The 55,566-nt window shown below is 64.4% G+C and carries 49 protein-coding genes, 3 tRNA genes and 5 pseudogenes; 17 read left to right on the forward strand and 40 right to left on the reverse strand.

What is annotated here, in order from left to right; genetic code table 11:
• From M3461_12565 to M3461_12585, 5 genes and pseudogenes are all read right to left on the reverse strand, one after another.
• On the reverse strand, window positions 1-151 hold a 151-nt coding region (locus tag M3461_12565), incomplete at its 3' end, for a DUF4372 domain-containing protein (GenBank protein ID MDQ3775120.1).
• Between the two features lie 431 nt (window positions 152-582).
• A pseudogene (locus tag M3461_12570) lies at window positions 583-848 on the reverse strand (LacI family transcriptional regulator).
• Between the two features lie 178 nt (window positions 849-1,026).
• Entirely contained in the window at window positions 1,027-2,328 is a 1,302-nt protein-coding gene (locus M3461_12575) for a hypothetical protein (GenBank protein MDQ3775121.1), read from the reverse strand.
• Between the two features lie 214 nt (window positions 2,329-2,542).
• Window positions 2,543-2,979 (reverse strand): annotated as a pseudogene (locus M3461_12580) (LacI family transcriptional regulator).
• A 1,225-nt stretch (window positions 2,980-4,204) separates the two neighbouring features.
• Window positions 4,205-5,152, reverse strand: a complete 948-nt coding sequence (locus tag M3461_12585) for a sigma 54-interacting transcriptional regulator (GenBank protein ID MDQ3775122.1) — start codon at window positions 5,150-5,152, stop codon at window positions 4,205-4,207.
• Between the two features lie 230 nt (window positions 5,153-5,382).
• On the opposite strand from M3461_12585, the gene M3461_12590 reads away from it, so the two are divergent.
• Together M3461_12590 and mdoH are read left to right on the forward strand one after the other, a co-directional pair.
• Window positions 5,383-6,897, forward strand: a complete 1,515-nt coding sequence (locus tag M3461_12590) for a glucan biosynthesis protein (protein ID MDQ3775123.1) — start codon at window positions 5,383-5,385, stop codon at window positions 6,895-6,897.
• The gene (gene mdoH, locus M3461_12595; protein MDQ3775124.1) at window positions 6,897-9,464 is read left to right on the forward strand and encodes a glucans biosynthesis glucosyltransferase MdoH; all 2,568 of its coding nucleotides are present in this window, start codon (window positions 6,897-6,899) and stop codon (window positions 9,462-9,464) included. The genes M3461_12590 and mdoH overlap by 1 nt, the downstream gene beginning before the upstream one ends.
• Window positions 9,465-9,618: 154 nt before the next feature.
• Here the strand turns inward: mdoH and M3461_12600 are convergent, their stop codons facing one another.
• From M3461_12600 to M3461_12700, 21 genes and pseudogenes are all read right to left on the reverse strand, one after another.
• Window positions 9,619-10,140, reverse strand: coding sequence for a hypothetical protein (locus M3461_12600; GenBank protein ID MDQ3775125.1), 522 nt, complete (start codon window positions 10,138-10,140; stop codon window positions 9,619-9,621).
• A gap of 202 nt (window positions 10,141-10,342) precedes the next feature.
• Window positions 10,343-12,250, reverse strand: coding sequence for a SurA N-terminal domain-containing protein (locus M3461_12605; protein MDQ3775126.1), 1,908 nt, complete (start codon window positions 12,248-12,250; stop codon window positions 10,343-10,345).
• 115 nt (window positions 12,251-12,365) lie between these two features.
• Window positions 12,366-12,442 (reverse strand) — tRNA-Asp (locus tag M3461_12610).
• A gap of 60 nt (window positions 12,443-12,502) precedes the next feature.
• Window positions 12,503-12,578, reverse strand: a tRNA-Val gene (locus M3461_12615).
• A gap of 38 nt (window positions 12,579-12,616) precedes the next feature.
• Window positions 12,617-12,889 (reverse strand): HU family DNA-binding protein, encoded by a 273-nt coding sequence (locus M3461_12620; protein MDQ3775127.1) that lies wholly within the window; start codon window positions 12,887-12,889, stop codon window positions 12,617-12,619.
• Window positions 12,890-13,142: 253 nt separating this feature from the next.
• Window positions 13,143-15,554 (reverse strand): endopeptidase La, encoded by a 2,412-nt coding sequence (gene lon / locus M3461_12625; GenBank protein MDQ3775128.1) that lies wholly within the window; start codon window positions 15,552-15,554, stop codon window positions 13,143-13,145.
• Between the two features lie 154 nt (window positions 15,555-15,708).
• Complete coding sequence (gene clpX / locus M3461_12630; GenBank protein ID MDQ3775129.1) at window positions 15,709-16,989, reverse strand: ATP-dependent Clp protease ATP-binding subunit ClpX; 1,281 nt, start codon at window positions 16,987-16,989, stop codon at window positions 15,709-15,711.
• Between the two features lie 71 nt (window positions 16,990-17,060).
• Window positions 17,061-17,681: an ATP-dependent Clp endopeptidase proteolytic subunit ClpP gene (gene clpP, locus M3461_12635; protein ID MDQ3775130.1), complete on the reverse strand. Its 621-nt coding sequence runs from the start codon at window positions 17,679-17,681 to the stop codon at window positions 17,061-17,063.
• An 83-nt stretch (window positions 17,682-17,764) separates the two neighbouring features.
• Window positions 17,765-19,099 (reverse strand): trigger factor, encoded by a 1,335-nt coding sequence (gene tig, locus M3461_12640; protein ID MDQ3775131.1) that lies wholly within the window; start codon window positions 19,097-19,099, stop codon window positions 17,765-17,767.
• A gap of 141 nt (window positions 19,100-19,240) precedes the next feature.
• Window positions 19,241-19,325 (reverse strand) — tRNA-Leu (locus M3461_12645).
• Between the two features lie 190 nt (window positions 19,326-19,515).
• Window positions 19,516-20,532 carry a hypothetical protein gene (locus M3461_12650; GenBank protein ID MDQ3775132.1) on the reverse strand — a complete coding sequence of 339 codons (1,017 nt, stop codon included), beginning with the start codon at window positions 20,530-20,532 and terminating at the stop codon, window positions 19,516-19,518.
• A gap of 73 nt (window positions 20,533-20,605) precedes the next feature.
• Complete coding sequence (locus tag M3461_12655) at window positions 20,606-20,992, reverse strand: hypothetical protein (GenBank protein MDQ3775133.1); 387 nt, start codon at window positions 20,990-20,992, stop codon at window positions 20,606-20,608.
• A gap of 214 nt (window positions 20,993-21,206) precedes the next feature.
• Complete coding sequence (gene tatC / locus M3461_12660) at window positions 21,207-22,004, reverse strand: twin-arginine translocase subunit TatC (protein ID MDQ3775134.1); 798 nt, start codon at window positions 22,002-22,004, stop codon at window positions 21,207-21,209.
• On the reverse strand, window positions 21,970-22,368 hold the full coding sequence (tatB, locus tag M3461_12665; GenBank protein ID MDQ3775135.1) for a Sec-independent protein translocase protein TatB: 399 nt from the start codon (window positions 22,366-22,368) through the stop codon (window positions 21,970-21,972). The genes tatC and tatB overlap by 35 nt, the downstream gene beginning before the upstream one ends.
• Window positions 22,369-22,377: 9 nt before the next feature.
• Complete coding sequence (gene tatA, locus M3461_12670) at window positions 22,378-22,590, reverse strand: twin-arginine translocase TatA/TatE family subunit (GenBank protein ID MDQ3775136.1); 213 nt, start codon at window positions 22,588-22,590, stop codon at window positions 22,378-22,380.
• 87 nt (window positions 22,591-22,677) lie between these two features.
• Window positions 22,678-22,965 carry a phosphoribosyl-ATP diphosphatase gene (locus M3461_12675; protein MDQ3775137.1) on the reverse strand — a complete coding sequence of 96 codons (288 nt, stop codon included), beginning with the start codon at window positions 22,963-22,965 and terminating at the stop codon, window positions 22,678-22,680.
• 291 nt (window positions 22,966-23,256) lie between these two features.
• Window positions 23,257-23,682 (reverse strand): annotated as a pseudogene (gene hisI / locus M3461_12680) (phosphoribosyl-AMP cyclohydrolase).
• 17 nt (window positions 23,683-23,699) lie between these two features.
• On the reverse strand, window positions 23,700-24,467 hold the full coding sequence (gene hisF, locus M3461_12685; GenBank protein ID MDQ3775138.1) for an imidazole glycerol phosphate synthase subunit HisF: 768 nt from the start codon (window positions 24,465-24,467) through the stop codon (window positions 23,700-23,702).
• Window positions 24,467-25,216 (reverse strand): 1-(5-phosphoribosyl)-5-[(5-phosphoribosylamino)methylideneamino]imidazole-4-carboxamide isomerase, encoded by a 750-nt coding sequence (gene hisA, locus M3461_12690; GenBank protein ID MDQ3775139.1) that lies wholly within the window; start codon window positions 25,214-25,216, stop codon window positions 24,467-24,469. Before hisA ends, hisF begins: the two co-directional genes overlap by 1 nt.
• A gap of 151 nt (window positions 25,217-25,367) precedes the next feature.
• Complete coding sequence (gene corA / locus M3461_12695) at window positions 25,368-26,432, reverse strand: magnesium/cobalt transporter CorA (GenBank protein ID MDQ3775140.1); 1,065 nt, start codon at window positions 26,430-26,432, stop codon at window positions 25,368-25,370.
• Window positions 26,433-26,817: 385 nt separating this feature from the next.
• Complete coding sequence (locus M3461_12700) at window positions 26,818-27,495, reverse strand: hypothetical protein (GenBank protein MDQ3775141.1); 678 nt, start codon at window positions 27,493-27,495, stop codon at window positions 26,818-26,820.
• A 198-nt stretch (window positions 27,496-27,693) separates the two neighbouring features.
• On the opposite strand from M3461_12700, the gene M3461_12705 reads away from it, so the two are divergent.
• On the forward strand, window positions 27,694-28,503 hold the full coding sequence (locus tag M3461_12705; protein MDQ3775142.1) for an undecaprenyl-diphosphate phosphatase: 810 nt from the start codon (window positions 27,694-27,696) through the stop codon (window positions 28,501-28,503).
• 137 nt (window positions 28,504-28,640) lie between these two features.
• On the opposite strand, the gene M3461_12710 is transcribed toward M3461_12705, so the two are convergent.
• Window positions 28,641-29,000: a hypothetical protein gene (locus M3461_12710; GenBank protein ID MDQ3775143.1), complete on the reverse strand. Its 360-nt coding sequence runs from the start codon at window positions 28,998-29,000 to the stop codon at window positions 28,641-28,643.
• Window positions 29,001-29,240: 240 nt separating this feature from the next.
• Here M3461_12710 and M3461_12715 point away from each other — a divergent pair.
• The 4 genes and pseudogenes from M3461_12715 to M3461_12730 all read left to right on the forward strand — a co-directional run bounded on the left by M3461_12715 (window position 29,241) and on the right by M3461_12730 (window position 31,467).
• Window positions 29,241-29,674 (forward strand): annotated as a pseudogene (locus M3461_12715) (heme-binding protein).
• Window positions 29,675-29,723: 49 nt separating this feature from the next.
• The gene (locus tag M3461_12720) at window positions 29,724-29,957 is read left to right on the forward strand and encodes a hypothetical protein (GenBank protein ID MDQ3775144.1); all 234 of its coding nucleotides are present in this window, start codon (window positions 29,724-29,726) and stop codon (window positions 29,955-29,957) included.
• Window positions 29,958-30,173: 216 nt separating this feature from the next.
• Complete coding sequence (locus tag M3461_12725; GenBank protein MDQ3775145.1) at window positions 30,174-30,899, forward strand: glutathione S-transferase; 726 nt, start codon at window positions 30,174-30,176, stop codon at window positions 30,897-30,899.
• Between the two features lie 142 nt (window positions 30,900-31,041).
• On the forward strand, window positions 31,042-31,467 hold the full coding sequence (locus M3461_12730; protein MDQ3775146.1) for a hypothetical protein: 426 nt from the start codon (window positions 31,042-31,044) through the stop codon (window positions 31,465-31,467).
• 324 nt (window positions 31,468-31,791) lie between these two features.
• On the opposite strand, the gene M3461_12735 is transcribed toward M3461_12730, so the two are convergent.
• From M3461_12735 to M3461_12760, 6 genes are all read right to left on the reverse strand, one after another.
• The gene (locus M3461_12735) at window positions 31,792-32,145 is read right to left on the reverse strand and encodes a hypothetical protein (GenBank protein ID MDQ3775147.1); all 354 of its coding nucleotides are present in this window, start codon (window positions 32,143-32,145) and stop codon (window positions 31,792-31,794) included.
• A 191-nt stretch (window positions 32,146-32,336) separates the two neighbouring features.
• The gene (locus tag M3461_12740) at window positions 32,337-34,148 is read right to left on the reverse strand and encodes an alpha/beta fold hydrolase (GenBank protein MDQ3775148.1); all 1,812 of its coding nucleotides are present in this window, start codon (window positions 34,146-34,148) and stop codon (window positions 32,337-32,339) included.
• Window positions 34,149-34,397: 249 nt separating this feature from the next.
• On the reverse strand, window positions 34,398-34,829 hold the full coding sequence (locus M3461_12745; GenBank protein ID MDQ3775149.1) for a DUF488 family protein: 432 nt from the start codon (window positions 34,827-34,829) through the stop codon (window positions 34,398-34,400).
• Between the two features lie 30 nt (window positions 34,830-34,859).
• Complete coding sequence (locus M3461_12750; GenBank protein ID MDQ3775150.1) at window positions 34,860-35,618, reverse strand: general secretion pathway protein GspB; 759 nt, start codon at window positions 35,616-35,618, stop codon at window positions 34,860-34,862.
• A 7-nt stretch (window positions 35,619-35,625) separates the two neighbouring features.
• Window positions 35,626-37,341 carry an AAA family ATPase gene (locus tag M3461_12755; GenBank protein MDQ3775151.1) on the reverse strand — a complete coding sequence of 572 codons (1,716 nt, stop codon included), beginning with the start codon at window positions 37,339-37,341 and terminating at the stop codon, window positions 35,626-35,628.
• A gap of 147 nt (window positions 37,342-37,488) precedes the next feature.
• A complete protein-coding gene (locus M3461_12760) occupies window positions 37,489-38,166 on the reverse strand; it encodes a tetratricopeptide repeat protein (GenBank protein ID MDQ3775152.1) in 678 nt (225 codons plus the stop codon).
• 117 nt (window positions 38,167-38,283) lie between these two features.
• Between M3461_12760 and M3461_12765 the strand changes: the two genes are divergently transcribed.
• The 3 genes from M3461_12765 (at window position 38,284) to hflD (ending at window position 41,344) form a co-directional block, all read left to right on the forward strand.
• A complete protein-coding gene (locus tag M3461_12765) occupies window positions 38,284-39,654 on the forward strand; it encodes an MATE family efflux transporter (protein ID MDQ3775153.1) in 1,371 nt (456 codons plus the stop codon).
• 83 nt (window positions 39,655-39,737) lie between these two features.
• On the forward strand, window positions 39,738-40,592 hold the full coding sequence (locus tag M3461_12770) for an acyl-CoA desaturase (GenBank protein MDQ3775154.1): 855 nt from the start codon (window positions 39,738-39,740) through the stop codon (window positions 40,590-40,592).
• 110 nt (window positions 40,593-40,702) lie between these two features.
• On the forward strand, window positions 40,703-41,344 hold the full coding sequence (gene hflD, locus M3461_12775; protein ID MDQ3775155.1) for a high frequency lysogenization protein HflD: 642 nt from the start codon (window positions 40,703-40,705) through the stop codon (window positions 41,342-41,344).
• Window positions 41,345-41,409: 65 nt separating this feature from the next.
• On the opposite strand, the gene M3461_12780 is transcribed toward hflD, so the two are convergent.
• Window positions 41,410-42,408 (reverse strand): serine/threonine protein kinase, encoded by a 999-nt coding sequence (locus tag M3461_12780; protein ID MDQ3775156.1) that lies wholly within the window; start codon window positions 42,406-42,408, stop codon window positions 41,410-41,412.
• A gap of 264 nt (window positions 42,409-42,672) precedes the next feature.
• Here M3461_12780 and M3461_12785 point away from each other — a divergent pair, with 264 nt between their 5' ends.
• The 7 genes and pseudogenes from M3461_12785 (at window position 42,673) to M3461_12815 (ending at window position 49,754) form a co-directional block, all read left to right on the forward strand.
• Window positions 42,673-43,680, forward strand: a complete 1,008-nt coding sequence (locus M3461_12785; GenBank protein MDQ3775157.1) for a WYL domain-containing protein — start codon at window positions 42,673-42,675, stop codon at window positions 43,678-43,680.
• A gap of 297 nt (window positions 43,681-43,977) precedes the next feature.
• Complete coding sequence (locus M3461_12790) at window positions 43,978-44,172, forward strand: hypothetical protein (GenBank protein MDQ3775158.1); 195 nt, start codon at window positions 43,978-43,980, stop codon at window positions 44,170-44,172.
• A complete protein-coding gene (locus tag M3461_12795; GenBank protein ID MDQ3775159.1) occupies window positions 44,169-45,425 on the forward strand; it encodes a DNA repair exonuclease in 1,257 nt (418 codons plus the stop codon). The genes M3461_12790 and M3461_12795 overlap by 4 nt, the downstream gene beginning before the upstream one ends.
• A gap of 36 nt (window positions 45,426-45,461) precedes the next feature.
• The gene (locus tag M3461_12800) at window positions 45,462-46,049 is read left to right on the forward strand and encodes an AAA family ATPase (protein ID MDQ3775160.1); all 588 of its coding nucleotides are present in this window, start codon (window positions 45,462-45,464) and stop codon (window positions 46,047-46,049) included.
• A gap of 11 nt (window positions 46,050-46,060) precedes the next feature.
• A complete protein-coding gene (locus M3461_12805; GenBank protein MDQ3775161.1) occupies window positions 46,061-48,919 on the forward strand; it encodes a hypothetical protein in 2,859 nt (952 codons plus the stop codon).
• A gap of 460 nt (window positions 48,920-49,379) precedes the next feature.
• A complete protein-coding gene (locus M3461_12810) occupies window positions 49,380-49,658 on the forward strand; it encodes a formylglycine-generating enzyme family protein (GenBank protein MDQ3775162.1) in 279 nt (92 codons plus the stop codon).
• A 6-nt stretch (window positions 49,659-49,664) separates the two neighbouring features.
• Window positions 49,665-49,754, forward strand: a pseudogene (locus tag M3461_12815) (RNA-directed DNA polymerase).
• A gap of 146 nt (window positions 49,755-49,900) precedes the next feature.
• Here the strand turns inward: M3461_12815 and M3461_12820 are convergent.
• From M3461_12820 to M3461_12845, 6 genes are all read right to left on the reverse strand, one after another.
• Window positions 49,901-51,031, reverse strand: a complete 1,131-nt coding sequence (locus M3461_12820) for a chemotaxis response regulator protein-glutamate methylesterase (protein MDQ3775163.1) — start codon at window positions 51,029-51,031, stop codon at window positions 49,901-49,903.
• Between the two features lie 26 nt (window positions 51,032-51,057).
• Window positions 51,058-51,729, reverse strand: coding sequence for a chemoreceptor glutamine deamidase CheD (cheD, locus tag M3461_12825; protein MDQ3775164.1), 672 nt, complete (start codon window positions 51,727-51,729; stop codon window positions 51,058-51,060).
• A 20-nt stretch (window positions 51,730-51,749) separates the two neighbouring features.
• The gene (locus M3461_12830) at window positions 51,750-52,604 is read right to left on the reverse strand and encodes a protein-glutamate O-methyltransferase (protein MDQ3775165.1); all 855 of its coding nucleotides are present in this window, start codon (window positions 52,602-52,604) and stop codon (window positions 51,750-51,752) included.
• Between the two features lie 3 nt (window positions 52,605-52,607).
• Entirely contained in the window at window positions 52,608-53,171 is a 564-nt protein-coding gene (locus M3461_12835) for a hypothetical protein (protein ID MDQ3775166.1), read from the reverse strand.
• Between the two features lie 368 nt (window positions 53,172-53,539).
• Window positions 53,540-54,913, reverse strand: coding sequence for a methyl-accepting chemotaxis protein (locus M3461_12840; GenBank protein MDQ3775167.1), 1,374 nt, complete (start codon window positions 54,911-54,913; stop codon window positions 53,540-53,542).
• Window positions 54,870-55,478: a hypothetical protein gene (locus M3461_12845; protein ID MDQ3775168.1), complete on the reverse strand. Its 609-nt coding sequence runs from the start codon at window positions 55,476-55,478 to the stop codon at window positions 54,870-54,872. The genes M3461_12840 and M3461_12845 overlap by 44 nt, the downstream gene beginning before the upstream one ends.
• Window positions 55,479-55,566 lie beyond the last annotated feature (88 nt).

Consider the following 55,566-nt stretch of genomic DNA (forward strand, 5'->3'; position numbering starts at 1 on the left):
TCAGTTGTGCGAAGGCCATGCACAGGAACTGGTCGAGACAACTGAAGGTGCGCACGTTGAAATCGCCTCGGTACTTCGCTACCAACCGGCGAAAGGTATGCCACGGTGCGAACTCCATCACCTGGGCGAACACGAGCTTGCCGATATGCATCACCGCCTCCCGGATAAATCCGGGTAGCTTGCCCGAATCGGCGCTCCACGTTCAAATCGTTTACACCCCCAAAGTAATGAAAGGCCTTGTCAATACAAGCTTTCCGATCGTTACCTATCAAATCTGTCGGACACTACTGGTGCGCCATAATAGCTTGCGCATCGGCGCTCGTGGCCTTCCGAATCGCTACTTGTGTCATTGGTGTTTGCAGGTTTGCAACTATAGCGTCGGTGTTTGCGATAATAATTGCATATTTACACCTTCAACCGAACGGCCGTGAATGGGGAACAGCTCCTGGACTGCTACAAGCCGAAGCAACTATCGGTAATGACTCATCTATTGAGCATTATCACGCTGTAACAGCCTCTTCACTGACCTCATTTACCACCAAATGTGCATAGCTCTCTGCCGTTGTTACCGAACTGTTTTCGTCACACGCTAACGAGACCGCTGATCCGCCGCCGCTGTTCCTTCCACAGCGCCGGCGGATCAACCGCCATCTCGAACAACGTCACCTGGCGGTAGGGTCTCGTGGAGGATAGCCGGCACGATGTCCGGCGCCAGCGCGGGTCAGATTGACCAGCCGGCTCACGTAGCTGCTGTCCACTCGCGCCTTGCGGGCTATCTCCCGCAGCGACTTCGCCTCACCCGACTCCAGCATGGCCAGCCACCGATGCCCGCGCGTAAGCGCACCCCTCGATTAGGAGGCGCACGATGCTCCGTTGCTTGGCTGGCGAGAGCTGATCCCAAATCCGGTCGAACCGAGTCGAGAATGTCACCCGTAACCGAACACGCAGGCGCATGCGGGCCTGTCCGACCGGATGCGCCGCCACGCTAATCTAATAAGATGCTGTCTTTGGCAACTCGATCAATGGCTATCTAAGCGAACCGGGAACAAAGTTTCCGTGGGGCATGTGCCAGCCCGCCTCTTGTTTCGAGACCGCCTTGACGACCTCGTCCGTGGACGCGTCGATCTTGACGAGATGGCCCGAGCCCCAGCTCTGCGCGTACACATATTTCCCGTCCATCGTGGAATAGAGCTCGTGGGTCATCTTGTAATCCTCGGGCAGCTCTTTGCCCGGTTTGAGCCGCTTGAGGAACTTAGGTGATGTGCGATCGCTGATATCCCAAATGGAGACGTAGCCATCGTTGTCGAGCCTGTCGTCCATGCTGTCCTCCTCCCCCACGTACAGCTTGTTGCCAACCACGATGACGTCCGAGGCCGGTTTATAGATGCCGGACGCGTTGGCATTCTCGGCCGGGCCGATGATCATGGTGGCTTTGCCATCATGCGCATCGATCAGCCAGACGCTTGGGCCGATGACCTTAAACCCGGCGGGGGTCAAGGAGGTGTTCCCAATCTGCTGCGTGGAGGTGATGGCATAGCGATTGTCAAGCCAATAGACGAAGTGGCTGAAGGCCGCGTACTCCTTGTTCTTCTCGCTCACGGTCAAGGGGATGGCCTTCTCGGGCTTGAGAAAGCCCGACTGCTTGTCCACCGCGTAGAGGGTCACGTCATTGAGGTCGAAGTAGAAGCCCGTGGAGATCGCCAGGTCTCCGGCCTGATTGAAAAAGACCCCATGCAATTGCCGGGTGCGGGTGCCGTGCTGGATCGGATCGACCGCAGCGAGCTTATCTTTCGCCACGTCGATGACGCGGATCTTGTTATCGGTCCACTGGGTGAAGTAGGCGAACTTGCCGTTCGGATGGAGCGTGGGTCCATGGAGCTGATGGTTGCTGGGCTTCCACAGTGCGGTGACCGGCTGACTCGGGTCGATCTGCGTCGGCACCAGCATGGAGGGCTTGGACCCCGGCTCTTCCAGGCGCATGACGTTCGTGATCTTCACGTCCGCAGTGTTGGCATCCCAGTCGACCTTGTGGATACGCAGGGCCAAGATCGTCAGCGGGTCCTTATCGGAGCTCATCACGCTCAGGTACCCTTTGCCACCGTCCGCGGTGATGATGGTATGCAGCGGCATCCCCCCAGGCCACTTCGGGTCCTTGGTCAGATCGAGCCGGATGCGCTGATCGCTCCCTAGGTTGATGAGGTAGAGGTCTGGCTTCATCATATCAGTGCCGATCATGAAATTCGGGTCATCTTGCGGCGCGGCCGTCGCGCTGACGAGCACCGTAAGCGACAGAATTGAGGTTAGTACGATCTTGAGTAGGTATCGCATAGGGAACTCCTTCTTGTTCGAGCTTTTGTCAAAGGGACAGCGCCTTCTTTTTGCACGCCGTTTAATGCGTCTCCCCGCGGGGACATTAGCCTGCTCGCCGGATCAAGCTACAACAAACCACGGTAACGCTACGACCTCGTCATAGCGCATCCCAGTACATACACGATAGGCCATCACGATGGCAGGCTTATGCTAAGAGATATGTAGCCAATGGCTAGAGTAGCATCGCTCTCCGCCGCGGCTGCTCCTCCCACAGCGCCGGCGGGTCTACCGCCAGGTCGAACAGCGTCACGTCCGCCGGCAGTGTCTCGTCGAGTATCGCCGCCACGATCTCCGGGGCGAGCGCAGTCAGGTTGACCATACGGCTCACGTAGCTGGTGTCTACGGACTCCCGTTTCGCTATCTCCTTCAGCGCCTTGACGTTACCAGATTCTAGCATCGCAAGCCAGCGATGCCCACGGGCCAGCGCTAGCTGGAGCGGGGTTGGCTCGCCATCCCACGGCCGGGGCGTCGCGGTCCCGTCGCCCGGGAGGTCAGGAGTTTCCGCCCGCTGCGCCGTTTGATCTCGATGGGAACCGAGATGGGCAGGCGTCCGTCGCTCGCGAGGATCACTTGGGGCTCGCCGGTCTTATTGATGCGGGTCATACTCATGCCGCCACCTCCTCCGGCATGGCCGGGATGCTGGAGACGATGGGCTGGGTCTTGTTCGACCGCACCACCGCCACGTGGCTACGGTTGGGGAGCGTAAGGATCGCAAATGTGAAATGGTTCTTTGCTCAGCGAACGAGGTTCGTCCAGGCACACAGAAGCCTCCTCCACGGGGAGCGATACACGGTCGCGATTGCTTTCGCGATATTCTCACCAAATTTTCTGGCTTCGGAGGATTGCTCGATATGAATGCCCTGTGCCGCAAGCCGGTTAATAAGGTTTTCCGGACTTGCCCCCTGGAATTTCGGATTGTCGTCTTTCGTGGCAATCCTAATTTGCATAGGAAATTTGCGGCTTCGAGGGCGTCCCTGATTGCCCTCTTGAGGTTTTCCGATGCTCCTCCGCCGATGTAAAGATCGGCGTCACCGGGCCGTTTTGAAAAGCCGTGGCAAGCGACACCATAGCAGAACGTCCGAATGGCAATGGTTTGTAACAGTGGGAAGCTCGCTGGATGTAAATCGGTGGATGTGATGTGCCAGCGGTCAAACGCTCCCTTGAGTTTGTCACCGTATCCTTTGCACGTCCACATGGTTGCAGGATAGGCGTTTGAGACCAGCTTTAGTCTGAGGCGCTTCGCCTCGTCATCCGTGTGTGGTTCAATTGCACCGCCATGCGGTGCGATGGCGATGAAGTAAGCTTGCGTTCGGACGTCTATTGCGACCTCAAAGAATCTGACTCCGTCAGGCGGTGGCGCGGTATCGACCACCGTGGCCTGGACCACGGCTTTCATCTCATCAGGCGTGCCCAATCGCTCCCGGCCCGCTTGGCCGGTGCGAACGACGTTGGCCCGACTGGGATTGCTCAAGTCTCTCTGTGGATTGGCCACGCTGACGGTGTAGAGTGCAACGAAACGAGGATTGTCGTCTCGTTTGATTCTAACCTGGTGACCTACAGCGCGGCCGATCGACTCTAGCATCGCGGGGTCAGCCGAGCACCGTTCCGGGTCGTTCTTCAGCGCGTCTTGCTCGGGCAGGTCAAGTTTCAAGATTTGTGCTTCGTATTCGGTCGGCATGGTGGAAATTAGCCCTGTGTTTGCGGTTGCCATGCTTGGCGCGGGTTAGAGGGGTTGTAGCGATTGTCCAGCGCATCCTCTATAATTCGCACGCTGTAGTGCTCTTCCATCCAAAGATGTTTGCGGTGTAGCTCACGATCTTCATGGCCGTGCTCTTTACCAGCCCGCGGTACCCGGTGTTGAGGTGCGGGCGCGGGGCGGTGTCAGTTGCCGGGGCCGACACCCGTACCGAGGGTGGCATAGGCGCCAGCGCCGCAGGGCCGCGGTCGGCGCAATGGGACCACCGCCCCGGGGGGCCGGAGCCGTGGTTCCGGTCGGCGGGAAGGGACTTCCGACGCGCGCCGCGATGGCCTCGCGAGTATGGTGTGCCATGACGCGTGGCTCCATGCCCAAGGCCATCCCGATCTCGAGCGCCGGTCCCGGGCTCATGACCAGAGACCGCTCGATCAGGTTCTCGAGCTCCCGCACGTTTCCCGGATAGTCGTACGCACGCAGGGCCCGCATCGCCTCCGGCGCGATGCCGTCGATCAGCGGATTGAGCCGCTCGCGATGCTTTTCGAGGAAGTGCCGGGCGAGGGCGGGGATATCCTCGCGCCGGGCGCGCAAGGGCGGGATCAGGATCGGGACGACATTCAACCGGTAGTAGAGGTCCGCCCGGAAGCGACCCGCTTCGACCTCCGCCGCCAGGTTCTTGTTGGTGGCCGAGATGACCCGCACGTCCACGCGGCCCCCATCGACGGCCTCGAAAAGCCCCTGGCGGTCCTGAACGGCCCCCGAGAAGGCCCCGCGACGGTAGCCGAACAGCTCGCTCTCGCACAGGGCCTCGGGCAGAGCTCCGCAGTTCTGCGCGAGGAAGGGCCGCGCGCGTCGCGGGCTGTCCCTATGGAGGACGTGCGCCAGCATCGACTTGCCCGTCCCGGTCTCGCCCATGAGCAGTACGGTGGCCGGGCGGCACGCGACCTTTCCGACGAGATCCAGGACGGCACCCATCTCGGGGCTGCCCCAGATCATCTCGGGGGCGCCGTCGGCCCCACCCGCCACGGTGGCATGACGGCAGGCGATCTCTTCGTTAACGCTCAGGATGTCTCTGGCAAGGTTGTCCATCGTTCCTCCATCGCCGCCCGCACTCGCTATGAGCCGGGGTCCGATGCTTGGTGGATAGCCTAACGACGCACGGCCGGCGCGACTGTGAACGAATTCACAGAACGGCTGTGAACTGTGCCCCTCGCCGCCGGGAAAGCGCGCATATAGGTTGCGGTGCGCGTTTCGTATATCCTTCCAAGGCCATCCTCGCCACCAAAACCCCGAGCTCCACATTGATTCCACGAGCCTCCTTGCGTTGTCTGTGCTCCCTGGCCCCGGGCCTCGTCTGGGCCACGGCCTTCGGTCAAGAAACCCCAGCGGGCGCGTTCGATTTCGCTATGATCGAGCGCATCGCGCAAGGGCTTGCCACACAGCCCCACGTCCCGGACCCGGGTGGGCTGCCGGACCATCTCGCGGGGCTCAGCTCCGAACAGTACCATGACATCCGTTACCGGCCCGAGCACGGCCTGTGGGATGTCGAGGGGCTCCCGTTCCGCGTTCAGTTCTTCCATCGCGGATTCGCGTACAGGGACCGCGTGCAGGTCCACATCGTCGATGCGGGCAAGGCAGAGACTGTCCCGTTCTCGGCCGAGCACTTCGACTACGGCGGCATGGTCTTCCCCGACCCGCCGGCCGATCTGGGATTCGCCGGCATACGGCTCTTCTATCCCCTTCACAGAGACGGGCATTACGACGAGATCGCCGCGTTCCGCTGGGCCAGTTACTTCCGCGGCATCGGGACGGGACAGAGCTTTGGGCTCTCGGCCCGTGGGCTGGCCATCGACACCGGCTTGCCGAAGGCCGAGGAGTTCCCCGTATTCAAGGCGTTCTGGATCGAGAAACCGGTGGCGGGCGCTACGGCCTTGACGGCCTACGGGCTCATGGACGGCCCGAGCGTCGCGGGTGCCTATCGCTTCGTCCTGCGCCCTGGACGCGACCTGGTGGTGGAGGTCAAGTGCCACCTGTACTTGCGTCAGGCGGTCGAGCGCCTGGGTGTCGCCCCCCTCACCAGCATGTTCTTCCACGGCGAGAACACCGATCGCTTCGTCGATGACTACCGCCCCGAGGTCCATGATTCCGATGGGCTCTTGCTCTCGACCGATCAGGGGGAGCGCGTGTGGCGGCCCCTGCAGAACCCGTTGCGACTGGCCGTGAGCGTCTTCGACGGCCGGGACATCCGCGGTTACGGTCTCCTACAGCGCGACCGGGAATACGATCACTACCAGGACCTCGAGAACGTCTACCACCTGCGTCCTAGCGCCTGGGTCGAGCCCATGGGTGTCTGGGGTCCGGGATCGGTGTATCTCATCGAGATCCCGAGCGATGCGGATAAGTACGACAACATCGTGGCCTTCTGGGTCCCGGAGCGCGCCGCCGCCGCGGGCCAGGACTGGACCTTCGAGTACCGGCTCCATTTCACGCTCGACGACCCGGGCCAGGGCCAATCGGGAAGCACGATGGCGACTCGTGTCGGGGCCGGCGGCCCCGATGCGAAGGTGAGCGCGCAACGAAGGTTCGTGGTGGATTTCGCGAGCGACACCCTGTCCGCGATCGGTTCGGAGGCGCCGGTGGAGGCGCTGGTCACCGCCTCCGCCGGGGAGCCCGGACGAGTCGCCGTCCAGAAGAACCCCTTGACCGCGGAATGGCGGCTGGTCTTCGACTTTGCGCCGGCAGCTACCCCCGATCCGGTGAACCTGCGGGCAGTCTTGCGGCTCGGGGCCGAGGTCTTGACCGAGACCTGGACCTATCAGTTGCCCACACCGTGATGAGCGATCCGATGGCCCTGGACGTCAGGGAGACCGGGGAGCCGGCGGCGCGCCCCCATAATCAGCCGGATCCTGCGGCAAACGCGCACAGACGCGTCGTGGCCTATCTTCGACAGCTCGGTCACGGAGACGCCGCGGAGCGTGAGGTGCTCGCCGCAGAGAGCGTGGAACGCGCGCGCCTACGGGCGCGCCGGCCCGATGAGCTCGGTCGCCGTGCCATCGAGGAGGCGCGCCGGCGCCACGACGGCTGGCTCACGCGCGTTTTCGGCTTGCCGAAAAACCCGAGCCCCCAAGAGCTCGGTCGGGCGCGTGCGGCGCTTCTGGCCGAGGCCGGCGAAGGGTGCGGTCCGACGGGCGCGAGCGAGGCCCTGTGGAGCGCCCGCGAGCGATCCTACGCGCAGGCGACGCCGCAGGAGGCGCCCATGGAGGTGCCGGAGCAGGACCTCGGTATCGGGTCGGGATCGGGGCGCGGGGGCGGCCCGGCGATGGGGCCCGGCGCCGCCAGCGCGACCCGGCCGGCGCTGCGGCGGGCGCTGTACTTCATGCTGGTGGGGATGACCACCCTGGTGGCGGTGGGCCTGCTCACGAGCGTGTTTCAGAAGCATGGGATAACGCCGCTCGAGCTGTTCCTGCTGATCCTCTACACGCTCTTGATCGTGTGGATCAGCGCCGCGTTCTGGACCGCAGGCATCGGTTTCGCGGTGTTGCTTCGTGGAGGCGACCCCAAGTCCATCGATTCGGCCGAGCGAAAGGCAACAAAGCCCTCCGAGTGGGACCCGGGGCTGCGAACGGCGCTCGTCATGCCCGTCTACAACGAGGACCCGATGCGCGTCTTTGCCGGGATCCAGGCCATGTACGAAGGCCTGCGCGAGACCGGGCTGTTGCAGAATTTCGAGTTCTTCGTGTTGAGCGACACGCGCGACCCCGATACCTGGGTCGAAGAGGAGGTCCTGTGGTACCAGACGACCCGCGACCTGAATGCCCACGGGCGGATCTTCTACCGCAATCGCGAGGACAACACCGCCAAGAAGGCCGGCAATATCGCGGAATTCGTCCGCCGTTGGGGCGGGCGTTATCGCTATATGGTGGTCCTGGACGCCGACAGCCTCATGGAGGCAGAGACCGTGATCAGGATGGTGGGTCTCATGGAGGCCAACGAGCGCGTGGCCCTGGTGCAGTCGCCGCCGCTCCCCATCCACCGCGAATCGCTGTTCGCCCGCATTCTCCAGTTCGCGGCCAGCCTGTACGGCTCGATGTTCAGCCACGGTCTGGCCTTTTGGCAGATGGCCGACGGTAACTCCTGGGGCCACAACGCCATCATCCGCGTTTCGGCCTTTGCCCGGCATTGCGGTCTGCCACGCCTGCCGGGGCACGAGCCGCTCGGCGGCGAGGTCATGAGCCACGACTTCATTGAGGCCGCGCTCCTCCGTCGCGCCGGCTACGAGCTGTGGCTCGCCCCGGATCTCTCTGGGAGCTTCGAGGAACTGCCTCCGACCTTCATCGACTACGCCAAGCGCGACCGGCGCTGGTGCCAGGGCAACCTCCAGCACCTGCGGCTCTTGTTCGCGCGCGGCTTCAAGGCCATGAGCCGCTTGCACCTCGTGATGGGCTTGATGTCCTACCTGTCCTCGCCCCTCTGGTGCCTGTTTCTCTTGATCACCGGGGTCGAGGCCTATGTGCAGGCGCAGACCGAGCCGGTCTATTTCTTCGCCGACAATCTGTTCCCGGTGTGGCCGGAGTCCTATGCCGTCGAGATGACCACGGTCATGGTTGTCACCCTGACGATGCTGTTTCTCCCCAAGCTGTTCGGGCTCCTGCTCGCGTGGGAGCGCCCGGCGCTGACGCGCGCCTATGGGGGCTACACCAGGCTCGGCATCGGGGTGCTGCTGGAGACGCTGTTCTCGTCCCTGACCGCCCCCATCCTCATGCTTTATCAGAGCAAGTTCGTGCTCGCGATCCTGCTGAGACGCAGCATCGGCTGGCCGGCCCAGCAACGCGGGGACCACGCACTGGGCCTTCGGGATGCGGCCCGCGCCCATGGTGGCCAGACGTGCCTCGGGATCGTGGCTGGTATCGTGTCTTTCCTATGGATCCCGGAGCTCTTCTGGTGGTTGACCCCGGTCCTGGCCGGTCTTTGGCTCTCGATACCCTTGTCGATGTATTCGAGCCGCGTGGCGGTGGGCCGCTGGGCCTTGGAGCGTGGGTTGTTCCTGACGCCGGTCGAGAACCACCCGCCGGCGGTATCGGCGCGTGTACTCCGACACATCGGCGCCCTGGCCCCCGCCACCGGGATGGGTCGTCCGGGGACCAAACGCGTGCTCATCGAGCCCGCGGTCAATGCCTTGCACATGGCGTTGCTGCCCGAGCGGCGGCTCGGCAAGCGCCAGCGCTATCACCTGCGCATGCTGATCTACCAGCTCTTGGAAGAAGGTCCCGAGAGCCTCACACAAGGTGAGAAACGCTGGCTCATCTCCGACCCCGAGACGCTGTGCCTGCTCCATACCCTGACCTGGAGCGAGGAACCGATGGATGCGGAGACGGAGACACCGGTGTTCGCCACGGCCTGAACGCGCCCGATGTCCTTGCGCCGGGGGGACGATGATGTAGGGGCAGGCCTTGTGCCTGCCGCCCCAAAGGGCGACCACGAGGGTCGCCCCTACGAAGACATTACAGGTTTTTCACAAGGGGTCTGCAAAAAGGAGGAATTATGCGCCGGGCCCGTTAGTTGACCCTGGTGTAGGTCATGGTCTCGGCGGACTCGAAGACATCGTCGAAGTCGCCATCCAGGTTGATGTCCTCCTTGAGGGTCAACTTGTTGCCGTCCACCGTGTACTGGATCGCATACTCGTTCTTCGAAGACTTCATCGCGACATTGCCCCAGGTCTTGGTGCCGTCGTTGTACTCGGCCTCGCCGAAGGAATCGGCGGTCCACTCCATATAGTCCGGCGCGAAGGAGGCACTGCCGGTCTCTCGCGCGGTCTCGGTCCAATCATAGACGGTGGCATTGTCCGGGCCGACGAGGTTCTTGTACCACGAATAGGTGTAGCTATTGTCCGAGAAAGTCACCTTGCCCTTGGACTTCAATGTCCCCGCGGCATCGGTCTTGTCGGGAAATTCGGCTTCCCACACGCCATTGACCTTGAAGGCGTCGGCACTCGACGCACTCTTGCCGCCGCTCTCGCCGCAGGCGGCCAACCCGAGGCCGACGACGCCCACAATGGCCCAGCGAATATACGTTCTCATTTTTCCTCCTGTGGCTCTACTGGCTAACTGTCTCGCGGCGTAAGGTAGCACACATCGGCGGCAACCTGAACCGACGGCTACCGGCGCTTTTCTTCCCCTTGCCTTGTAGCCACCCGGAGTTGCGCAATGGGTCAGGACTGGGGCCGGGGGAGGGTCCCGCCATCGATATCGATCTCGTTCGGTGGGTGGCCGATGACATGCCTCACAATCTGTCCTTGAAGATCGCGATGTCGGCATTGGCGCGCAGGCCGGCGATGAAATCCTGCCACGCGGCGTCGCTCGCGGCGCGCTGCAGGCGCTCTCGGGTGTCCTGCCGCTCCTTGTCGGTCAGCTTGGCCGGGTCCCCATCCGTCACGCCGAGGACAGCGATGAGGGCATAGTCTCCGCTATCCAACGCCACGCCACCGTAGCTCGGGCCGGTCCCGGCGGGGCGCGGCAGGCGAAAGGCGCTGTGCCTGACCGCGGGATCCACCTGATCCGTTCGGCGACCGAGATCGGGCACGTCTTTCCATTCGAGCTTCTCGGCGGCAGCCAGCTTGGCGCGGTCTTCACCGTCCTGGAGGCGCTTGTGCAGGGCCTTGCCGCGTTCCTCCGTCATGGCCCTGGCCTTCTCGGACTGGATGGTGGAGACGATCTCCGAGCGCACCTCGTCGAGCTTCCGCCGCTCGGCCGGCCGGTGCTCCTTGACCCGCAACACCACCGCGCGCTCATCCCCGAGATCGAGTACCTCGCTATTCCCGCGTTCCTCCAGGACTTCTGGGCTGAAGGCTGCGTCGAACACCTTTTCCTGCGCGGCGATCCCCGCGCCCCCGGTGCGCGGAAAGAAATCGCTCTCTTGTACCGACAACCCGAGCTGTTTGGCGGCGACCTCCAGGGTATCCGGGTTTTCGAAGGTGAGCGTGGCAAGCTGTTCGGCCTGATCGAAGAACTGGCGCTCCGCCTGCTCGCGCCGATACGCCTTTTCCACGTCGGCGCGGGCCTCATCGAAACCCTTGGTGCTGCCGGCCTTGATCTCCTCCAGGCGGATGATGTGATAGCCAAAGCGGCTGCGCACCGGTTCGGAAAGCTCACCCGGCTTCATCTCGAATACGGTTTTGTCGAAGGCCGGGTCCATGACCCCCTGGCCGAAAAACCCGAGATCGCCACCCTGGGCTTTGGACCCGATGTCTTCCGAACGCTCCCTCGCGAGCGTCTCGAAGGACTGGCCGCTCCTGGCCTGGCCCAGGATCTCCAGGGCCCGCGTGCGCGCCGCCGCCTCGTCGCTCGCCGACGCGTCTTTGCCGAGCTGGATCAAGATATGCCGAGCCCTGCGCTGTTCAGGGACGATGAAATTCGTCGCATGAGCGTCGTAATAGGCCTTGACGGAGTCCTCGTTGACCGCGACTTCCTTGGCCATGTCCGTCAGCGACAGCTCGATGTAGAGGACCTTGACCAATTCCGGGCTCATATACCGATCCCGGTGTTTCTCATAATAGGCGACAACGTCCTCATCCTTGATCTGGAGCGCCGCCTTTACCGGCTCGGCCGACAAGTTGATATAGGCGATCGCGCGTTTCTCGGCGTCGCCGGCAGCCGTCCAATCCGCGTCTTTCTTGCTCACGAACGCGGTGGCCGTCACGGCCTGTCGAAGCTGCTCGGTCAAGAGATCGCGCCGTACTTTTTCTTCGAATACCGCCGGGGTCATGCCGTTGGCCTCGATCTGACGCTCGTAGAGGTCGCGGGCGAACTTGCCGTCGCGCTGAAAGGCGGGCAACGACTGGATCGTCTTGCTGACCTGCCGGTCGCCGACGCGCATCCCGGCCTGGGCGGCGGTCTGCTGTTCCAAGAGCGCCGCAACCATCTGGTTCAGCGACTGCTCTTTCAGACGATCTTCATTGAAGGCCGCCGGGATCTGCCCGCCTAGCAGCGACTGCAGTTGCTGGCGATAACGCTGGTAGCCCTGCTGAAACTCCTTGACCTCCAGTTCGTCGCCGTTGACTTCCGCGACGATCACCTGGGATGCGGCGCTGAAGTATTCGTTGACGCCCCAGAGCGCGAACGGGATAGAGATCAGGATGACGATGATCCAGGCCATGAGGCCGTGGGCCTGATCACGGAGGCTCTGTAACATCACGGAGGCTCTGTAACATCGGGCGTGGCGGGTCGGCGATGGGGGGAACTTCAGCGCCTAGGGTCGCCGCCCATTAGGGCCTGGACGCGGGACAGCTTGGCGCCAGTTGAGGTAATGGCGGAGTGGACGGGACTCGAACCCGCGACCCCCGGCGTGACAGGCCGGTATTCTAACCGACTGAACTACCACTCCGCTGTTCACGAAGCTGTTTACATCAGCTGTTTACATTAAGGGCGATGGTGGCAAGGGCAATGGTGGGTGCTGAGGGGTTCGAACCCCCGACCTTCGCCTTGTAAGGGCGACGCTCTCCCAACTGAGCTAAGCACCCCCTGAGCTAAGCACCCCAAGGCCCACCCACAGCCCGGGCTAGTTTACGGCATCCCGCAACGCCTTACCAGGTTTGAAGGCCGGGAGATTGGAAGCCGGGATCGAGATGATGTCGCCGGTTCTCGGGTTACGCCCCGAGCGCGCCGCCCGTTTGCGCACCGTGAAGGTGCCGAACCCGACGAGCGTGACCTCATCGTCGCCCTTGAGTGCCCCGGCGATGACATCTACCAGTGCGTCGACGGCCCTGCCGGCATCCACCTTCGTGAGATTTGCCGATCCGGCCACGGCGTCGATCAACTCCGCTTTATTCATTGTGCTGGCCCCCCGAGAGTGTCACCTGACGGATTTATGTTCAGACCGGCTAGCGCGGCCCAAGGCAGGCACCATTGCGGGGCGACGGGCAACGCGGCGAGTCTTTATACCGAAAGGCCAGCCGTCCGTCAAGCGAACGACATCGACAACAATGGGCCGAGGGCCGCGGACGCCGCGGTGTCGGCCAAGCGGCGCCGGCAATCGTCTCAATGCGCCGAGGGAACGTGTCCCCACCATCGGTCAGTGGCGCCGGTCAATGATGCCGGATCTGGTCCGTTTCAGGCTCGGCTGCCGGCGTCTCCGGGGGGACGAGGGCGTCGCGGGGTTCTCCTGCCGGTTTGGCCGCCGGCTCCGGCACGCGCTGTAAGGCCAACGCCAATACCTCTTCGATCCAGGTCACCGGTCGAATATCGAGATGCTGCCGGATGTTCTTTGGGATCTCGGCCAGCTCGCGCTCATTCTCCCCGGGGATCAACACGGTCTTGATGCCCCCGCGCAGCGCGGCCAGGAGTTTTTCCTTGAGCCCCCCGATGGGCAGGATCTCGCCCCGCAGCGTGATCTCGCCCGTCATCGCCACGCTCGATCGCACCCGGATCCCGCTCAGCGCCGAAGCCAGCGCCGTGCACATCGCCACCCCGGCACTCGGGCCGTCCTTGGGCGTCGCCCCCTCGGGGACATGGAAATGCACGTCGTACTTTCGGTAGAAAGCCGGATCGATGCCGAGGCTCCTGGCGCGGCTCCGCACCACGGTTATCGCAGCCTTGATGGATTCCTGCATGACCTCGCCGAGCTGCCCGGTGTAGGTCTCGCGACCCTTACCGGGGACGATCGCGGCCTCGATGGTCAATAGATCCCCGCCGACCTCGGTCCACGCCAGACCCGTCACCTGTCCCACGCGGTCTTCTTCCTCGGCGAGCCCGAAGCGGAAGCGCTTGACGCCCAAAAGCTTTTCCAGCCCCCGTGGGGTGATCGCCACGGCCCGCTCCGCGGGTTTGAGGAGCACCTGTTTGAGCACTTTCCGGCAGATATTGGCGATCTCCCGCTCCAGGTTGCGGACGCCCGCCTCGCGGGTGTAATAGCGGATGATGTCGCGTATCGCCGCTTCGGCGATATGGATCTCGGCATCCTTGAGGCCGTTGCTCGTGATCTGCTTCGGTATCAAATAATTTCGCGCGATATTGACTTTCTCGTCCTCGGTATAGCCCGGGATCCGGATCACCTCCATGCGGTCGAGTAGCGGCGGGGAGATGTTCAGGGTGTTGGCGGTAGTCACGAACATCACCTCGGAGAGGTCGTAATCCACCTCGAGATAATGATCGTTGAAAGTGTGGTTCTGCTCGGGGTCCAGGACCTCGAGCAAGGCCGAGGCCGGATCGCCGCGGAAATCGGCCGAGATCTTGTCGACCTCGTCGAGGAGCAGGAGCGGGTTCTTGGTCCCGCCCTTGGCCATCACCTGCAATATCTTGCCCGGCATAGAACCCACGTAGGTGCGGCGATGCCCGCGGATCTCGGCTTCATCGCGCACCCCGCCGAGCGACATGCGCACGAACGTCCGGTGGGTGGCGCGCGCGATGGAGCGCCCGAGCGAGGTCTTGCCGACGCCGGGAGGTCCGACCAGACACAGGATGGGACCCTTGGATTGCTTGACCCGCTGCTGAACTGCGAGATACTCCAATATCCGTTCCTTGACCTTTTCCAGGCCGTAGTGGTCCTCTTCCAGGATCGCCTCGGCCTGCGCCAGATCGCGGCTGATCTTGCTGCGCTTCTTCCATGGCACGTTGACCATCCAGTCGATGTAGTTGCGCACCACGGTGGCCTCCGCCGACATCGGTGACATCATCTTGAGCTTGTGCAGCTCGGCGAGCGCCCGTTTCTTGGCGTCTTTCGGCATACCCGCCTTGTCCACCGCCTTGGCCAGCTCGTCGAGCTCACTACCCCCATCTTCCAGCTCCCCGAGTTCCTTTTGGATGGCCTTCATCTGCTCGTTCAAGTAATACTCGCGCTGGCTCTTCTCCATCTGGCGCTTGACACGGCCGCGCAGGCGTTTTTCGACGGCTAAGAGGTCGATCTCGGACTCGATCACGCCCAGGAGGTGCTCCAAGCGGACCCGCACGTCGACGGTCTCGAGCAGCTTTTGTTTCTCTTCGAGCTTGACCGCGAGGTGTGCCGCGATGGTGTCGCACAACCGTTCGGGATCGTCGATGGCCGTGAGTGTGGCGGCGATCTCCGCCGGGATCTTCTTGTTGAGCTTGACGTATTGCTCGAACTGCTCCTTCACCGACCGGGACAGGACCTCGACCTCGCGCTCGTCCACGTCCGGTGATTCGAGCAGCTCGATCTCCGAGGCATAGCTGTCGGTGCCGGCCGCGAAGGCCTTGATCTGGGCACGCCGGCCACCCTCGACCAATACCTTGACGGTACCGTCCGGGAGTTTCAGCAACTGGAGGATGTTGGAGAGCGTACCGATGCGATGGATATCATCCACCCCGGGGTTGTCCTCCGACGCGCTTTTCTGGGCCACCAGCAGGATCTGTTTGTTCCCGGCCATGGCCTGGTCGAGCGCCCGCACCGACCTTTGCCGACCGACGAACAAAGGGATCACCATGTGGGGGTACACCACCACGTCGCGCAGCGGCAATACCGGGACTAGGATCTTTTGGCTCATTGCGGTGCCTTACTTAGTGGATCGACTCATGGCATGGATCGACTCATGGATCGAGCGGACCTCCCTCGGCACCCATATGGGGTGCAATGGCCTGTTTTCAACAGCCCAGACTCGCGGGCGACGCGCGCGTGCCGCCGGTGCTGTCGCGCCTCAATCAGTCCGCCGCGACCTTCGGCATGTCCATTCCCTCGTAGAGGTACAAGGGCTTGGACTCGCCATTGATTACCGTCTCATCGACCACGACCTTGACCACGGTGCCCAGAGAGGGTAGCTCGTACATGGTGTCCAGGAGGTGATGCTCGAGGATGGACCGTAGACCGCGAGCCCCCGTCTTGCGCTCCACCGCCTTGCGCGCGATGCTGCGTAAGGCGTTGTCGCGAAACTCGATTTCACAACCTTCCATGTCGAAGAGCCGCGCGTACTGCTTGGTGATGGCGTTCTTCGGCTCGGTGAGGATCTGGATGAGCTGCGCCTCATCGAGCTCGTCGAGCACCGCGATAACCGGCAGTCGGCCGACGAACTCCGGGATGAGGCCATACTTGATCAGGTCCTCCGGCTCGACTTGGTGCAACAGCTCACTGGTGCGCTTCTTGTCGTCCCTGCTCTTGACCTCCGCGGAAAACCCGATGCCTCCACGCTCGGACCGCGCCCGGATGATCTTCTCGAGGCCCGAAAAAGCGCCCCCGCAGATGAAAAGGATGTTGCCCGTATTGACCTGCAGGAACTCCTGCTGGGGGTGTTTGCGGCCACCCTGGGGAGGCACCGAGGCGATGGTGCCCTCGATCAGCTTCAACAGGGCCTGCTGCACCCCCTCCCCGGAGACATCGCGCGTGATCGAGGGGTTGTCCGATTTGCGGGAGATCTTGTCGATCTCGTCGATGTAGACGATGCCCGTCTGGGCCTTCTCCACGTCGTAGTCGCACTTCTGGAGGAGTTTCTGGATGATGTTCTCGACATCCTCCCCGACATAGCCGGCTTCGGTCAGGGTGGTGGCGTCGGCTATCGTGAACGGCACGTTGAGGAGTCGGGCCAGGGTCTCCGCCAGGAGGGTCTTGCCGCTGCCGGTCGGACCGACCAGAAGGACATTGCTCTTGGCCAGCTCGACGTCGCTCTGTTTGGCGCGCGTGGTCAGTCGCTTGTAGTGGTTGTAGACGGCGACGGACAGGATCTTCTTGGCCCTGTCCTGGCCGATCACGTACTCATCGAGGATGTGCCGGATCTGGTGCGGTGTGGGCAGTTTCTTGCCAGCGCTGCCCGAGGACTTCCCGTGCATCTCCTCCCGAATGATGTCGTTGCACAGCTCGACGCATTCGTCGCAGATGAATACCGACGGTCCCGCGATGAGCTTTCGAACCTCATGTTGGCTCTTGCCGCAGAATGAGCAGTACAGCAAGCGTTCGCCATCACCACCTCTTTGCTGTCTGTTGTCGCTCATGTCCCACCTCTAGGCACGATTCAAGAACTAAGGGGATCGGGCGGTGCGGCCTTGGGATCCCAAGTTGCAAGTTATGATCCGGTCTGCGGGCGCTGTTCTCGTCGGTACAGCACAGCGTCAATGATACCGTACTCCTTGGCCTCTTCCGCACCCATGAAGTTATCGCGTTCGGTATCGGTGGCGATCTTGGCGAGCGGCTGCCCGGTATGCTTGGCCAGCACCTCGTTCAGCCTGTCCCTGGCCTTCAGGATCTCGCGGGCATGGATGTCGATGTCGGTCGCCTGTCCCTGGAAACCCCCGAGCGGCTGATGGATCATGATCCGCGTGTGCGGCAGGCAGTGGCGTTTCCCGCGTGCCCCACCGGCGAGCAGCAAGGCACCCATGCTCGCGGCTTGACCCACGCACATGGTGCTGACGTCGGGCTTGATGAACTGCATGGTATCGTAGACCGCAAGCCCGGCGCTGACGGATCCGCCCGGCGAGTTGATATAGAAATGGATGTCCTTGTCCGGATTCTCGGACTCCAGGAACAAGAGCTGGGCCACGATGAGGTTGGCGACATCGTCGCTGACCACGCCGACGAGAAACACCACGCGCTCCTTGAGGAGGCGGGAATAGATATCGTACGCGCGTTCCCCGCGTGCCGATTGTTCGACGACGATTGGGACTAGGTTCAAACCCTGGGTGGCCATATCGGTTCCTGAAGTTTTCGATCTCCGGTAATCGATCTCCGGGTAATCGACCTCCCTGGGGGGTGTCCCAGGAACATCGGATGTCACGGGGCCTTAGCATGCCCGTGCTCAGTCTGCCCCGGATTGAGCAAGGCGTCAAACGTGATCGGCCGCGCCTGTACCTGGGCGCGGGCCACCACCCACCCGACCACGGCGTCTTCCAGGACCGCGGCTTCTATGGTGGCGAGGCGGCTACGGTCCGCATAATACCAGTTGACTACCGCAGCGGGCTGCTGATAGGCAGCCCCGAGGCCCTCGATGGCCGCCCGGACCCGCGCCGGATCGGCCTTGAGCCCCTGGCTGCGAACGATCTCCGCGACCACCAAGGCGATGGCCATGCGCCGACGTGCCTCATTCTGGAAGGCGGCCGGTGTGACGGCCGCCTCGTCCGGGGTCTCGACGCCGTGGAGGCGCAGGTCTTGGCGCGCCGCCTCACTGAGCCGCAAGGCTTCGTCCTGCACCAGGGCCTCTGGGATCTCGACGGGATGGGCTGCGGCCAGGGCCTGTAGCACGGCGCGTTTCACCAGCGCGTGGATGGCGTGGTCGCGCTCACGCTCCAGGCCCTCCAGCACACGCGCCCGCAGGCGCTCGATCCCGCCCTCTTCGATCCGTAGCTCCTGTGCGAAGCTATCGTCGAGCGCCGGCAAAATCGGCTCCGAGACCGCCTTGATGACCACCGCGAACTGCACCGGGCGACCGGCAAGCGCCTGTTTCACATGGTCGTCGGGGAACCTGAGGTCCAGGCTCCGCGCCTCGCCGGGCAGGGCGCCGTAGAGGCCGTCCGTGAACCCGTCGAGAAAGCGCGAGACACCCAGATCGACCTTCATCCCCTGGGCCTCGCCGCCTTCGAAACGCTGCCCGTCGACGCTCGCCTGGTAATCTATCTCGATCCTGTCGCCGTGCTGCGCCGGTCGGGTCACGGGGTTGAAGCGGCGGTGTCGATGGCGCAGACGCTCCATGGCCCGATCGAGGTCGTCGGGCTGGACGGTGCATTGCGGGACCTCGATGTGGAGCGCCTCGACAGGTGTCAAGCGCACCTCCGGGTAGACCTCGAAGGTCGCGTGGTAGGCAAAGCCCTCGCCCGTCTCTACCGGGAGCGGTTCGATCTGGGCCTCCCCGGCGGGGCGCAGGCGTTCCTGCTGGAGCGCGTCGCGATAGCTGGACCGCAGCATCTCGCCCACGACCTCGCGCCGCAACTCGGGGCCGTAACGCTGCTCTATGAGCCGGCGCGGCACTTTTCCGACCCGGAAACCGTCTATCCGGGCCGTGCGCAAGAGCTTCGCGAGCCGCTGCTCGATCTCCGCCGCTACGTGTTCTTCGGGGACGCGGACGGTCAAGCGCCGCCCGAGCGATCCCACGGTGTCTACAGTGACTTGCATGTAATCGATTCAGTACCTTGCCTAAAGAAAGACCTAAAAATCTGTCCTTGGCTCCCTTGCACCGGGGAGCGATGCGGCGCCACGGCGCCGCCCGCCACCGGCCTGACCCGACGAGCGGGGCCCACTTTACCGAAGGGAAGCTGGTGCGAAAGGAGAGACTCGAACTCTCACGGGTTGCCCCACTGGCACCTAAAACCAGCGCGTCTACCAGTTCCGCCACTTTCGCGCACGGGCAGGATGGAGTGGGCGCACGCCCCCCGCCACTCGGCTGCCATCCTGGAGGATAGCACCTAAGCTCGCGTCCCCACCACTCGGCGCTCGAGACGAAGATCGGCCTCCGCCACGGGCTTGGGAACCGTCACGACGCCGCGCCGGGTGCGTGGCGCCCGGCGGCAGCATCGCAGGACGCGCGGCGTTCAGCGCGGCACGGCGTAGGGCAGCGGCATGAGCGACAAGACGGGGCCGCCGGGATCGCCCAGATGGAGGCTCGCGTCCGACGCCGCGATGTCGATCACGGCGAGCAGGGCGACCCCATCCCGATGGCGCCCTGCGGCGAGCACCTCGCCAGCCTTGTGCGGACCGTCCCGGAGCCTCTGAAACAGCGGTTGCCCGGCCGTGGGCACGCCATCACCCGTTGTATCGTCCAGCTTTGCATCGTCCAGCTGGACACCGGCCAGAAACATCCGGCGCTTGGTCTCACCGCGATACTTGAGCCTCGCGATGACCTCCTGTCCCGGGTAGCAGCCCTTCTGAAAGGAAAGGCCACCCAGGGCGTCGAGGTTCAGCATCTGGGGCAGGTAGATCTCCGAGGTCGCGCGATGGATCACCGGGACACCGGAGAGGATTTCCAGGACTCCCCATGCCGGCGCCGAGCCGAGCGCCGGCACTGCGGCCTGCCGTAGGGCCCCTACGGACTCGGCTGCGCCCAAGACCAGATACCGTGGACCGCATCCGGCCACCGATTCAAAATAGTGTGCCACGACGACAAAGCCCGCCACTTCGATGAGCCCGCCCGGTCGCTCGGGCAAGGCGCCAAGGCGTTCGCGCAAGACCGCGCCCACCCCCGGTCCCGCGCAGCCTGTCGTGACCCAGCGCGCGCGTTCATCCGACAACTCGACCCGTGAGCGGAGGACATAACGCTTGAGTCTCGTCAGCGTGTCTTCCGCCAGATCGTCGGGGAGGACCAAGAGGTGCTGATCGACCAGGCAGAGGACGCGGCAGACCACGATCACCCGCCCCTTGGGGGTGCACCAAGCGGCCAGCTGGCTCTGCCCGGGCAGCAAGGCGCGCACGTCGCTGGTGAGCTGGCCGGCGAGAAAATCCGCCGCGTCCTTCCCCCCGACCCGCAACACCGCGAGGTCGGGGAGATCGGCGATGAAGTCGTCACCGGGGCCGCGGGCCTTTTGCCCCGTGGCACTCGGCTCAGTTATCACGGAGCCCCTCGTTCCGCCGGGGGTGCTGCCCATGACCGGGGGGTGCATGCGTGCGCCGGGACGCTGCCCCTCCTCAGCGTCTGGTCAGGGTGTAGAGGACCGCGCCGGCCGCCTGGTCACCGAGCGTGCTCCGGATCACGAACCTCCTGGCCAACAGGTCCAAGAGTCCGCTGGCGCATTCGCGGCCGAGCTGCACACTGGGCACATCGGTCCCACTGCGGCTGAACGCGACCACCCGGATCTCGGGCGTGCTCCCCGGCGGATCGGAAACGACCGCGCATTGTATGATGGCCACCCGGCCGGCCAGCTGGGCGGTGGCCGGGCCTGCGGCCAGCAGGGTTGCGAGCACCAGCGCGGCCAACGCACCCCCTATCCTGCCGGTTCCTGAACCGCCCTTGGCGGAATCGACCCTGGTGGAATCGGCCTTGGTCGGATCGGCTCTCGTCGGATCGTTTCTCATGTTCGGGACCTCCTTTGTTCCATCGCTTGCGGGAAGCGGGTTAGCGGAAGCCCTCCGGCCACTCCATCCGGCGTGGCCTCGGCTTGATGGGCCCAGACGGTAGCCGAATCGAGGGCTCGTGTCGCGCCGCCGGTCCCTGGGCGGGATGCGACCAACGGGAGGGCGAACCGGCGACCTATATCGAGTATAGCCGGCGAGCATAGCCGGCACCGGGCTAGCCCTCGGGGATCTCATTCGCCGCCGGCTCCCCGCACCGGTGCTTTCTACCGGTCACGGCCAGGACCAACATACCGACCTCGAAGAGCAGCCACATGGGCACCGCCATGAGGGTCTGGGAGACCACGTCGGGGGGGGTGAGCACCATGCCGATCACGAAGGCCATGACGATCACATAGGGCCTCTTGGCACTCAGGGCCTCGCGGGTCGTGATCCCGGTGTAGACCGAGACGACGGTGAGGATCGGGACCTGGAAGGCGATCCCGAAGGCGAAGAAAATGGTGAGGACGAAATCGAGGTAGCGACCGATGTCGGTCATGATCGCCACGCCCTCGGGGGCGGTCGCGGCGAAGAACGCGAATAGCACCGGGAACACGACGAAGTAGGCGAAGGCCATGCCCGCGTAGAAAAGGAAGGTGCTGACGGCGAGGAGCGGCAGGACCAAGCGGCGCTCGTGCGCGTACAGACCGGGGGCCACGAATGCCCAAACCTGATAGAGGACATGGGGCATGGCCAGAAACACCGCCACCACCAAGGTGAGCTTGAAGGGCGCGAGGAAGGGCGATGCCACCTCGGTCGCGATCATGGAAGCGCCCTGCGGGAGCTGGCCGAGCAACGGCCGGGCGATCAGGGCGTAGATGTCGTTGGCGAAATAGGACAGCCCGAGGAACACCGCCACCACGCCCCCGATGGCATGCAACAACCGCGCGCGCAGCTCGACCAGGTGGGAGATGAAGCTCTGCCCGCCCTGCTCGTCGTCGTCAGCTTCTAGGTCCTTTCCGGGTGCCTTGGACATCGGGAATCGAGGGGTCATCGGCGGAGGGCGCAACGGGGTCCGCGGCCGGTTCTGGCACGCCGATCGTACCCGAATGGGAGCTACCGCTACCGGAGGGGCGGGGCGCCCTATCGGCAACCGAAGGACGGGAGTGGGCCTTATCGGCACCCGGGGACCGATCGCGGCGGTACTCCTCACCGATACGCCGTACCTCTTCTAGGTCCAGCTCCTGTTCCACCTCGTGTTGCAGGGTCTGGATCGCCTGCCGGGCGCGCGCGGTCCAGCGACCCCAGGCGCGCACCGTCTCCGGCAGGCGTTTGGGTCCGACCACGAGCAGCGCGATCACCGCGACCAGGCACAGCTCCGAAAAACCGATGTCGAACATCGGCCGAGTCTAGGGCTTGGGCTCGCCGTCCTTGCGCGGCGCGCCGAGCGCCGGATCGCTGTCTTCCGAAGGGCCTCGGGGCGCGTCCGCCTCGGTCATGGCCTTGCGGAAGCTCTGGATGGCGGTGCCGAGGTCACCGCCGATGCTGCGCAGCTTCTTGGTGCCGAACAGCAGGGCGACTATCGCCAGGATGACCAGCAACTCGGTGATACCAATACCCATCGTGCCCCTCCGATCAATGTGCCGGCTACGGATCGCGCGTTTCTAATGCCGCCGGGCAGCGCCGGCTGGAATTGTCATAGGTCCCGGTCATTGGTCCCGCCGGGCCTTCTCTTCTATCCCCGACAGGCCGAAGCGTCGCGCCAGCTCGTCCAGGACCGCCTCGGGTCCGAGATCGAGCGCGGCCAGTGCGACGAGGCTATGAAACCACAAGTCCGCGGTCTCGTACACCAGCGCGCGTCGATCCCCGCCCTTGGCGGCGAGGAGGGTCTCGGTGGCCTCCTCGCCGAGTTTTTTCAGGATGGTGTCCAGGCCCTTGGCGTACAGTCCGGCGACATAGGAGGTCTCGGGATCGGCGTGCTTGCGGGCCTCGAGCACGGCGGCAAGGCGCGTGAGGACGGTTTCCGTTTCGCCCCCACCCTTCCCTCCCCCGTCGGACGGGGGAGGGTTAAGGCGAGGGCCCTCCCCCGCTACGCAGGGGAGGGAACCGGGGATCTCCCTCCCCTGTCCGCGCTTTCTGCGGACGGGGGAGGGTAGGGGTGGGGGTCCGGCCTGCGTTCGCTGACCGAGCCCGTTCCCTGACGCGGCGCTTTCACCCCCACCCTCCCCTCCCCTGTCGGACGGGGGAGGGTTAAGGCGAGGGCCCTCCCCCGTCCGACGGGGGAGGGAAGGGTTGCCGTAGATCGCCTCCGGGTCTTTCAGCACCGGGTCGACGACCAACCACCCGGCGTCCTCGAGGCGCGCGAAGAAACAGCTTTCGCGTCCGGTGTGGCAGGCGATGCCGCCGGACTGCGTCACCACCAGGAGCACCGCATCGCCATCGCAATCGAGCCGGACCTCGACGACCCGCTGGAGGTGGCCAGAGGTCTCGCCCTTGCGCCACAGCCGTCCTCGCGAGCGCGACCAATAGACCGCTTCCCGGCTAGCCACGGTACGGGCCAGGGCCTCGCGGTCCATCCATGCCAGCATCAGCACCCGGCCGCTCGCCTGTTCCTGGGCGATGACCGGTACCAGCCCCTTTGCATCCCAGGCGATCCGGTCCAGCCACGCCGGCTCCCTGCGCTCTTTGATCACGGATGGGCCTCTATTACGCATGGCAGGCACGGAGGGGATCACAGGCGCACCTCGATGCCCGCGGCTCGCAGGTGCGCTTTTGCCGCCGGGATCGTGTAGGTGCCGAAGTGGAAGATGCTGGCCGCGAGCACGGCATCGGCCTTGCCGATGCGGACCCCGTCCACCAGGTGATCCAGGTTGCCGACGCCCCCGGAAGCGATGACCGGGATGGCCACCGCCTCGGCGACGGCACGGGTGAGATCGAGGTCGAAGCCGTCCTGGGTGCCGTCCCGGTCCATGCTGGTCAAGAGGATCTCGCCGGCCCCCGACGCCTCGACCTGGACGGCCCAGTCGATGGCATCGAGGCCCGTCGGCCGGCGGCCCCCATGGGTATACACCTCCCATCGGCCCGTTTCCCCCGCCACCCGGCGGGCGTCGATCGCGCCCACGATGCACTGCGCGCCGAAACGCCCGGAGGCTTCGCGGATGAGCCCCGGGTCCTGCACGGCGGCGCTGTTGATGCTCACCTTGTCGGCCCCGGCGTTCAACAGCGCCCGGATATCCCGCAGCGTGCGGATCCCACCGCCGACCGTAAGCGGGATGAACACCTCCGCGGCCACGGCCTCGACCATAGGGACCATGGTGTCGCGGCCGTCATGGCTCGCGGTGATGTCGAGGAAGCACAGCTCATCGGCCCCTTGCTCGTCATAGCCCCGGGCGACCTCGGTCGGGTCCCCGGCGTCCCGGATGTCGACGAAGCGGACCCCCTTGACCACCCGCCCGGCATCGACATCCAGACACGGGATGATGCGCTTGGCGAGGCCCATCAAGCGCCCCTGCCGGCGGTCCCGGCATCCGCCAGGCGCTGGGCCGCGGTAAGATCCAGGGTGCCTTCGTAGAGGGCGCGCCCGGTGATGGCGCCCGCGATGCCCTCGTGGGCGACCGCGCACAGGGCCTCGATGTCGTCGAGGTTGGTGACCCCGCCCGCGGCGATGACGGGGACGGCGAGCTGCCGTGCCAGGGCCACGGTGGCCTCGACATTGACGCCGTTCAGCATGCCGTCGCGGCGGATGTCGGTGTAGACGATGGCCGCCACCCCGTCTTGTTCGAAGCGCCGGCCGAGCTCCGTCGCGTCGTGATGGCAGAGCTTGGACCAACCCTCGATGGCGAGCTTGTCGTCGCGGACATCGAGACCCACGTAGATATGCCCCGGAAACTCCAGGCACGCATCCGAGACGAAATGCGGCGCGGTCACGGCCTTAGTGCCGATGATGATGTAGCTGACCCCGGCGTCCAGATACGCCTGGATGGTGTCTTCGTTCCGGATCCCGCCACCGAGCTGCACCGGGACCTCGGGGATGGCCTGGCAGATCTCGCGGATCACCAGGCCGTTGACGGGCCGCCCGGTGCCCGCGCCGTTGAGATCGACCAGGTGCAGCCGGCGCGCCCCGGCCTCGGCCCAGTGGCGGGCCACCGCCACCGGATCCTCTGAATAACGCGTTTCCTGGTCCATGCGCCCCTGTTTCAGGCGCACGCACCTCCCGTCCTTGAGGTCGATAGCCGGGATCACCAACATGGACGGCGGGCCAATAGGGACGGCAGAGATACGAGGAGCCGGGCGTTGGGGCCTCGCCCCAGTCAAAAATATAGGGTGCGGGTGTGGGGCCTTGCCCCGGACTATCAAAAATATACTAGCACATCGGTCGCGGCCGAGAACGGGCGGCGTGTCACATCCACTTCCTGCGTTTGAAGAAGGCGATCATGAAGGCCGCGATCCCGATCATTATTACCCACAGCACGGGATAGGCCCACCACCAGTGCAGCTCGGGGAAATAGTCGAAGTTCATCCCGTAGACCCCGACGATGAAGGTCAGGGGGATGAATATGGTGGCGATGATGGTGAGCACCTTCATGACCTCGTTCATGCGGTAGCTGACGCTGGAGAGATAGGTGTCGAGCATGCCCTGGAGCATGTCCCGCAGGGTCTCGACCGTGTCGATCACCTGGATGGTGTGGTCGTAGAGGTCCTGCAGGTAGACGCCGGTCTCCGGCAGGACCAGGGTCGAGTCGCCGCGCCGGAGCCCGCTCAGAACCTCGCGCAGCGGCCACACCGAACGGCGCAGAAAAATGACCTCACGGCGCAGGCGGTGGATCTCACCGAGCGTCGCCGGGCTCGGGTGGTGCAAGAGCACATCTTCCAGCGCCTCGATGCGCTCACCGAGGCGTTCCAGGATGACGAAGTACTGGTCGACGACCGCATCGATCAGACTATAGGCGAGAAAATCGGGGCCGCGAGTGCGGATCCGGCCCGCGCCGCTCCGCAGCCGCGCGCGGATGGGGTCGAAGACATCGCCGGGTTTGCCTTGTTCCTGAAACGACAGTAGATAGGACTTGCCCAGCACCAGGCTCACCTGCTCGACGGTAAACGCCTCTCCGTTCATCGACAGCATCTTGACGACCAGGTACAGGTAGTCGCCGTAGTCCTCGAGCTTGGGGCGCTGCTCGGTGTTGGCGATGTCCTCGAGCACCAGCGGGTGCAGCCCGAAATCCTGGCCGAGACGATGCAAGAGCCCCACGTCGTGGATACCGTCGAGGTTGATCCAGCAGGCGCCGGCGGTGTCCTTCAGCGCCCCGCATGCCCCGATGTCCGCGATCCCGGTCTCGCGCACCCCGGCCTCGTCGTAAGCGATGGCCGTGACACCGGTCTCTCCCGCGGCCGCGTCGCCGATGTGGACGGTCGTGCCCGGCGGGAGCCCGGCCTTCCTGCCGCGGCGGGTGGTGAAGCGTCTCATGGGGTCGCGGGAAGAAAATAGAACGCCAGGCCCAGGATCAGATATACCGCGAGCAACTGTACCCCTCCATCCAATTGCACTCGCCATCGGAGGCGATGTGGTTCACGGCCAGGACCGCGAGCACCACGGAGAATACCTCGAAGGGGGTGAAGACCAGATCCATGGGGGTCCCGAGAAGGTGGCTCGTGCAGAGCAGCACGGGCGTGACGAAGAGCGCGATCTGGAGGCTCGAGCCGATCGCGATGTGGACCGCATCGCCACCAGGACCGCGGTGTGTGTTCGGCGGCGTTGCCGACGATCGCGACCAGGATCACGCCGACGAAGACCTTGGTCAGGCCGAGCGCCGTGGCCGCGTGCTCGACGCTCCCGACCAGAAGCTCGGCCATCACCGCGATAAGCCCCGAGGTGACCATGAGGACCACAAACGAACGCCGTCGGCTCCAGGCGCCTGGAGTTCGTCCGCGTCCGCAGCCTCCTCCCGGACATACAGGTGTCGATGGGTGCGCAGCGAGAAGACGAGGCTCAATAGATAGGTCACGAACAGGACCAGGGCGATCTCCAGGCTGAGCCCGCATTCGTCGGCCGCGCCCGGGCCAAGCGCATGGAAGACCGTCGGGACCACGAGCCCGATGGCGCTCAGGAGCAAGAGGCTCGCGCCCATGGAGGCGGCGCTGCGGTTGAAGGACTGCACGGTGTAACGCATCCCGCCCGCCACCATGCTGAGGCCGAGCACCAGTAGGACGTTGCCGATGATGGAGCCGGTGATCGAGGCCTTGGCCGCCTCGTGCAACCCCTCGCGCAGCGCGAAGAGCGCGATGATGAGCTCGGCGGCGTTGCCGAAGGTGGCGTTCAGGAGGCCGCCGATCCCCGCCCCGAGGCGGCTCGCCAGGTGTTCCGTGGCCTGCCCCATCCAGCCCGCGAGCGGCACGATGGCGAGCCCGGCGGCGCCGAACACCCAGAGCGGGTCCGCGCCATAAGCCTCGAGGGCCAGGCTCGCGGGCATGAGCAGGAGCAGGGTATCGAGCCAGCGCCGGCGGAACAGCGCGCTTGCGGAAGAAGCCATCTACACCCTCTATGTACAGGGTTGGCCATCGGACCGCCCCGGTGCCGCATAGTCTGCAAGACCGGCCATGCCGCGGCAACCCGCCCCGGTTCCTGGCACAATGCTTGTCTCCTCGACCGCGGCATCGACCCACCCATCTCCTGGCACAATGATTGTCTGCCCGGGGGCGGCATCGACCCACCCGTCACGAAAACACCAATGACCTACGAACTGTCTCATGGGGAGGCCCTGCTCATGGGGGCTATCGAGGGGTTGACGGAGTTTCTGCCCGTCTCGAGCACCGGCCACCTGATCATCACCGGAGACCTCATCGGCTTCACCGGTGAGGGCGCCAAGACCTTCGAGATCGCCATCCAACTCGGGGCCATCCTGGCGATCTGCTGGCACTACCGGGCGCGGCTCTTGTGCGTCCTTTATGGGTTGCCGTCCGACCCCGCGGCGCGGCGTTTCGCGCTCAACCTCTTGGTCGCCTTCCTGCCCGCGGCCATCCTGGGGGCGCTGTTCCATGGCACCATCAAGGCGTTGCTGTTCGACCCGCTGTCCGTGGCGGTGGCCCTGGTGGTGGGCGGGGGGCTGATCCTCTTGGTCGAGCGGCTGCGCGGCGAGCCCCGGGTCCGGTCGATCGATGATCTGTCCTGGCGGGATGCCCTCTTGGTGGGCTTTGCGCAGGCATTGGCGCTCGTCCCCGGCACTTCGCGCTCGGGGGCGACTATCATCGGCGGGCTCGCGTTCGGCCTGTCACGGCCGGTGGCGACGGAGTTTTCGTTCTTCCTCGCGATCCCGACCATGTTCGCCGCGACCGTCTTCGACCTCGGGGCCCATTTCGGGCAACTCGGCCGGCACGATCTCGAAGTGCTCGGCCTCGGCTTCGCGATGGCCTTCGTCTCGGCCCTGATCGCCGTCAGGACCTTCATCGGCTATGTCAAGGACCACAGCTTCCGCCCCTTCGCATACTACCGGATCGTCTTCGGGGCGATCGTATTCGTGTATTTTCTCGGGCGGTCCTGACCGTGGTGATCGGTGTGGTCGACGGTCACACGAGTGTCATGCGGAGACGCCGGGCGCTTTTCGCGACTGTGCGCTCTCGATGCTTGAATATCGGCACGTCCCTGTGCCGGAAACCGGTCGTACGCGTCGAAAAACGGCTAAGGCAGGTTAGCATCCTCCGGCGACGTGGATTTCAACACGTCGACGGCGGCCTGCACCTTCGCCGTAGCGGCCTCGGTCTGTCCTTTTTTGCCCTCGGTGACGGCCTCAGTGAGTAACCCCACGGCTGACTGCAGGTTAAAGCTGGTAAAGTTCTTTTGCGCGAGGATGCCGGCATTCTTGGCTTCCTCGGCCTTGGCGACCAAGGCCTCCGCTTGCCCTTTCTTTCCCTCCGCCAGGGCCTCTTCAGCAAGCTTGAGCGCCTTCGCCGTCTCTGGCGATTTATCGATCAAAGCCGTTTGCGCGTAGGCGCCCGAAGCGAACAAAAGTCCCGCCAATAAGGCCGCAATAGTTCTCATGGATAACATTCTCTTTTGCTCCGTTTCTGTAGATGATAAGTATAGTCAACAAGACGGTAACAAAGTTCCGGCGCTACGCTGCTGATCGCTCCGCCACCGCTTGCCGCCGCCATGATACAGCAATTCATCGGGTACCGCTCGCATTGACATTCGACCCTGTGCCCACGAGGATCAGGTGATCGGGATCCCATGCGGTCTCTGGGGCTATCGTTGGAGGGGAAGGCATTCGGAAGAACCGGCATGCATGTCACACTCGAACAGGCTCGGATGGCCCTTGCGGCGGCGCAAAAAAGGGCGGTCGAGATCGATACCCGGATGTGTATCGCGGTGGTCGATTCCGGCGCCAACCTGAAGGCCTTCGTGCGCATGGACGATGCCTGGGTCGGCAGCGGCGACATCGCCGTGAAGAAGGCCAAGACCGCCTGTTTCTTCGGGATGCCGACCGGGCAGATCGGCCAGCTGTCACAACCGGGCGGTCCCTTGTTCGGATCGAGCACTCCAACGAGGGCCTCATCACCTTTCCCGGCGGCCTGCCGATCGTCGACCAAGCCGGCGTCCTGATCGGTGCGATCGGGGTGAGCGGCAGCTCGGTCGAAAACGATCACCTCGTGGCCCTCGCGGGGGTAGAGGTCATCGGGGTATCGGACCTGCCGGCACACCCGTGGCGGACCTGAGGGCGCAGGTCGGAACGGTGCGCGATCCCGGCGTAAGATTTAAGGTTCGGTGAGGGCCAGCCGTACCAAGTCCCTGCCCAGCCATCGGTACAACACCGTGCAGGGCCACCGTGACCCACAGCTGCTCAGACGTGACGCGACAGGCCGCCAAGGCCGCGCCGGTGAGCGCCGCCGTCTCTTCGGACGCGCCCGCCCCTCCCATGCGCGCCGCATCGGCCATGTGGTTTCCCCCGGCGGGCTCATCGATCGGCAGTGCCTCGGGGGCTTCACGCCCAGTCCCTGACAGTGCTCGTGCTTGGACTCAGAGACCACGAGGCCGCATGGCCCATCGGGCCGTCCAGTCCAATATGGAAGACGCCCGCCGACGGGCCGCCGTACTCCCCGTCGCAAGCGACCCATCGGACTACGCCCTGCTAAGAGACGCAAGCCACATCATTTGATCGTTAACTTCTCAAGGGGCAGCGAACCGTTACGCAGGCCCCTCACACGAGGCCTTCCTATGCGCTATGAGCTTTACTATTGGCCCGACATACAAGGCCGCGGTGAATTCGTCCGGATCGCCCTCGAGGAGGCCGGCGCCGCCTATGTGGATGTGGCCCGTCTATCTGGGCATGGCAAGGGCGTCCGGGCGATGATGGGCCTTCTTGAGGACCCTAAGATTGGTCATCCGCCGTTCGCCCCGCCATTTCTAAAGGCCGGCAAGCTGGTGATCGCTCAGACCGCTAACATCCTGCTTTATTTAGGTCCGCGGCTCGGGCTCGTGCCTAAGGCGGAGGCAAGCCGGCTGTGGGCGCATCAGCTACAATTGACCATCGCCGACTTTGCGGCGGAGACCCATGACGTGCATCATCCGATCGCGGGCAGCCTGTACTATCACCAGCAGAAGCGCGAGTCACGGCGGCGAGCGGGATATTTCACCGCCGAGCGGATGCCAAAGTTGCTCGGGTACTTCGAGCGCACCCTGGCCGGCAACCGGAAGGGTAGCGGGTATATCTTAGGTCGCACCCTGTGCTACGTCGACCTGTCGATCTTCCAGCTCATCGCCGGTCTCCGTTACGCGTTCCCGAAGACGATGCAGCGCTTGGAACCGAAGTATCCCGAACTGGTGCTGCTGCACGATAAGGTTGCGGCTCGCCGGAACCTGTCCGCGTACCTGTCCTCTGAGCGGCGCATACCCTTCAATGAAAACGACATCTTCCGCCATTATCCGGAGCTGGATGCCTAGGGCATCCCATTTCGCTCGGGCATTGCGCCATCCCCGCCGATCGCACGTTGCGGAGCTCTTCCATCTAGTGGTAGCATGATTAACCCGTGCGGCAATCAAGTGATCGTGACCGCCATCATATCGAGTGAGAGGAGGCTTGGACATGAACTGGAAAGAACAGCTAGACAAGGCGATTGACACCCTGAAACAGGTGGCCGAGAGTGATACGGTGAAGGGACTGACTGCCAAGGCCAAGGATACGGCCAGCAAGCTGGCTCAAAGGGCGAAGAGCGGGGCCCTGGGTGCCGCGGAGGCCTTCATCGAGGCCAATTCTGATCCTGCGGCGTTCAAGGTCCGTTATCTGAACGCCGACGTCAGCGTGGTATCGCCGTCGGATGGTATCGAGGTGACGCGCCCGAGCCCAGGCAGCGTTGTCATCTCCGATGGCGCCGGCAACGGGATCGTCATCAACGCAGCGGCGGACAAGGCCTATGTCTCCGAGCAGATCGGAACGGTCGCGCAGCTTGGCGCCAACGCTTTCGATCTCGGGGCAGAAGACGGTGTCAACGTCGTCGTCCTCAAGGATTGAGCCCAAATACCTGAGCACAAATATAGCAGAGCAGAAAGGGGCGGGGATCGATTTATGAGGCGACCACCGGGACCTGACGAAAGAACCTGGCCACTTTTGCCCTTTGACCCGTTCGAAATCATCGTGCATCGGCACGGATGTCGTCCTCGTGCTCACGGAATGCGCCGGGAATGTTGCCCTGGTAGAGCACGTGCTCCCCGCGGGAGAGGGAGCCTAAAAGGAGGCGATTTATGACCGTAGCCGCTATCTGAAGGTCCAGAAACCCTATGCACGCCTGGTGAAGGGCTTGTAATGGCGTTTTAGCTCGTCGCCGGCCTCGCTTTTCTAGAACTGAAGGGAGATGATTCCTCCCGGAAAGTCCGGCGCTTCCTCTACGATATACTCATGGAGGAGCGATTTCGCTCGCACATACTTCTCAAGCGAGCCTTCGAGCTCGAGGAAGAAGATGGCGCTCAGATCCGAGCCGACTACGGGTAGTTCCGGACCGCGACAGCGCCGGAGGTAGATACCCTCCCGCGCGAGCTTTCGAACCTGGTTATCAAGGATGCCGGGTTCATCCGGTAGACGTATGCGGAGCCGGTATATCGAGTGGATGTGCTTGATCCGAAGATCGCCCCGCCGTCGCTGAAGTCGTTTCAGCTCCGCTTCCGTCTGATGGGCGTTCGAATCTTGTACCACGACAATGCACCGCACCCTTCGCATCGTAAAAAAAGGGATCGGGCTCGTTCTAATCGCCTTAAAATCGCAATACCGGATGTTTACTTCCGCCCTTCGCAGGGATCCTGTAATGGCGGCGCCTATCCCGACGCCGTCGGTGCATAGGAAACGAAATTCTATCATGTGTTTTCTATCGGTTAGCACACGATCAATCAAACACGGGTGATGATGAAGCGTAGCGCCATCAGATAGAGCACTGCCATGAGGACACGCTCAACCGCTTCGCGCGTCGTTGCGCCCGGGTCGGAGAGCGGATAGAGAATGCAAGCCAAAATCGCCGCGGCGGCGATGACCAGCGCGGCGAGGAGCAACGTCGAGACCTTGGAAACGCCCCGCCAGAAAAGCGATTGGTTCTTGGTGTAATCCCCGTCGGGCGGCGCAGGCACCTTGTCATGGACGATGAAGTCCGCGATACGTGGCCATTGCGTCTCGACCAGCGCCGCCGAGTGACTACCGATGACGTATCTCACTTCGTGCACCTTGGGAACGACGCGCGCCTGGTCGAAACCGGCGAACCCAGCGCCACCCAGATCGAAGAACCTGCGCAGCGGCTCCAGGCCTTGCGGAAAGATTGCCACCACCCAATCGCGTGTCGCGACCATGTTCACGACTTGGTTCACCCGCGCCGGCGGCGGTGCGATAAATTTGGCCCAGTCGTAGCCACGCCGTACGACGCTGCCGGCAAAGAGGACATTCCGGAACCGGGCGGCGGGGTAATCCTGCAGGGCGCGGGCGACCAGGTAGGTGCCGTTTGAATGCCCGACATAGGAGAATTCGGCCTCGGGATAGCACGATCGTGCGCCGACATATTCGTCCATCAGCCATTCGACCTTCTGCCGTCTGATCCAAGGCAGAAGGAATGGCAGGATGGCGAAATAGCCGTAGCTCGAGGTGATGCAACGCCACTTCTTCGCTTCAGCGACCCCGCCGCGTGACGCGTTCTCGCGGATTTTTTGCGCAATCTTGCGCGTCCAATAGCCGTCGTCGCGAATTCCGTGGATCACGAACACGACGTGCTTCACCTCCTTGTCCGGTTCGGGAGGAAGTGTATCGGTGAGATAATCCCCTGGGACTTCCATCTTCGCGAGCTCGGTTTTATCTGTCGTCAGCACAGCCATGAAGCACGTTTTTCGGGCGGCGCCGAGCGTTCCGTCGCGATCAGATCGCGAGGGCGAGAAGACGATGGCGTCGCGATGGCGGGTGCGCGGGAGCTCGACGTAGAAATACGGGGAGTCGGGGCTGCGGTCGATGGCGAAATCCACCGCGTCGTCCGGCGCCACGATATTGTCCTGTGTGCCGAGGAGCTGGATGATGAGCGGTTCGGGCTTTCCCGGTTGTTGCGACCGGCGCAACGCCAGCCATTGTAATCGGGTCTGCACGATGAAGGGGGCACCGCGTCGCACATCGAAGATCGTCGGCTTGTCGGCGCCGGGCCAGAGGTGCCCCATCAAGCCGACCGCATTGCTGACGAACGACTCCGCCCAGCCCAAGCGGCCGGAGCTAACCCACCCCCGGTTCAAGCCGCCGAGATTGACGATTCGCTCGACGTTGCGGACCCAGTCGCGCGGGCCCGCGCCAGACAGATCTGGCTCAAACGGAACGCTCGTGGCGACGTCGGTCGCGGCCAGGAAGAGCCGCCGTGCGACGACGGCGCCCGTGCTATGGCCGACGAGGACGATGCGCGAATACCGGGCGGGATTGCGGCAGATCGCATCCATCCCCGCGAGGAGCTGGCTTACGATTGCTGCCGCCCGCGTGAAACTGAAGAAGCCGGAATAAGGCAGAGGCGGCACGAAGAGATCGAGGCCTGGCTCCTGGGCGTAAGCCTCACAAACGGCTTGCACCACATCTTTCATCTGGTCGGGTGTGCCCATCCAGCCATGTAGGGCGACGACGAGGAGCCGGCCGTGCTCGGGGCCGTCAGCCGACGGTTTGAAAGCTTGTGGGTATCCTTCTTGCCGCATCGATGCCCCTTGATCCGATATTGCTGTATTACGCGCTCCGATAGTGCTCTACCAATTGCGCGCCCCCCGAAATGCCTGCCAGTTCAAATGCCTAAGATGCTGGCAGAAGAAGGGTAAGACATTCAACGCGATTTCGCAACCCGGATGTTGCATCCTCGCTGGCCACCTACTAGAACGAAGTGCCGCCTGATATTCGCTTGGAGTACATGACAACGACCGGCACGAGCGGACCTGCGGGTCAAACGCCCGTCAGCGTCGAGGCTTCGGGCTGGGGCTGTTTGCGATAACATCGGCGAGCAGGCTGCGATGGCAGAGGCGGTGGTCGTCGCAGGCGCACAGCAGCGTGAGCGTGAGCCCGAAGTCGCGTTCCAGCGCCGAGAGCCATTCGATGAGCGGGCGTTGGCGCCGCATCTCGGAGAGGTAGCGCCGGCTGTAGACGCGCCAGAAACGGACGATCTCCGTGCCGAAGCGCTCGGGATCGGTGTTACGCCATTGTGCCTCGATGGCGTTCTTTTGCTCATGGTACCAATGGACCAGCGGCAACGTCGGCGCCAGCTCCGGCAGGAAGCCGTGCGCACTCCACTTCGCGACCCCACGCGGATAGCGCCGCATGACGATGAGCCGGCAGCCGTCCTCGGCCTCGGGCGGGGTATAGACGTGCTTGGTGCAGCGGATCGGCAAGGCGCGAAGGTGAGACTGCGCTTGACCCCCTCAGCGGGGTAAGAGACAGCGCCTGCCCTGGTAGCTCAGGATCACGCCCTCGCGGGTGATCTTTTCGATCGTGAGCTTGCCTTCCACCCGCTCGCCCTCCGTGTAGCGGAGGCCCTTGATGTACACCAGGCGCTCGGACGGGTCTTGCGAATAGGCCATGAGGTTGATCGCCAGGTCCGGGACCGCGGCCCTCCACTCGGCGGGCATCTGCATCCAGAGGGGCAGGACGTCTCGCACCGCCGTGGGCGGGGTGGGATCGGCGGGTTGAGGTTTCCCGCGCGCGGCTGCCGGCTGGGAGGTGGACGGCTCCGCGGCCACGATCGGCTCTGGCGAAGGGGTTCGTGATTCCTCATCGCGTGGCCGGGGTGGCGCGCCCAGGGACGAGGGGGCCGTCTCGCCTCTGGACCTCACGGGGTCCGACTTGCGGCGGCTATGAGGTTGATCGCCATAAGGTTGATCTAAAGCTTCCGGCGTCGCGGTCCGGTGGCGGGCCTCCGCGGTTTTCGGACCGACCTGGTCGCTCGCTACGGCGGCAGGGGAGGGAGGTGTCATCGGCGGTCCCACGCCCTCGGCCGTCGGCGGTACCGGGTGCCACAGGGTCCAGACCACGCCCGCGTTGACGGCCAAGGCGATGCAGAAGACCCCGGGCCAGACGAAACGTCGGGGCGTGCGTAGCCGCTGCACGGCGCCCAATCGGGGCTGCCCTGCCGCCTCCCTCTCTCGCTCGACCCTTTTCAGGGCTTCGAGGATGAAGGACATGCGCCTGTCACTCTTCGGGGCCGCGGACCCATGGGTCCGCTCCCCGGCGGAGTGCCGAATCGAGATGCACCAGTGTCTCGGCGCCCACTACGCCGTCTACCTTGAGCGATCGGCTGGTCTGAAACGCGCGTACCCGGGTACTCAAGGCATCATCGTAGACACGTGCGTCCGCGGACACCACCGGAGTCCTGTCCAACGCTCGGAACTGCTCTCGCAGCCACAGCACATCGGTCCCCTGGGCACCCAGACGAAGTAGGTGCCCGGTGAGCTTGGGCGGTCGCCAGAAGACCAGATAGCGCCGCGTCCACATCGGCTCCAGCGCGGCACGCGCCACGGGATAGCGTTCCCGACCGAGGTACAGGGTCGCTGCGCTATCGTTCATTCCAGATACGGTGCCGAAACGCGGCTCGCCCGAGAGAGAGCGTACCTCGATGATGACGGGCCGGTCGAGCCGCTGCAGGCGTTCCCAGTCACCGCTCTCCCACTGGCAGCGCCATCCGTCTCGGGCCAGGATCTCGCACGGGTCGCCGGCGGTCTGTGGCGCCTGCAAGCCAAAGGATGACAGGAGCGCGGCGAAGGCCTGGGTACGGTTCTCGTCCGGCGCGGAACGCCCGACGGTCTCCGCGAACCCCTGGGGCGCCGGGACCTCGGGTATCGCGGGGGCGGGACTGCCTGGAGGAAACGGGGCGGGGGGGGCGGGCGCGAGCGGTGGAGGCGCCGCGGCCGGTTCCGCGCCTTTATTCCTATAGGCCCCTTTATTCGAATGGGATAGGGGCGCGATGTCGCTCGGGGCACCGCCGGCGTCGAAGAGACCCAAGGCGCCGGGAGGGTTGCCGTACAGCCAGAACGAAACCGCCGCCGTCACGCAGAGGCCCGCGGCCGCTGCGAAGACCCGCCGCCCGATGCGTGGCGCCGGGACGCCCCGTACCTCGCCGATCGCCCGCCGTGCCGTGGCGATGTTTACGCTGGGCTGCTCCTGGACGTAGGCGCCCAGCAGGGCCCGATCGCAGAACACATTGATCAGCCGGGGTACGCCCTTCGATTGGCGGTAGACCTCGGCGCGGGCCTTTGGACTGAAGACCCGCGGGCTGCCCCCGGCCACCTCGATCCGGTGCGCGATGTAATCGAAGGTCTCGCGTCTCGAAAACCGCACCAGGTGGTAGCGGGCCGTGATGCGCTGGGCGAGTTGGCGTAGCTCGCTCCGGGCCAGGACCTCGCACAGCTCCGGCTGACCGACGAGGATGATCTGCAAGAGCTTCTTCTTGGTGGTCTCGAGGTTGGTGAGGAGCCGCACCTGCTCCAGGACCGGCGGGGAGAGATTCTGGGCCTCGTCGATGAGGAGCACCGTGGTACGCCCCCCGGCATGGGCCTCGAGCAGGTGCCGGTAGAGGGCATCGACCAGGGGCTTCTGGCGCACGTCGCTCTCGGAATACGGGATACGCAGCTCGTCGCACAGGCTGGCCAGGAGGTCCACCTCCGATACCCTGGGATTCAGCAGGAGCGCGACATCGAGGTGACCGGGCAACTCGGCCAATAGGGCCCGGCACAGCGTGGTCTTGCCGGTCCCTATCTCCCCGGTCAGCTGTACGAAGCCGCCGCCGTCTTCGAGCCCATAGCGCAGATGAGCGAGGCCCTCGCGATGGCGCTCCCCGAGATACAGGAAGCGCGGATCGGGGGTCAGGGAGAACGGCGCTTCCCGAAGACCGAAATGGGCCAGATACATCAATGGGCCAGATTACATGGTTTGCGCGCCGAGGACCGGTGCGGCGTCGGGGACCGCGAGGCCATCGTCGGCGGCCCCGGCCCAGTCCCCCTGGAGCTCCCGCAAGACCTCCCCCAGCGTGGTCGCCAGAGACGGTCGTCCCCCCGGTTATTGAGGCTGTCCCTGAGTGTCGTGGGTCAGGGACGGCGGGGCGTGGCGCAGTGACTTGTCGGCGCCCCTTTTTCCCGCTCTCGGCGCCTTGGTGATGCGCGTCAGCTCACGGATGCTGGCCTTGCGATAGCCGAGCGTCTCGGCCCTCACGAGGTTGGCGGCGCCGTGGGCATCGTCTCCCAGACCGTAGTACAGGACCGCGAGATTATAGTAGGGGAGGGGAGAATCGGGGTCCAACTCCGCCGCCGATTTGAGGAACGTCTCGGCTTGCTTCATGCTGCGCAAGGTCATGGCCGAGACGCCCATGTTGTTCAGGGTCATGACCTCCACATCGCGAGTGTAGGACCCTTGACTGAACCAGATGAGGTGGCGCAGACCCGGCCGCTCGCGCAACGTCGCCAAGAACCCTTCGAACGCCTCCAGCGCCTCACGATGCCGGCCCTTGAGCTGGAGCTTCTGGCCCCTGAAGAAGCCCTTCCAGTACATCTGCTGGACCCGGCCCGGGATGAGGAGCACGAGGCCGATCCCGAGGAGCACAAAGATCCGCCATTCCGGATAGACTTCCAGGATCCCATACCCGAGGGAGCCGGCCAGTCCGACCACGCTTAACATCAAGACGGCGTATTGGAGCCGGTACTTCGCGGTTCGGGTCAGTTGCGTATTGAATTTGATCATGAAAACTCACCTTATTATGTAGTCGCATTCCGCTCGCCGCGCGAACGCCTGGCTTCCGTGGCGGCCCAATCATTATTTAAACCTGGGCTACCATAAGCCCTTCAACGACAAACATCAATGCGGCGCGCGGCCGAGACCCCTGAGGCCGAGCGACCGCCGGGCGGCCCGCCACTGCCCCGACCCCCGCGGATCGGCGTCGGGGCGCTCCTGTGCCTAACCCTGCCGAGCGCCGCCTTCACGGTGCTGACCAACGGCTATCGCATCGTCGATCAGTATTTCGTCCAGGGGGTGTCGGTGGCGGCTCAGGCGGCGGTCAGCGCCTCGGTGTTCGTGCTGATCCTGTTCTACGCCGCCTTCGAGGTGGTGGCGAGCGGTGCCGGGCCCCTCATCGCCCGGGCGACCGGGGCCGGCGATCTCGAGCTCCGCCGGCGCCTCCTCGGCCAGTCGCTGTCCGCGATGCTGGTGCAGAGCGCGTTCCTGATGGCCATCGGGGTCGCGGCGGCGCCGGCCATCGCGGTCGCGCTGGGCCTCTCGGGGGCGCCGGCCGCGGAATGCAGCCGTTACCTGACAGCGCTCTTCGCCACTATCCTGCCGCTCGCGCTCACCCCACTCATCGATCAGACCTTTCTGGCCATGGGCAACGCCCGCGCGCCGCTCGTCCTGCATGCCCTGTCGCTGGCCTTGAACGTGGCCTTGACCCCGCTCCTGGTCTACGAGGCCGGGCTCGGGGTGGTGGGGGCCGCCCTGGCCTCGAACGCCGCGCGCGGTGTCGCCAGCGCCCTCGGGATCTGGCAGCTCAGGCGAGACCTGGGGCTCCGTTCGGCCCATTTGCGCGCCCGCGGCGATCTCCGCCGTATCCTGCGCATCGGTGCGCCCATGGCGCTCGGCACCGCGCTCTTCGCGGGGGTGTACTGGGGCCTCTTGAAGACCACCGTCTCGCCGCTCGGCGCGCATGTGACCGCGGCGCTCGGGATCGGCTTCTCGGCGCTCGAAGGCTTCACCTGGCCGCTCTTCCACGGGGTCGCGCTCGCCTCTGCCTCGCTGGTCGGCCGTGCGCTGGGCGCCCAACGGCCCGATCTCGCAAAGCGCACCCTCTGCACCGCGTTACCCGTCTCGACCGTGCTCGGTATCGCCGCCACGGCCGCGTTCTACTTCGGCGCGGTGCCCTTGACCGGGCTCTTCACCGATGACGATCTAGTCCACCGGGCGGCGGCGGAATACGCCGTGATACTCGCCGCTTCGCAGCTCTTTCTCGCCTGGGAGTCGCTGGGCGAGGGGGTCCTGGCGGGGGCCGGCGCGACCCGCGTGGTCTTCTGGTGCAGCGCGCCGCTCAACCTGTTACGCATCCCCTTGGCCTGGGTCCTGGCCTTCCCGCTGGGATGGGGCGCCGCCGGGGTGTGGTGGGCCATCAATCTCACGACTTACGGCAAGGCCGCGTTGAAGGGATGGATGGCCTGGCGGGGTGGATGGCTTAGACTGGAACCCTGAAGGGGAACCCCTGAAGGCGTAGCCGGCGCCCTCGGTGGATGGATTATAATCTCGGAGAGGCGCGCTCGGGTAGGCGGATGGCGATGACGCGATTCTGGCTGTACCAGTTGGGCAACGAGGACGAGCAGGTGATCTGGCGGGACACGATCCTTTTTTTCGCCATGCACCTCCTCGCGGTCTACGCCATCGCCTTTCATTTCGCGTGGCATGGGGTGGCGCTCGCCGTCGGCTCCTATTATCTGCGGATGTTCGCCTTGAGCGCCGGTTTTCATCGCTATTTTTCCCACCGCTCCTACAAGACCGGCCGGGCGTTTGCATTTTTCCTCGCCTTCCTCGGGGAGTGCTCGCTGCAGAAGGGTGTCCTGTGGTGGGCCAGCCACCACCGCCACCACCATCGCCACTCGGACCGGCCGGAGGACGTGCATTCGCCCATGCATAAGGGTTTCTTCTGGTCGCACATGGGCTGGATCCTATGCGAGAAATACAAGGACGCGAAGCCCGAGCTGATCCGTGATTTCATGGACTATCGCGAGCTCGTGTGGCTGAACGCCAACACCTGGCTGCCGGCCAACCTGTATATCGGGACCTTGGTGGCGCTATTCGGGCTCGACGGGTTCCTGTGGGGTTTTGCGGTGGCCACGGTGTTCCTGTGGCACGGGACCTTCACCATCAACTCCCTGGTCCACGTGTGGGGCACGCGGCCCTACGATACGGGCGACAACTCCAGGAACAATGTGCTCGGCGCCATCCTTACCCTGGGCGACGGCTGGCACAACAATCACCACCATTACCCGGTGTCGGTGCGGCACGGGTTCCGCTGGTGGCAGATCGACCCGACTTATTTTTTGCTGTGCCTCTTCGAGCGGCTCGGGATCGTATGGGACCTCAAGCGCCCGCTGCCCGCGCGGGTCGCCGCGACCTCGATGGCACGCGTATGATGCCGCCGGAGGGCCTTGCGACCGGAGTCCGGACTGCACACCCCACGCGCCACAGAGAACCAGTCACGGTTTTTCTGTTTTAGGCGGCTAAGGCTCGCCCCCATCCCGCGATGCAAGAACAATGGCAGGACCAGGCCATGGCGCTCGCCGGTGTGTTTCAGGCCGCGGCGCTCGTGGAGCGCCTGGCCAAGTCCGGCGCGGTCCCGAACGAAAACCTCAAGACCACCGTCGGGAGCCTGTTCGAGTTCGACCCCGACAACGTGGAGGCGGTGTTCGGCGGGAGCCCCGATTACCGCTTCGGGCTCAGTGTCGGCATCAGCACCCTCAAGGACATCTTCGATAGCAAGCAGCGCTCACCGCGCTTCGCGGACCTGGTCGGCTGTGTGGTGGGTTTGATCCAACTGGCGCGACAGCTCCGGAAGAGCCGCGACCTGCAGGACGGCGTGGGCCGCCGATTGCGCGAGATCCACGGGAGGCTCACCGCGGCGGGCGGCCTCCTGGCCGCAAGCGACGATGCCGTCATCGCCGCCGTCGCCACCTGCTACCAGGAGACCTTGAGCACCCTCAAGTTCCGCATCCAGGTGCGCGGCGATGCGCGTTACCTGCGCGACCCCGAGATCGCCGGCAAGATCCGGGCAGTGCTGCTGGCCGGGGTACGGGCCGCGATGCTATGGCACCAGATCGGCGGCCGGCGTTGGCACCTGCCGGTGTTTCGCAAGCGCATCCTGCGGGCCCTCGGCGATATTTCCTGACCTCCATTGCGGCGCTCGGGGGTTATGAAAGGATCGTCGCGCGCACAGCCGATCGGTTGGCCTCCTCAAGCGCGGCCGAGCGGCGGCTCGTCCATGAGCGCCACTTGTTCCCGCAATTCCAGGATCCTGTCCTGCCAGTAACGCGGCGTATCGAACCACGGAAAGGCCGCGGGGAATGCCGGGTCGTCCCAGCGCCGTGCGATCCAGGCCGAATAATGGATGAGGCGCAGGGTCCGCAGAGCCTCCACCAGGTATAGCTCGCGGGTATCGAACGCGTTGAAGTCCTCGTAGCCCGTCAGTACCGCCGCGAGCTGGCCGGTCATCGCGGCGCGATCGCCCGAGAGCAGCATCCACAGGTCCTGGACGGCGGGTCCCATGCGGCTGTCGTCGAAATCGACGAAGTGCGGTCCGTCATGGGTCCAAAGCACGTTGCCGGCATAGCAGTCGCCGTGCAGGCGCAGCGTTTCGACACCACCCGCCCGCTCGAAACAGCGCCGCACCCCCAGGATCGCCTGCTCGACGATACTACGGTAGGCAGGGACGAGATCGGGCGGGACCCATTCCCCGCCGAGCAAGAAATCCCGCGGCGACTCGCCGAAGCTCGCGATATCGAGCGTCGGCCGGTGCCGAAACGGCCGCACGGCGCCCACGGCATGGATGCGCCCGATGAAACGGCCCATCCACTCCAGAGTATTGAGATCGCCCAGCTCGGGTACGCGCCCACCATGTTTGGGATACACGCTGAAGCGGAAGCCCTGGTGCGCGTAGAGTGTCCGGTTGCCGTCGAGGGCGAGGGGCGCGACGACCGGGATCTCGTGCCCCGCGAGTTCCGCGACGAAGGCGTGTTCCTCCAGGATGGCCTCGTCCGACCAGCGTCCCGGCCGGTAGAACTTTACGATCACGTGCGGCACGGCCGCCCCCGGCCCGTCGTGTATGCCGATCTGATACACGCGGTTCTCGTAGCTGTTGAGCGCCAGCAGCCGGCCATCGCTACAGAGGCCGACGCCTTCGAGCGCGTCGAGCACGCGGTCGGGCGTGAGGTTGGCGTACGGCGGCGTGCTCATGCCCGGCATTGTACGCCGGGGAGGGCGGCACCCTGGGCGAGCGCCGCTCTGCGCTGGCGCCGAGCCGCGTTCGGGTGGGGTCTGCGAATGCGAGAGGGTTGTGGTGCTACTCGTCAAAAAAAAAACGGCGGGCTGCCCCGGGCCCGGCGGCCTTGGGCTGGGATCTCGACCGGGCCCTGGGCCTGTCCTCACCCGATGGACCGGCCGCGACCTCGGTCAGTCTGAGCTTCTCTCCCTGGCCCTCTTTTTGAAGCTTGAGCTGGCATGAATCGCTTCGATCGCATCTACGCCCTCCACCGGCTTCTGAGCGCCGCTTCGCTGCCGGTTCCGCGACGATGGATCGAAGAACAACTCGAATGCTCACGGGCCACCGCGAAGCGCATCATCGAAGCCATGCGCCTCTTCCTCGACGCCCCTATCGAGTATGACAAAGCACGCAACGGTTACTACTACGCGCCGTCGGAACGCAAATACGAGCTGCCGGGGCTCTGGTTCAAGGCCGATGAGCTGCTTGCCCTCCTGACCGCCCAACAACTCCTGCACGGTCTCCAGCCCGGCCTGCTCGACGAGTACCTCGGTCCGCTGCACCAGCGCATCGAGAGGATTTTGCAGGCCGAGCACCTGGGCTATAGCGAGGTAGGTCACCGCGTTCGGATACTCGGGATGGCCAAGCGCAAGACCGACACTATCCACTTCGCCACGGTGGCGACGGCCTTGCTCAGACGCAAGCAACTCCGGATCGCGTATCACGGCCGCGCCCAACCAGAGACCACCGAGCGCCATCTATCGCCCCAGCGGATCGTGCACTACCGCGACAACTGGTATCTCGACGCCTGGTGCCACCTGCGCCGGGCACTGCGAAGTTTCTCGCTCGACGGCATCCGCGCCGCACGCGTCGAAGAGACGGACGCTAAGGAGATCCCCGACGCGGAGCTGGATGTCCACTTCGCCGGGTCATACGGGATCTTCGCCGGGCCGCCGATGCACGCCGCCGTGCTGCGCTTCACCGCCGAACGCGCCCGCTGGGTCGCCAACGAAGAGTGGCATCCCCGTCAGGAAGCACAGTTCCTGCCCGACGGCCGTTACCGACTGAGCCTCCCCTACGGCGACCCGCGGGAACTCATCATGGACATCCTAAAGTACGGGCCGGATGTGGAGGTCATTGCCCCCGACCGCCTACGCGTGGCCGTGGCGGAGCGGTTGAGAGCGGCGTACCGAATCTATGTACAACAAAGCCGGACGGACTCACCGAATGAGCCACCGAGTGTGTAACCACTGGAAAAATCATGCCCATAGACGACCGCGGTGAAAGACCAACTCTCCAAGAATGTTGCAAGGCTGCATGCCTCGGGACATCCGCCAGATCAGGCTGAGATACACCGCATGCCAAGACCTCAAGAGCAAGGTCAATGCTTTTGCAGCCCCGGCGACAAGAGCGTCGGCCGAGGCGGCCAGATCCAGACCTGCTGGAAAGGGAAATGAGTTTCAATCATGACTTATTTTGCGCACAGCGAAAACCAACACGGAAAACGGCACCCGCTGTCAGAGCACCTGACTTGTGTCGGTAGAATGGCCGAGGAGTTTGCGGGGGATGCCGGGTGGAGTGCCGAGGCCAGGCTCGCCGGGTTGGTGCACGATCTGGGCAAGTATGGTGATCTATTTCAGCGTCTGCTGGAGTTATTGGGCGATGAATCAGCCGCCAGTGTCTTACGGAGCATCACACAACGAATCATCCACGATGACCTCAAAGGGAGCAAACCATGAAGTTCATCCACACCGCCGACATCCATCTCGACAGCCCGCTGTGCGGCTTGGCGTCGTATCAGAACGCCCCGGTGGAAGCGCTGCGCACGGCTACCCGCGACGCCTTCACGAACCTCATCAACGAAGCCATCGAAGAACAGGTGGACTTCCTCGTGATTGCCGGTGACTTGTATGACGGCAACTGGAAGGACTACAACACCGGCCACTTTTTCGTGCGCGAGATGGGGCGCCTGAATAAGGAAGCCATCCCGGTCTACCTGCTGTACGGCAACCACGACGCCGAAAGCGAGATGACCAAGCGGCTCACGTTCCCGCCCAACGTGCATGTGTTCGACGCGAGAAAGCCCATCACCCACCGCATCGAAGCCCTGCGCGTGGCCTTGCATGGCCGAAGTTTCAAGGATGCCGCTACGCTCGAGAACCTGGTCGTCGGTTACCCGGACCCGGTGGCGGGCTGGCTTAACATCGGGGTGCTGCACACCGCGCTCGAAGGCTATGCAGCGCACCCCAAGTACGCGCCGTGCTTGCTGGCCGAACTCACGGCCAAGGGCTACGACTACTGGGCGCTGGGCCATGTGCACGAGCATGCAGTGCTGCAGCAAGACCCGTGGGTGGTGTTCCCCGGCAACCTGCAAGGCCGGCACATTCGTGAGACCGGCCCGCGCGGCGCCGTGCTCGTCACGACCGACGAAACACGCATCGTCTCGGTGGACCGCCTGATCGTCGACGTGATGCGCTGGGAGCGCGTCAACGTGGATGCCAGCACCGCCCACGACCTGCCCGCGGTGGTCGGCCTCGCCAACCGCGCCTTCGAAGCTCTGCTGTCCAGCCAGGCCAACACCAAGCCGATGTCCGTGCGCGTGACCATCACCGGGCGCACGGCCGTGCATGGCGAGTTGTTCGGCATGCACGCCCAGCTCCGTGAAGAGATCCTTGCGCAGGCGGCCGCGCTGGGTGGCGATCGCCTATGGATTGAGAAGGTGAAGGTCGAGACCACGCCCGCCGTCGACGCCAGCCAGATCAGGGAACGGGCCGATGCGATCGCCGACTTGCAGGCCCTGATCGAACAGGTGCCAGCCGACGAGGCCTTCATGCGCAGCCTCGCCGAAGACCTGCAGAAGCTGACAAGCAGAGCGCCGCTGGATCTGACCCAAGCCGTGCCCGATTTCACGGCAATCCGCTCGGGCGACGTTGGCTCGATCGTCCAGTCCGTCTCGCCAGCCTTGATCGCGCAATTGGCGCAGGCGCACTGACCGCGACGCGGTCCTTCACACCGAGAAAAGACATAGATGCGCATCCAACAGCTCCTTCTACTTCGCTACGGCAAGTTCACCGACCAACCACTGGTGTTCCCTCACGCTAAACAGGATTTTCACCTGATCGTTGGCGCCAACGAAGCCGGCAAGTCCACCACGCGCAGCGCCATCCTCGACCTGCTGTACGGCATCGAGACACGTTCGACCTTCGACTTCCTGCATGCCAAGGCGGAGATGCGGCTGGAAGCCAGCATCGAGCACCAAGGCGCAACGCTGGACTTCATTCGGACCAAGGCGCGCACTAAGTCGCTGCTCGGCCCCACCGGCGCCGTACTCGCCGACTCGGCATTGGCCAGTTTCCTGGCCGGCACCGACCGCGCCTTCTTCGACCAAATGTTTGGCCTGGACCACGCCAGGCTGGAGGCCGGTGGCAACGCCATCCTCAGCGCCTCCAACGATATCGGGCAGATCCTGTTCCAGTCGGCGGCGGCATCGGCAGCCTGGGCACTGTACGTGACCAGCTCGAGGCCGAGGCCGACAAGCTCTGGGCACGCCGGCGCGCGGGCGATCGGGCTTACTACACCGCCAGCGATGAACTGGCCCGCGCCGAAGCCGCCCTGAAAGCCGCCACGGTGCGCACCAAGGACTGGATGGAAGCGCGCGGCAAGGTGCAGGACCTCGAAGATCGCCGCGAACTGTCCCGCGGCCGCTATCGGGCCTTCGAGGCCGAGCGCATTCGCCTGGAGCGAGTGCGGCGGGTCGCATCTCCGCTGCGCCAGCTGCGCGAATGGCAGGCAGAGCTGCGGCAACTCGGTGAGGTCGTGCTGCTGCCACACGACGCTGCCCAGCAGCTGGCTGATACCGAGCTCGAGCTAGCCGGCGCCGAACGTGACGAGCAGCTCTATGCGGGCCAAGCCAAGCAAGCGCAAGAGCAGCTTGAACTCATCCGCCTGGACGAGCGCCTTCTGAAACACGAAGCCGACGTCCTGATTCTGGCCGACCGGCGCCAGCAGACCCGCAACCACGAGCGCGACATCGACCGCCGCCAGTTGGAAATCACCGGGCATTGGGAGCAAGTGGAGGCGCTGGTGCGCCAGCTCGGCTGGCCGACCGCCACCGAGGAAGTCTTGACCGACAGGCTTCCCGGCCTGCCGGCCCGTTCCACGGTCGTTGGCCTGATCAAGCGCTTTGGTGTTCTCGACCAGGCGTGTCAGGTCGCCAACGACGCCGTGACTGAAAAGGCGGCCGATCAGGAGGCGTTGGAGATCCGGCTCAAAGGCCTGTCGGTTTCAACCGTGCCCCCGGCATTGCGCGTGGCGCTCACGGCCGCCCGGGCACTCGGCGACCCGAAAGCCAGCATCGGTCGAGACGAGGCGCTGGTTTCGAAGTGCACCCGCGAACGGGCATCGGCCCTGGCCGGACTGGGCCGTTGGTCGCCCGATCTGTTCACTCTGCGCGGGCTGGTGTTGCCGTCGGACCCAGACATCGGCGAACACCAGAAGCGCCACACAGACGCCCAAATCATCCGCAAGGCTCTGGCCGACAAGCACACCGATCTCAATGCCAGCATCAACGCGCAGGAACTGGAGATCACCCAGTACCGCAACGCGCACCACCCGGTCAGTCTGGCAGAGCTGGCCGAGGCGCGCGCCGAGCGCGATGCCATCTGGTACACCATCAAGTCGGGCGACCAGCCCGTGCACGAGTTGGCCGCAGGCTTCGACGTCAAGCTCAGCGCCGCCGACAGCGTGGCTGACCGGCGCCACGACAAAGCCCAAGAGGTCAGCGAACTGCAGTCCAAATTGGACGCACTGGAGCGCCTGAAACAGCTAGCCACGGAAAACGCAACCCGCCAAGCTGCCAATGACGCTGAGCGTGAATTGATGGAAGCGGATTGGGTGCATCTGACGGCACCCCTCGGGTTGGCTGGCCTGCCGCTGGGCGAGTTCGAGCCCTGGCGTGCGGCGCGGGACAAGGTGCTGCACGCAGATGACGACCTGACCGATGCGCAGCAAGCGCTGCGTGCCACACTGCAAACAGCACAGGGCGCGGCTGCCGCCTTGAGCGCGGCGTTACGCAGTGCCCAAATCGCTTTCGAAAGTGCCGCATCCTTCGAAACCCTCATGTTGATCGCGTCCGACGCCGTCGATGGTGCGACTCAAACCAACGCCAGGCTGGACGGACTCATCAAGCAGCGTGAATCGGCTACCGCCGCGTTGGCCAAGCAAAGGGAGAAGGCCGAGAAGGCACAGGCCGGATTGGACGCCTGGGTGGCCGCCTGGCGCGTTGCCACTGCCCAAGTCGGCCTGCCAGAGACCATTGATGTCCCATCTGCGGAAGGCGCACTGACCGTGATGGCGGAGATCGACGACAAGCTGAAAAGCATCCGCGAGATCCGCAAGGCCCGCATCGAAACGATGCAACACGACCTGCGCGACTTCGAGCAGGAGGTGGCGGTTGCGGTGAACGCCGCTGCCCCCGATCTGGTAGAGCAGAACTCCAGCGCCGCCGTCAACGAGCTGACGACAAGGCTTGCCAAAGCGCTTGACGACAAGAAGGAAGCCGAGCGCCTGCGCAAGGAACGGGAGGCGTACGACGATCAGGCGACGCACGCCCGCGCCCGCGTGGACCGGGCCAAAGCCACGGTGCTGCCGCTGCTGCACCTCGCGCAGGTGAACGGCTACGACGAGCTGCGTGTCCTGATCGCCCGCTCGGACAGGCGCCGGCTCGTCGACACTGCAGCGACTGCCGCGCAGAAGGCCGTGGAGGAAGGCGGCGACGGCTTGGCGCTGGAGTCGCTGGAAGGCGAGATCGCGGCCACCGACGCCGAGCAGATTCCGGTGCTGATGGTCGACATCGCCCGGCAGATCGACGGCGTGCGGCAGGAACAGGATGCGCTGACGGCCGAATTGACCAATGCCACGACGCAACTTGCTAGGATTGCCGGCCAGGATCATGGTGCGCGCGCCGAATCCGAGCGCCAGGACGCACTGGCCAAGATGGCCAATGCGGCCGAGCGCTACATCAAGGTCTACACCGCATCACGGCTGCTGAAGTGGGCCATCGACCGCTATCGCGAAACCAAGCAGGGACCCATGCTGGCCCGTGCCGGTGAGATCTTCTGCGCGCTCACGCTGGGCTCGTTCCAGAAGCTGACTGTCGATTTTGAAAGCGAGCCGCTGGCGTTGCATGGCGTTCGCGCCGAAGGCGGGCTGGTGAGCATTGGCGGCATGAGCGATGGCACCTGCGACCAGCTGTACCTGGCACTGCGCATGGCCGCGCTGGAACTGCACCTGGGCCAAGGCCATGCTCTGCCTTTCATCGCCGATGATCTGTTCATCAAGTACGACGACAAGCGTGCCAAGGCCGGGCTGGAGGCGCTCTCCCGGCTTTCCGAAAAGACGCAGGTCATCTTCCTCAGTCATCACGATCATCTGGTGCCTACCGTTCAAGCGGTGTTCGGGAGTGACGTGAACGTCGTCGCCTTGTGAAAGCCGTGTGCCTGAACGGATGACTGTCAGCATTCAACTGCGAGAGGGTCGTGGGGCACCCTCGTGAGTGGCTTGGTAGGCGTCGGATCGCATACCGTGCGATGCGAACGACGCCGCGCGCGCCGGACGGTGGCGGGCACGCATCGAGGAAAGGGGATATCCCACGGCCTGGCTCAAGCGTTATTTCGCCTCCAACCCGATCCGTGCCGAGGCCGTGTTCGGCTAATCGACGAAAGTGCGCGGCGCGTACGGGAGAAACCGGGAACGTCTCGAGCGCGAGACCAAGGGAGGCCGAAATCAAGCGCCTCGAGGCGGAGGCTCGTTTGCAGCAGGAGATGGCGGCAAACTCGGAACGCGAGCGAGCCCGCGCGGAAGAAGACAAGCAACGCGCCTTGGCCTCTGCCCGGACGAGTCGGCGGGGGATGCGCATGGAGGGCCGGAGCCAAGGTAGTTCACGTGGTTGCATCGCTATCACATCGAAGCTGAGATGGTGGAAATTCGCGCGGGTAGCTTCCAGATGGGTGACCTTCAGGGAACGGGTGACGCAGATGAAAAGCCGGTTAGAAAGAGTGGAGTTTCAAAAGCCGTTCGCCATCGGCAAGCGGTGACCTTTGCGGAATACGAGCGGATGCTCTACGCGCACCGTGGCGACACCACCAGTGCATGGTTTTGGAGCGATGATGTGTCGCAGGCGTGGATCTATGCGAATGTGTTCAACCGAGGCATGAGGCAGAACTAGAGCTGCTACTTTCCCGGCAACGATCTGTTCACGCCGCTCGAAAGGCGCACCGGCATCCCCATCGGCAACTTGACGAGCCAGTTCTTCGCCAATCTCTAACCAAACATATTTGAAATTTCAGACAGGGCTTTGGAGGTGTACCAGTCCACCTCAAGGGCGCTCGCACCCGGCGGGCGAGGTTCGACGCCCAGGGCGGCGGCGCGCTTTTGCCCTCGGACGGGACGGCCCGATCCCCACGATCCTCACTTGGGACGCGAGCGATCGGCGACCAAGGCCATGAGCTCCTTCGCGATCCGGTCGAGCGGCAGGATGCGGTCCACCCCGCCGAGCTTGACGCCCTCTTTCGGCATCCCCCACACGACGCTGGTCTCCTCGTCCTGGGCCATGGTGCCGGCACCGGCCTCCCGCATCTCCAGGAGGCCCTGCGCCCCATCGCTGCCCATGCCCGTCAGGATCACGCCTAACGCGTTGGGCCCGACGCTCTGGGCCACCGAGCGGAACAGCACGTCCACGGACGGACGGTGCCGGTTCACCGGCGGGCCGTCGCTCAAGAGACACACCAGGCGCGAGCCCTCGGACACCACCATGAGGTGATGGCTGCCGGGCGCGACATAGGCGTGCCCGGGGAGGATCTCCTGCCCGTCGTGCGCCTCGCAGACTTGCAGCGCGCAGAGCCCGTTCAAGCGGCGCGCGAAGGGCTCGCTGAAAGACTCGGGGATGTGCTGGGCGATGACCGTAGCCGGCGCGTCCTCCGGCAGGTTGGAGAGCAGGTCTTTGATCGCCTCGGTTCCGCCGGTGGATGCCCCGATCGCGATGATGCGTACGACGCGCTGGGTGGCGGCGCGCAGGGGAGGCGTCCTAGGCAGGACGGCTTCGGCGCTCAGGCGCGGGCCGAACTCTTTCAGGGCGCGGCTTGCGCCGGCTTCGCGCGCCTTGAGTCGCGCCTTGGCCGCCACCTTCACCTTGGCGATGAGCTCCTCGGCGAACTCGGACACCGTATGTTGCAAGCTCATGTGCGGCTTGGTCACGAAGTCGACCGCGCCGAGCGCCAAGGCCTCGAGGGTGATGTCGGCGCTCGTCGTCGTGTGCGTGGACACCATGATCACCAGCATGGGCCGCAGGCGCATGATGTTGCGTAGGAAGGTAGCCCCGTCCATGCGCGGCATCTCGACATCCAGGGTCAGAACATCGGGCTGCAATAGCTTGATCTTGTCGCGTGCCAGGTAGGGGTCGGCGGCCGCACCGACCACTTCGATGTCGGGGTCCTGCTGCAGGATGGTCTTGACGACCTTGCGCACCAGCGCGGAGTCGTCGATGACCAGGACACGCACCTTGCGCTCCGATGACTGGGCAGATGAAGGCACAAAGCTCATGGCGGTTCCACCTCGCGAAAACGGGATCAAGACGAGAACAACTCTACTTCGCCCGCGATGGGCTGGACCTGAAGCTCATGGCGGTAGCGGGCCTCGCGCTCGAAGATCGTGTCATTGCGCAAGGCGCGCAGTTTCTTGACCCGCACCCGCCCCCTCTCCGGGTCGTAATACACCTTGCGCGGGTAGATATCGCCCACGTCCTCTCCCGCCAGGGGCAGTTGCTCGGTGCGGATATATTCCCGCACAAATTCGATATTGCGGCGTCCGATATCCGTCATGTTCTTGAGTATCCGGCTGCCCCCTACGATCTTGACCTCGAGGTTTCTACGCTTTACCCCGAGCTTCAAGAGGTCGTTGATCATGTGCTCCATGGCGAAATTGCCATAGCGTGTCGCCGCGTTCGCACCCGGGCCCGAGTAGAGGTCCCGGCGATCGTTGCGGTTCTCAGGCAACATGAAATGGTTCATTCCACCGAAGCCCGTGGCTTTGCAGCGGATACAGGCCGAGACGCAAGACCCGAGCACGGTGACGATCAGCTCCCCGTGCTGCGTCACATAGTATTCGCCCGGCAGGATCTTGGCCGCGAACTGCGCCGTCTGGCGGTCCCAGTAACGCGTCACATGTTCGAATCCGCGCAACACCGGCGGTGGATCCTGGATCGGTGCGGTCCGCAACTTTATCGTGTCGCAATGGATCATCCTTGGTGCTCTCTCCCGGTTCACGCCTCTTTTTGATAGGTGTTCCGATGGATGAGCTTGAAGCGCTCCGAGACCTTGAACAGGCTCTCTGAATGACCTATGAAAAGGTAACCCCGGTCGACCAGGATGTCGGCCATGCGGTCGAACAGCGCCTTCTGGGTGGGCTTGTCGAAGTAGATCACGACATTGCGACAGAAGATGACATCGAAGGGACCCGTCATGGGCCATGCATCCAGCAGGTTGAGCTTTTTGAAGGTCACGAGGGAGGCCGCTTCGGCATCCACCTTCACGAGGCCCGCATTGGACCGCGCGCCTCTTCGGAACCAGCGGCGTAAACGCTCCGCGGATATCCCATCGGTGCGCTCCTCCGGATAGGTGCCGGCCTGGGCTTTCGCGAGCACGTTGGAGTCGATGTCGGTCGCCAGGATCTCGAGGTCCCAGCCGGCTGCTCGAGGCACGCACTCCCGAGCCACCATGGCCATAGAATAGGGTTCTTCGCCGGTCGAGCAACCGGCCGACCACAGGCGCAGGCGCCGACCCGGCGGGTTTCGTCCCATGAGATCGGGCAGGACGGGGCGTGCCAGGTAATCGAAATGGTGCGGCTCCCGGAAAAACCCCGTGAGGTTCGTAGTGATGGCGTTGACGAGCTCGACCAGCTCTTTGTGATCGCGGCGGCGGATGAGGTCGCAATACTCATCGAAGCCCGTGAGCTTGAGGCTCCGCAGACGCCGTACGAGACGCGTGTACACGAGCTGGCGCTTGGCGTCCGACAGCGCGATCCCGGAGTGCTCACGGATATACTCCCTCAGGAGCTCGAAATGCTCGTGCGTGAAATAGAACTCGGCCTGGTGTGCCGTGTGCGACGCGGCAGCCATGATTCAGAACAGATCGATAACGCCGCCTTCGCCAGGCGCAGGCATCATGGGATCCCTTTGCGCGGCCGCGCGGATGGTTGAATCCTCCGGCAGGACGGCATCGGCCAGGCTCCGCTCACAGTCCATGGTGTAATGGGCCCGGATCTCCCGTCGCAATACCTCCCAGGCGGTACGCGCGCCCCGCCTGGAGGGATCGCGCAGTAGCTCGGCGACCGTCCCGAGATTCGACGCGACGTGGGAGAGCTTTTGCGTCAACCGGTCGTGGAACTGCAAGGCCACGACCGCGCGCCGGATATCGTCGGAGAGCATCGTAGACGCCGGTCCATGAGGCGGCCCGGATCCCCCGTCGGAAGTCAGGCCCAGCCCCCCGACGATCGGTTCGATGGCGTTCGCAATGGATACGAACGCGCTGCCCAGGCTGCGCACGGAGCACTCCGCCTCGGATAGGGCCGCTTCGATGTGGGCCACGGCCAAGGTCACGAGCGCCGCCACCTCGGCCTGTTCATTCCAGCCCGGCGTTTGGGATCCGGGACACGAGACGAAGAGCCCGGTGCGGGTAGGGGTCACGCGGATGTATCTCTATAGCGTTCGAGTACCATGCCGGTCTTCCCGCCCTACGGCGACTCATCGGGCGCGGCCAGTCCGAGCAATGCCGAAAGGCCCAAGCCCGCGGCCGATCGCAGCAGGACCTCGCTCGCGCCCCGCCAGACGATCTCGACATTTCGCATTTTCGCTTCCCGAGAGAAGGCGACGAGGAGTTGGATGCCCGCCGTATCGGTCGAGCGAAAGAGCGAACCCCGGCGCCATCCAGATGAACGGCGCCGCCGACCGATAGGATCCCACCGAGTTGCTGTTTCAAACCCAATGCCTCCTGAATGGTGAGCGAGGGGCCCAGTACCATGGGATCCAGGGCCATGGGATCCAGCGCCATGGGATCAAAACTCCTCCCATTCCTTCTCGTCACCCCCGGCCACCGCAACCCGCTGGGCAGGCACCTTGGCCGGACTCGAGGTCGTCTTGGGACGCGCGCTCGGTGTTCCCGACCAGGGGCGTTCGGTGGCCCGCCGTTCTACCGCCGCCAGTGGTGCATGAGCGATGCGCTCCGGGGTCGAGGTGGCGGCCATCTCCTGGAGCTTGAAGAACTCCATGATCTCCGTGAGGTGATTGGCCTGTTCCTCCAGCGACTCGCTGGCCGCGGCGGCCTCTTCCACCAGCGCGGCGTTCTGCTGGGTCGCCTGGTCCATCTGGGTGATCGCTCGGTTCACCTGTTCTATGCCCGAGGACTGCTCCTGGCTCGCCGCGGCGATCTCGGCGATCATGTCCGAGACCCGCTTGACCGAGCTGACGATCTCGCCGAGCGCCGCACCCGACTGGTCGACGAGCTTGGATCCGTCCTCCACCTTCCTCACGCTGTCCTGGATGAGGTCCTTGATCTCCTTGGCAGCCCCGGCGCTGCGTTGGGCGAGGTTGCGCACCTCGGAGGCCACCACCGCGAACCCGCGCCCCTGCTCGCCGGCGCGCGCCGCCTCGACCGCCGCATTGAGCGCGAGGAGATTGGTTTGAAATGCGATCTCATCGATCACGCCGATGATGTCCGCGATACGCTTGGCAGAGGCATTGATCTCGGCCATGGCGGCGATCGCCGCACGCACCACTGCGCCGCCGCGTTCCGCCTGCTGTCGAGCGTTGGAAGAGAGCTGATTGGCCTCACGTGCGTTGTTGGCGTTCTGGCGTAGGGTCCCGGTGAATTCCTCCATGCTCGAGGCGGTTTCCTCCAGGCTGGAGGCCTGCTCCTCGGTGCGGCTCGACAGATCGGTGTTCCCTTGGACGATCTGATGCGCTCCGCTGTAAACCGCGACCGCCGTACGACGCACCTCGATAGTGACCTCGATCAGCTTCTTCTGCATCGTTTTGAGCTCGTGCAGCAGCCAGGCCCCTTCGTCCCGACCGATGACTTTGATAGTGGAGGTGAGGTCGCCCTTCGCGATCGCCGACGCCACCGCCGCCGTCGCTGCCGCGGAACGCTCCACGTCGCGGGTCACCGCGAAACCCAGGACCACGCCCGCCAGCATCAGGAACAGCGCCTGTGCCAGGGTGACATATTGATCATGTCTCAGGTGCTCGACACGCTCTCCCAGGAGGGCGCCCAGAGACGCCGATGCGGTATCGGCCAGCTTGAACGCGGCCGCGATGGCCTCGCTCCCCGCGGCGAAGACCTGCGCCGGCTTGACTTCGATCGGCGCTCCTTCGGGCGCCTGGATCACCTTAACGTCCACCAATTCGGTGAAGTTCCGGGATTTGGTGACCAACTCTTCCCGGACGGCGGCGGATCCCGCCTGCGGCCCCGATACCACCCTCGGTCGGGGGCCGCAGACGCTCGTCGATCGCGTCGAGGGCATCGCGAACCACGGCGAGTCCGCCGATCAGCTCGGCTTTCTGCTCACTCGTCAAACTCCCCGAGATTTGTATTCGTTGGGCCGTGAACCCGGTGGCCTTTCCCCGTAAGACGCCCAGACGTTCTCCCACGACCGGCAACCTGAATACCGCGATGTCGACGAGATGGGCGCTCTCGCGTTCGGAGTCCAGGATCAATCCCGAGGTGTCCGCGATGTAGGCCATGAGATCCTGGAGATCGGCGAGAATGGCAGTATGCCGCTCGAAGCTGTCCTCGGGCCTGAGTGCCAGGGCCTGTGCCTTGAGATTGTCCCAAGCCGTCTTCACGCGCCGCCACGGCTCCGCGCTGCGAAACTCCTGACCGTACTCGGACTCGAGGGCCTCCAGCCCTTCGATGTCCTTGGCGATCGTCGCTTGTTTGGGGGCAATCTCATGGGTAAACGGGCAAGTTTCAGCGTTAGTTGAACACTTGTTTGACATCGACGTGACAAAGTTTCAGCGTTAATTGAACGCTCATGGCTTCCCCTGAAATGGTTTGTTGGGACGAAGGTAAGGTACCTCGCGAAGC

This window comes from Pseudomonadota bacterium (genome assembly GCA_030860485.1).
Lineage (GTDB): Bacteria > Pseudomonadota > Gammaproteobacteria > JACCXJ01 > JACCXJ01 > JACCXJ01.

Coding starts and splice junctions, on each gene's coding strand:
- hisF (MDQ3775138.1), bottom strand. CDS start 24,467: ATGGGCCTCGCCAAGCGCATCATCCCGTGTCTGGATGTCGATGCCGGG.
- tatC (MDQ3775134.1), bottom strand. CDS start 22,004: ATGTCCAAGGCACCCGGAAAGGACCTAGAAGCTGACGACGACGAGCAG.
- M3461_12740 (MDQ3775148.1), bottom strand. CDS start 34,148: ATGCGGCAAGAAGGATACCCACAAGCTTTCAAACCGTCGGCTGACGGC.
- M3461_12795 (MDQ3775159.1), top strand. CDS start 44,169: ATGAAGTTCATCCACACCGCCGACATCCATCTCGACAGCCCGCTGTGC.
- M3461_12785 (MDQ3775157.1), top strand. CDS start 42,673: ATGAATCGCTTCGATCGCATCTACGCCCTCCACCGGCTTCTGAGCGCC.
- M3461_12800 (MDQ3775160.1), top strand. CDS start 45,462: ATGCGCATCCAACAGCTCCTTCTACTTCGCTACGGCAAGTTCACCGAC.
- M3461_12750 (MDQ3775150.1), bottom strand. CDS start 35,618: ATGTCCTTCATCCTCGAAGCCCTGAAAAGGGTCGAGCGAGAGAGGGAG.
- hisA (MDQ3775139.1), bottom strand. CDS start 25,216: ATGTTGGTGATCCCGGCTATCGACCTCAAGGACGGGAGGTGCGTGCGC.
- cheD (MDQ3775164.1), bottom strand. CDS start 51,729: ATGATCCATTGCGACACGATAAAGTTGCGGACCGCACCGATCCAGGAT.
- clpX (MDQ3775129.1), bottom strand. CDS start 16,989: ATGAGCGACAACAGACAGCAAAGAGGTGGTGATGGCGAACGCTTGCTG.
- tatA (MDQ3775136.1), bottom strand. CDS start 22,590: ATGGGTATTGGTATCACCGAGTTGCTGGTCATCCTGGCGATAGTCGCC.
- tatB (MDQ3775135.1), bottom strand. CDS start 22,368: ATGTTCGACATCGGTTTTTCGGAGCTGTGCCTGGTCGCGGTGATCGCG.
- M3461_12655 (MDQ3775133.1), bottom strand. CDS start 20,992: ATGAGAAACGATCCGACGAGAGCCGATCCGACCAAGGCCGATTCCACC.
- M3461_12820 (MDQ3775163.1), bottom strand. CDS start 51,031: ATGAGCTTTGTGCCTTCATCTGCCCAGTCATCGGAGCGCAAGGTGCGT.
- M3461_12725 (MDQ3775145.1), top strand. CDS start 30,174: ATGCGCTATGAGCTTTACTATTGGCCCGACATACAAGGCCGCGGTGAA.
- lon (MDQ3775128.1), bottom strand. CDS start 15,554: ATGAGCCAAAAGATCCTAGTCCCGGTATTGCCGCTGCGCGACGTGGTG.
- M3461_12845 (MDQ3775168.1), bottom strand. CDS start 55,478: ATGTCAAACAAGTGTTCAACTAACGCTGAAACTTGCCCGTTTACCCAT.
- M3461_12705 (MDQ3775142.1), top strand. CDS start 27,694: ATGACCTACGAACTGTCTCATGGGGAGGCCCTGCTCATGGGGGCTATC.
- M3461_12620 (MDQ3775127.1), bottom strand. CDS start 12,889: ATGAATAAAGCGGAGTTGATCGACGCCGTGGCCGGATCGGCAAATCTC.
- M3461_12760 (MDQ3775152.1), bottom strand. CDS start 38,166: ATGATCAAATTCAATACGCAACTGACCCGAACCGCGAAGTACCGGCTC.
- M3461_12700 (MDQ3775141.1), bottom strand. CDS start 27,495: ATGGCTTCTTCCGCAAGCGCGCTGTTCCGCCGGCGCTGGCTCGATACC.
- clpP (MDQ3775130.1), bottom strand. CDS start 17,681: ATGGCCACCCAGGGTTTGAACCTAGTCCCAATCGTCGTCGAACAATCG.
- tig (MDQ3775131.1), bottom strand. CDS start 19,099: ATGCAAGTCACTGTAGACACCGTGGGATCGCTCGGGCGGCGCTTGACC.
- M3461_12790 (MDQ3775158.1), top strand. CDS start 43,978: ATGGCCGAGGAGTTTGCGGGGGATGCCGGGTGGAGTGCCGAGGCCAGG.
- M3461_12575 (MDQ3775121.1), bottom strand. CDS start 2,328: ATGCGATACCTACTCAAGATCGTACTAACCTCAATTCTGTCGCTTACG.
- M3461_12710 (MDQ3775143.1), bottom strand. CDS start 29,000: ATGAGAACTATTGCGGCCTTATTGGCGGGACTTTTGTTCGCTTCGGGC.
- M3461_12585 (MDQ3775122.1), bottom strand. CDS start 5,152: ATGGACAACCTTGCCAGAGACATCCTGAGCGTTAACGAAGAGATCGCC.
- M3461_12730 (MDQ3775146.1), top strand. CDS start 31,042: ATGAACTGGAAAGAACAGCTAGACAAGGCGATTGACACCCTGAAACAG.
- M3461_12770 (MDQ3775154.1), top strand. CDS start 39,738: ATGACGCGATTCTGGCTGTACCAGTTGGGCAACGAGGACGAGCAGGTG.
- mdoH (MDQ3775124.1), top strand. CDS start 6,897: ATGAGCGATCCGATGGCCCTGGACGTCAGGGAGACCGGGGAGCCGGCG.
- M3461_12780 (MDQ3775156.1), bottom strand. CDS start 42,408: ATGAGCACGCCGCCGTACGCCAACCTCACGCCCGACCGCGTGCTCGAC.
- M3461_12605 (MDQ3775126.1), bottom strand. CDS start 12,250: ATGTTACAGAGCCTCCGTGATCAGGCCCACGGCCTCATGGCCTGGATC.
- M3461_12765 (MDQ3775153.1), top strand. CDS start 38,284: ATGCGGCGCGCGGCCGAGACCCCTGAGGCCGAGCGACCGCCGGGCGGC.
- M3461_12755 (MDQ3775151.1), bottom strand. CDS start 37,341: ATGTATCTGGCCCATTTCGGTCTTCGGGAAGCGCCGTTCTCCCTGACC.
- M3461_12830 (MDQ3775165.1), bottom strand. CDS start 52,604: ATGGCTGCCGCGTCGCACACGGCACACCAGGCCGAGTTCTATTTCACG.
- corA (MDQ3775140.1), bottom strand. CDS start 26,432: ATGAGACGCTTCACCACCCGCCGCGGCAGGAAGGCCGGGCTCCCGCCG.
- hflD (MDQ3775155.1), top strand. CDS start 40,703: ATGCAAGAACAATGGCAGGACCAGGCCATGGCGCTCGCCGGTGTGTTT.
- M3461_12600 (MDQ3775125.1), bottom strand. CDS start 10,140: ATGAGAACGTATATTCGCTGGGCCATTGTGGGCGTCGTCGGCCTCGGG.